Raw genomic sequence first — 57,671 nt, 5'->3', positions numbered from 1 at the left:
TATTAAAGATTTACTCTTAAACATAAATAATGAAGATAAAAACGTTCCGCTTGCCGTAGAACGTGCTTTGCCCCAAATAGAAAATTTGGTCGAGCAAATAGTAGAGAAATTGAGACAAGGCGGACGATTATTTTATATTGGAGCAGGAACCAGTGGCAGGTTAGGCGTTTTGGATGCTTCAGAATGTCCACCAACCTTTGGTGTACCTTTCGATTTGGTTATTGGCATTATTGCCGGTGGGGATACTGCTATTAGAAAAGCTGTTGAATTTGCTGAAGATTCCATAATAGAAGGTTGGGAGGATCTGCAGGCCTATCAGATTTCGGAAAAAGATGTGGTAGTTGGTATTGCTGCTTCGGGTACGACGCCTTATGTAATTGCCGCATTAGAAATATGCAACAAAAATAATATCATTACAGGTTGTGTAACGTGTAATAAAGATAGTCCTTTGTCGAAAACGGCACAGTTTCCTGTTGAAGTTGTTGTAGGACCTGAGTTTGTGACAGGAAGCTCCAGAATGAAAGCGGGTACGGCTCAAAAACTAGTCCTTAATATGATAACGACAACTACCATGATCCAATTGGGACATATTAAAGGAAATAAAATGGTAGATATGCAGCTAAGCAACAATAAACTTGTAGATAGGGGAGCGCAAATGATTATGTCGGAACTTAATATCCCTAAGGAAGAAGCAAAACACTTATTAAAAGAATTTGGAAGTGTGCGTTTGGCCATTCAAAATTATAATCATGGAAACAGATAGAACAAATAAAGACTTATTAGTTAAAGGATTAAAAATTATGGGAGGCTCTTTAGCCTGTATGTTTTCAGGGCCGGTTATGCTCCATATAGCACTCTCTAATAAAGAAAAGCCACTTTATATCCCTATTCTCATTGTAGGTGTTGCATTATGTTCTCTTGCTGTTTTTCTTGCCTTTAAAGGAATCAATACTATTATGGATAGTATGTTCAAAAAAAAATAAACTTTCAATACCTTAATTGTGAAATGCTGTAAGTTTATACATGTCATTTTGTAGGGAGCAGTCTTTTTTGGAAGACATTATAATTAACTTCAAAATAAAAAGCTAATACAAAGTTTACTCTACAAGTTCATTAATACTATAAAATTGGTACTGCTCGTTCCTAATTGGTGTTTTGGGTTAATATTCAGTCTAAATCGGTTAATATTAAAGACCTATCCATTTATAATCTTTAGTAATTCCTTGGTATCTTTGATAATCTATGACGGTTTTAAAAGATTATCTCGACACCAGACACTATACAGAACAACTCTGCAAGCATTTGCAGCCAGAAGATTACACGCCACAATCTGCATGTTTTGCTAGTCCTCCTAAGTGGCACATAGCACATACTACCTGGTTTTTTGAAGAAATGATATTGAAAGTATATGTTCCAGGCTATACCGTTTTCGATGCGTCTTTTGGCTATTTGTTTAATAGTTATTATAACAGTTTAGGCGAGCGTATAAAGCGTGAAAATAGAGGCCTCATAACGCGCCCAAACCATAAAAGAATTTTTGAATATCGCGCGCATGTAGATGCTAAAATAGTGAGTCTTTTGAATGAAGAGGTTTCTGATAAGATTTTGAAAATGATTGTGTTAGGAATCAATCATGAGCAACAACATCAAGAATTGCTCTTAACCGATTTAAAATATACATTTTCCCATAACCCGACTTATCCAAAATTTTGGGAGACTACTTTGGTAGAGCAAGATAATGAAGCGCCGGGTTGGATTCCTATTGAAGCTGGTATATACGCTATAGGGCATGATTCTAAAGCTTTTTGTTATGATAATGAATTGAGCAAACACCGTGTGTTTTTAGAGCCTTTTGAAATATCAGAGCACTTAGTGAGCAATGCTTCTTATATGGATTTTATTAATGATGGTGGTTACGAAAATCCTGCGTATTGGCTTGATCAAGGTTGGCAATGGATTCAGCAAGAAAATATTAAAAAACCATTATATTGGAAAGGCATAAAAGGCTCTTGGCACCAGTACACGCTTTCTGGTCTAAAACCTTTGGATCCAAAACATCCTATAGCGCATGTGTCTTTTTACGAGGCGGCGGCGTTTGCCCAATGGGCAGGTTATAGGCTTCCAACGGAGTTTGAATGGGAAGTCGCATCTCACCAATTGCAATGGGGAAAACGTTGGGAATGGACCAACTCGGCATATTTGCCCTATCCTAATTTTAAGATAGCTGAAGGTGCCGCAGGAGAATATAACGGTAAATTTATGATAAACCAAATGGTTTTAAGAGGGGCTTCTACGGCCACATCAAAAAACCACAGCAGACCTACTTATCGAAATTTTTTTCCAGCAGAAACCCAATGGCAGGTTACCGGTATTAGACTCGCGAAATAAACAAAAAATAAAATCAGACCCTAACATGCAAACAACGTTAAAGAAAACAGTTATAAAAAGTACAGCTAGTACGCATTTTAAAAACGAAGTGGACTTAGGGCTATCGGCGACAGTAAAATATTTACCTTCAAAGTACTTCTATGATAAAAAAGGGGATGCCATATTTGTTGAAATCATGAATATGCCCGAATACTATCTCACGAATGCTGAATATGATATCTTTAAAAACAAAACCCAAGATTTAATTTCAGTATTAAAAATAAACCATAAAACGGACTTTGATTTAATTGAGTTAGGAGCGGGAGACGGTACCAAAACCAAGGAATTACTAAAAGTATTGGATAATCAGGGATTTAAGTTTACGTTTTTGCCTGTTGATATTTCAAAAAATGCATTATCACAATTAGAAAGCACAATCCATGTAGAACTGCCCAATATTAAGATCAATACAAAACAAGGCGATTATTTTAATGTTTTAGAGGATATCAAAACTTACGAAAAACCTAAAGTGTTACTTTTTTTAGGATCTAACATTGGAAATTTAAGCGACGCAAAAGCAGCCGAGTTTTTAAAAAAACTCAGTACAGCATTGCATGAAAATGATAAAGTGGTTTTAGGTGTAGACCTTATAAAACCCAAGCATATTGTATTGCCAGCTTATCATGATGCACAAGGCATCACCAGCCGGTTTAACCTTAATTTACTAGAACGCATCAATAGGGAGTTAGACGCTGATTTTAATTTGGATATGTTTGTACACGACCCGGAATATGACGAAAAAGAAGGCATTGCTCAAAGCTTTTTAAAAAGTCTAACAACACAACAGGTTAAAATTGGGGCATTAAATAAAACATTTATATTAAAAAAAGGGGAACGTATCCATACAGAAACCTCTAGAAAATATAATGAAACCGTTTTAAATGCGCTTTTAAAGGATTCAAACTTAAAAATTATTGATAAATTAATGGATTCCAATAATTATTTTGCAGATTTCATTTTGGAAAAAATTAAAAAATAATATAATGGTGATAGGAATTTTAGGTTTGGGCAGCCGAAGTACTCTGTTTTATCTAGAAGAATTGAATAAAAAATATCATAAAGAAAGAGGAGGCTACCATACGTTTCCGTGCATGGTATATAATGTCGATTTTCATAAGATAAACTCCCATTTACCAAATCAATTTGAAACTTTGCTTCCAGAACTAGAACAGCATTTAAACGCTTGCTTTAAGTTTGATATTGATACCTGTATTATTCCAAATATCACACTACATGAAACTTATGATTTAGGAAATTTCGATTACCCCATTATCCACCCTATTTCATTAGCCCTTTCCGCTTTAAAGCATCATAAGGCTCAAAAGGTGACTATATTTGGCTCGAAATACACCATGGAGTCTGTGTACGTAAAATCTAAATTAGAAGCGATGGGTGTAGCTGTAAACGCCCCAGCTTTAAACGATATTAATACTTTAGATTCTTTAAGACAAAGCCTGTATAAAGCAGAAGCCTCAGAAAGTCATTTGAAACTATTTAAAGTCCTTTTAGAACGCTATTGCAAAACATCTACTGTATTGATAGCATGTACAGAGCTTTCTATTATTAATAGTAAGTTAAGATCTTCTGCACGAGTTTTAGACTTGGCACAGCTTCAAATTGAAAATGCTTTGCAACAATCGTTTTAAAGCATGGGGGCAGAAGGGCTCATGCTCTAATTAAACTAAAACAGCCTTTAAATATCTGGGCATTTCCAGAATTATCAATAAGGACTACCACAAACTAATATTCATCGGCATTAAAAACACCGTTCGTTTAAAGAGGCGCTCCGTCTATCATTTCTAAGATTTAAAGGGGATATCAATTTATCATATCTGCCATGTATAAATACGCTAAGGTTTTGTATGTGTTTTATAATTAAGCAGTTGGTGTTTTAGGTGTAGTTTTAGACGACGGTATTTGTTAGTAATCTTTATCTCGTTTTCAGAACTATAGTTTTCATAATAGGTTGAAAACGACCAAAACCCTATTTTTTGTAGTCAGCATTTTTGGCTTCAATCCATTTACTCATAAACTTTGTGCTTTGCATGGTATGATGTTGGAGCATTTGACCTATAAAATTGTGTGTTCTGTGCGTCTTTAGGTGTTGGGATATTTCTGTTATCCTATTAAATAATTGTTTTTGAAGCGATATTTTATCGAAACGTTTATTAACGGTTTTAAAACCATAGTCGCGACAGGTATTCCAAAGTGTTTCATTTTGATATAATAGAACTGCTTTATTAACAAATTCCTCCGTGTTATCCTCAATAAAACCATTGGGTTCTGTATGTCCATAAAGGCCTTCTGCTCCAATATTTGTAGTAACACTAGGCGTTCCGTTTTGCATAGCATCTACTAATTTGCCTTTTAAGCCAGCTCCAAACCTAATAGGAGCAAGGCACACCTTAGCTTCTTGCATGACTTTATGCGCATTATCTGCAAAACCTTTTATTAGAAAACCGTCCTTTTCATTATGTAGCTGATTTACTTTTTGTGAGGCGTAAGCGCCATAAATATTTAAGCTTACTTTAGGTAATTGCTTGCGCAGAAGCGGCCATATGCGGTCTTTTAAATATAATACCGCATTGTAATTGGGCTCGTGTAAAAAATTACCAATACTGATAAAGTTCTGGCGTTCCTTAAATTTTGGAAGTTGGGCAATAGCGTGCTCAGGAATTCTGTCTAACATAAAAGGCAAGTAGAACAATAAAGATTTGTCTATTTTGAACCGATTTATTAGTAGGGCCATTTCAGCTTCAGAAATTATCAAACTCAAGTCACATCTGTAAATACTAGCTATTTCCCGTTTTGCAGTGTCGTTGAATAAATAAGCATCATCAAAGTTTTTTTTATCTTTAAAAGCTTGATGTCTGCCTTTGCGTAAACTATGCAAGTCTTCGGTATCTAAAACCCGAAACGCATTTGGGCATTGTGCTGCTACACGCCAGCCAAACTGCTCTTCCATCATAAAGCGATCGAAAAGCACTACGCTTGGATCTAATTTTTTTATAAATTCATCAAAGCTGTAATCGTTTAAAGTAATAGAAGCTTGTGTGATGCCAATATCTTCCAGATTAAAAGCATTTTCGCTTTTAGCACAGGGACTAGCAAATGTAATGTGGTACTCTTGGGCTTGAAAGGCCAAAAGCAATTGCATCATTCTACTTCCAGCAGCAGAGCTTTTAGGCTCTGGCCAAACAAAACCGATAACCAATAAATGTTTATTCATAAACGAAATAGTATTTTTTTGTTAAAATATAAACTCCGAAACAAGTGGTAGCAAATGTTTTAGTTATAATTTTTACTTTAAAGGCATCAAAGTTATTCCGGCATAGGTTCTAAACCATATTTTAGTCGTACTAATTTAGCCCAATTTACAACTTCTTTTATATCGGTGTCATTTAGCTTTGCCTGATTATGGTACCATGTGTAGGGGGGTAAGGGCATCTGCTTTGTTTTAAACATTTTAATTAATGCTTCAAATTTTTGGGCTTTTCTTTTGGTCGCATTTCCTTGCCAATTGGACATATTAAAATGGTTTTTCCCCTCTTTTACGTGTTTTGCAATCCAAAAATTTAGAGGTGTTAGGGTACTATACCAAGGGTAATGTGTTACATTGCTATGGCAATTCGTGCAATTTTTTTTAAGTATGATTTTTACGTGTTCTGGAGGGGTTGTATCTTCATAGAAATACTCTAAAGATTTTAGATTACCTTGGTTTTTTTTGGGATTGAAAAACTGTGCTATTAAAAGGATTATAATTAAAAAGAATACGAGTCTTTTAAGTGTTTTCATCTATTTCTTTTTACTCCTCTATGGTTTTTTTAATTTATAGTATAAAAATACTAATTTCATTTAACTACAAAACCCGTATAAGAGGAATTAAATTAAATAAACACACATATATAGAAAACATTTAAGCTAAGCCGATAAACGAGTGGCCCCATGCAGGGCTTCGCTTTTCTAAACGCAAGTTTTTAAAAGCTACGTTATGGTTTTAGGGCTATAACATGCCGTATTTTAAGACAGATATAAGAGACTTGATTTTTATTGGCAGGAAAAACTTCATGCTTTCATTCTCTGTCTTCCGTGTAAAAAAGCTATATTTACAGCTTCTAAAAAAACAAAATTAAAATGCCATTATCATCACTAAGTGCCATTTCACCAATTGATGGCCGTTACAGGAATAAAGTAAACGAATTAGCTCCATATTTCTCAGAGGAAGCTTTAATTAAATATCGTGTTTTAGTTGAGGTTGAGTATTTTATCGCACTTTGCGAAATCCCTTTACCACAGCTGGAATCTGTCCCTAAAGATCGTTTTGATGATTTGAGAGCGATATATAAAAATTTTTCTTCGGAAGATGCACTTGCTATAAAAAAAATAGAAAGTGTTACCAACCATGATGTTAAGGCAGTAGAATATTTTATAAAAGAAAAGTTTGATGCTTTAAATTTATCAAAATATAAAGAATTTATCCATTTTGGATTGACTTCTCAAGATATTAACAATACTGCTATTCCCTTAAGTATTAAGGAAGCGATACATGAGGTGTATATTCCAGAATATTCAATTCTTTTGGATAAAATAAAAACCTTATCTAGAGACTGGGCAACAATTTCTATGTTAGCCCGAACCCACGGGCAACCAGCCTCTCCTACACGATTGGGTAAAGAGATTGAGGTGTTTGCTGTGCGTTTGGAAGAGCAGTTTAATTTACTTAACGCTATACCTAATGCTGCAAAATTTGGTGGTGCTACAGGAAATTTTAATGCACATCATGTGGCTTATCCGCATATTGATTGGAAAGCATTTGGTGGTACGTTTGTAAAAGGTAACTTGGGGTTGTACCACTCGTTTCCTACCACACAAATAGAACATTATGACCATATGGCCGCTTTATTTGATACCTTAAAGCGTATTAATACCATTATTATTGATTTAAATAGAGACCTCTGGACCTATGTGTCTATGGATTATTTTAAACAAAAAATAAAAGCTGGTGAAGTAGGCAGTTCTGCTATGCCACATAAAGTAAATCCGATTGATTTTGAAAATAGTGAAGGAAACTTAGGTATTGCAAATGCTGTTTTCGAACACCTTTCCGCTAAGCTTCCACTTTCAAGATTACAACGCGACTTAACGGACAGTACTGTTTTAAGAAATGTTGGCGTTCCTTTTGGACATACGATAATCGGGTTTAAATCTACCCTAAAGGGCTTGGGGAAATTATTGTTGAATGAGAGCAAGTTTGCCGAAGACTTAGAAAACAATTGGGCAGTGGTAGCAGAAGCCATTCAAACGATTCTTCGTCGTGAGGGGTATCCTAATCCATACGAGGCTTTAAAAGGCTTAACAAGAACCAATGAGAAAATAAACCAAAGGTCTATTTCAAATTTTATCGATACTTTAGAGGTTTCGAACACCATAAAAGAAGAATTAAAACGTATTACGCCTAGTAATTATACAGGAATATAAATTTAAATTATGTTAAACGACACTCAATCTCTAATTCTTTGTGGATGTATTATAGCCTGCATATTTATTACAGGTATTTTGGGTGTTTTAGATAATTTTATAGTTCTAACCGTACTTAGTATTATGCTCATTACTTTTGTGTTAAATATATATATGGTAACCAAATCTAGTGAAAACGATAAGGTGGATACGGAGGAGTAATATTAATTTGCTTTCATAAAAAAAAATAGAAAAAGGTCTTTCAAAATTAATGAAAGACCTTTTTTAGTGAACAGATATTTAGCTATTTCTTTTTGCCCAAATGCTTCCCTCCGGGAATGTTCATTTTATCGGTGAGCTTTGATATTTCATTTAAATTTATGTCACCCGTTAACGAGACGATTACAGTTTCTATTTTTCTTTGTTTACCGTCAACTTCAACAGATTCTTTTAAAATCTTGTCCATACCATTTACAAAAATGAGCAGCTCCTTTACATGGTCGCTATCTTTACCTTCTTTTACATAAAATTTTACTTCCGAGCCTTCATCTTTTACTTCCATTAACTCTTCTAAAGTGTTTGATGAGGATTTAACCCACTTTGCAATATCTTCAGAAATACTTTTATTATCGGTAACGATGGTCTTAAAACTGGTAATGCTTTTTACCATGTCCATATATGCCATGGCTTCGGCATCTTCAGTATCTATACCTATTTTAGCAATCATTTGAAACATTTTTGGCTTGATGGACACGTAGGTAACATTGGTATCGTCGCTATACTTGTCAAAAATATTCTGTGCCATACCCGTTACTGGAAGTAAAATAAGGGCCATTATAATTAATATAGATTTTTTCTTCATTGGTTTTATATTTAATATTATTTTCATTTTGCTTTTAGTTATAAGGTTTAAAAATGATGCGTACGGTGTTTTCAATTTCATTAAGATACCCAAGAGTAGCTGTGCCTCTATTTACTTCTTCAAGGTATCCTACAGTGGCTGCCCCTTTATTAAAGTGTTCGGAAATCATTTCTAGGGATTTGGAGACTTCTATTAAAGCTATTTCTGGATCGTTAAAAGTTCCTAAATCATTGTTGTTTACTGTCTTTGTATAGTAAATCCCCATTAATATAAGGAGGGCTGCTGCTACGGGAATCCATTTGTAAAAACGACTTTTTCTTGTGCTAAATCGTGGGGCTTTAGTAAATTGCTCTTGTTTGTTTTCTCTAAAATAAGTAAACATAATACGGTATGCCTCTAGATGGGGCGCAATATTTTCTTGAGAAAAGTAAATTTTTAATTGCTGTTCTTCATTCAAGTTTGTTTTTCCATTTTCGTATTTTTCTACTAATACTTCTATATTATTTAATTCCATAATTGTGGATGTTAATCAGTTTTTCACGAATGGTTTTTCTTGCTCTCGATAGGGCAACACGCACTGCTGTATTAGTCATTTCCAGTATTTCGGCTATTTCGTTATAACTATAAGCTTCTATATCTCTAAGTTGAATAATCGTTTTTTGCTGTTCTGGTAATGTTTCTATTATTTTTTCTACCCAATTTATACTGTCATTTAACTCTACTTGCTTTCCCAATGGAGTGCTTTTGTCTTCATAATTACTATGGATAATTTTTAGGTTATGTGTTTGTTTCGATTTTAATTTATCAAAACAAAAATTTCTTGTCATCGTCATAGAGAATGCTTCTAAATTTTTATAGGTTTCAATTTTGGTTTTATTGTTCCATAATTTCAACAGAATCTCCTGGGTGGCATCTTCAGCTTCTTCTTTAGAAACCAGTAATCGCTTTGCTAAGCGAAACACCTTATCTTTAAAAGGAGCTACCTTATTTAAAAACTCTATTGGAGTCATTTTTGGTTGCATTTAAAAAAGCGTATAACGGCTATTTGTTATTAAGACGACTGCTTTTCTGTTTTGTTACATTAAAAACCCACTTAAATTCCTGAATTTTACTTTTTGGACTTATTTATCAAAAGTATAGCTCCCCCATAGTGGTTGTTTTATTCTGATTTGAGAGCGTAACAAATGTTTTATTTATTTTTTTATTACAAAAAATTGTAAGTAAATTTAAGGTTTTATAGATTACTTATAATAAAACGTCCCTTGAAAAATTTTAAAGCTCCATTTGTAATTTTATGTCTCACTTTTTTTATAACCAGTTGTTATAAAGATAACGATGATCATCCGTCGACTAACAGCTCAATAAACGATTTTGTTTGGAAAGGCATGAATTCGTGGTACAATTGGCAATTGGAAGTTCCAGAACTTTCAGATACTAAAGATGATGATACAGATGCTTATGAAGCGTACTTAAATCAATTTGATTCTCCTAAAGCGCTATTTAATAGTTTAAGGTTTCAATATGCCGAAACCGATCGTTTTTCTTGGTTTGTAGAAGATTATATCGCTTTGCAACAGCAGTTTCAAGGGATTTCAAAATCTTTTGGTTTAAAATTTCAAGCCATTCAAACCCATGCAAATGGTGACGTTGTTTTGTTTGTCAAATACGTTGCGAACCATTCCCCAGGTAGTAAGGCCAGTATTAAAAGAGGGGATCTTATAAATGCTATAAATGGTAGTGTTTTAAATATAAATAACTTGAATGATCTTGCAACTCATTTATCAAACGAAAGTGTAACCTTATCTTTTGTTTCTGAAAACAATGGTGTGTTTAGTCCTCTGGCTGATAAAACCATCGCATCTGTGGTGCTTTCTGAAAACCCCGTACATGTAACGAAAGTGTTTCCTAATATAAATGGAAAAAAAGTGGGGTATTTGGTATATAACAGTTTTAGAACAGCGTATCACGATGAGCTTAACGCGGCTTTTTCGGTTTTTAAAAATGAAAATATAAATATTTTGGTGCTTGATCTAAGGTTAAATGGAGGCGGGTCGGTCTTAACATCTGCTTATTTATCAAGCATGATTTATGCCGATGCAGGAACAGATCCTTTTGCAATTTTAAAATTTAACGATAAACATACTAACGAAAATCATGCGTATCATTTTTCGAACCAATTACAGGTTTTTGATACCAATGATGTCAAAATAGGAGTAGAGGAGATTAACAGGTTGAATATGCTAGAAGGCCTATATATTTTAACTTCTGATGACACGGCATCGGCTAGTGAGATGGTTATTAATGGATTAAAACCCTATATGCCTTCTGTAAAATTAGTAGGTACTACAACTTATGGTAAAAATGTGGGATCTATAACATTATATGATACACCAGCGACAGATTTCCAAGGCCGACAATTGGCAAATCCAACCCATACAAAAGCGATGCAGCCTATCGTTTTTCAGATTTTTAATAAAAACGGTGAAAGTGATTATACTCAAGGATTTAACCCAGATATTGAGGTGGAAGAAGCACAGTATTGGAATAGTATTAAAGCGTTTGGAGATGAAAACGAAGTGGTTTTAAAAGCGGCACTTGATGATATTAGGGGCGTTACAACGAAATCTAATGTTTCAAAATTAAAACCTCACAAAACGCTTCAAGTAGAAGCGCTTTCAACAAGATTTGAAAAAGAAATGTATATTGAAAATACGACTTTTAATAACTAACAATCATTAATTTGAGTTAAAAAAAACAAAACCCACTTCAATTGGAGTACGGAAAAAGATTCTGCATTGGCACTGTACCAAAAAGCAATTTATGGTGTTGCTTTTCAGGTTAATAGTCGGGATAATAATTTATTACTTTGTTTTATCCAAAATATAAAAGCGAATGCCTATTAAGATATAGGGTTGGATAATTCTCATCTGCTCTTTTTTCATCGTCTTATGTGCATTTCCATTGTAGTTTGTCTGCTCGTATAAACTCAATATCGTACATATAAAATCTATAGTTGTACTCTACGTTTCACTTTCTAAATAGATATTGTCATGAGCTTCTGTGACTTTTTTATGAGCTAACTTTTTATTTAAAATTTCATTTTACAGGATCCAATCATTGATAAAATAATCATCAGTAAATTAAATATTTCATTTTATTTCTAGTTTTGAATTATGATTACAGTGCTCTTTTCTGTTGTTAATTTTTTTCATTTCTAATAATTGAATGTAGCGTTTCGCTTTCAAAATTTAGAAACTTCCTTATCCTATCGCTAAGAGTCATTTGGAGTGCTGGGTTACTCAAAATCCGATATAAAATGTGGAGCCTTATACGTGGAAAAACTGCAAAAAAACGATAGATGCTTTGTTTTTAGATAAATAATTTATTCCAAGCCTCTTCTTAATAGCCATAATTTTACATAGCGCATAAATATAACATAACCTTGAATATACCCTATGGTTAGGCCAACCACTCCGTCTCTAAAACCACTTTGCACTACGTAATGCTTAAAGAATCCCCAAAAGGGTTTGAGTATAAAATGATAAGGCGTTAGTTGTCCTGTTTTTTTGTCATAATCCTTAGCTTGCCATGTGGCGTAACGGTTCATTTTTTCGATATACTTATCAAAAGTAATATAAGTGTTATGATATAGTTTGTTCGTTAACTTTCCAATGGCGCCATTGGCAATAATTTCAGCATGCACATGTTTGTCTTGATATTTACAAGAATCCCGTTTAAACAAACGAATTACCGAATCGTTTCGCCAACCACTATAATGCACAGGTTCTCCCATAAAGTGGTTCAATCTTTTAATCCAATAGGCCACTACACCTTCTTTGGGGTTTTTAAGAAGCTCTATTATTTCATTTTTAAGTTCTGGGGTTACGCGCTCATCAGCATCTACCAATAAAATCCATTCATGAGATGCTTGAGGGATGGCCCAGTTTTTTTGAGACGCAGAATATTCGTAATCACGCCTAATCACTTTTGCGCCAAGTTCTAGGGCCTTTTCATAAGTGCCATCTGTACTTAAACTATCCACGACTAGTATTTCATCAGCAAAATTAACAGAAGCTATAACAGCTTCAATATTGTGAATTTCATTTCCCGTGGGTATAATTGCGGTAATTTTTTTCATTCGGTTTATAATATGGTGGTAATGGTTAAATGGAATTGGCTTAAAAACCTTAAGCTTTATTATTTATGACTTATGGTTTGCTGCAAAAAGACTTTTAATTTTTCATCAAATAAGTCTGGATAAAAATCACGATAAATTTCTAACGCATCTTTTTTCATGTCTTTTTCTGTTTTATTATTATAAATTTCAGGACTATAGTCTTTTAGATGTACAGAAACATGTGTTCTATTATCTTCAAAAAGGCCCCAAGTATCCTTGTCAATCCAAGGCGAAAAAATAGAAAATGTTTTAATATTTAGGGCTTTGGCCATATTAATTGCACCACCTTCATTTCCAATTAAGGCATCACAATGCTTTGTAATAGCGAGAAATTCACGAAGATTTTTACCAAAGACATTGAATAAGATTTGCGTTTGTGTTTTTGGCTCGCATAAAATATAGATTGCTTTGGCTTGCTCTTCTTGATTTGGTATGTAATTAAATAAAATTTGACCTTGTGTTTGCTTTGCAATACGATCTATAACTTTCGCCATATAAGGAAAAGGATAGGTTTTGTTTGCTCCGCTTCCTAAAACACTAATCATAAAAATTGGTTTCGTAAAGTCTATTTGTTTGTTAATTAAAAAATGCTTGCTTTTAGAAATTTCTTCGGGAGTTAAATATATTTTTGGAACAGCTGTGTTTACCTCAATATCTAGAGGTTTTAATAATTGTAAGCGGTTTATAATCGCTAAGCTAGACATGTTGTCGGCTTTGTTAATTCTTCTTATATTATGGGTGTATATAAGTACAGTATAAGGTTTGTAATAAGAAATTTTAGTTTTTGCACCAGAAAAAAGGGTGATCACATTACTGGATAGTTTCGAATATACATCAATAACAACATTATATTTTGTTTGTCTTATCTTTCTTGAGAATTTTAGAAGTGCAGGTTTGCTGCTTTCTTCTTCTTTAGTAAATAAAATAAAATTATCAATATTTGGATTGTTTTGGACTACGGGTAAGGTGTGTTCATTAATTAGATAATCTAAAAGTGCATTTGGGTATTTGGCTCGTAAAAATTTAAATAAAATGCTGCTTGTAAGCACATCGCCAATCATTTTTTGTTGAATTACTAAAATTTTCATAGTGGTAAATTTTAAGATTCTTTTTTATTTGGTATATGCTATAAGATTAAATCATTATCAATCATACGTTCATTAAAAGACTGTATATAGGCTTTTATAAAAGTTTCTAAAGCTTTGGTTTTATCAGGAAGTTCTTTTAAAAGGTTCTTTTTTAATAAGGGATCTTGTTTTATATTATATAGTGCTAAAGACTCCGTTCCAGAAAAGGCCAAATAATAATCTCCCATAATAACATGATAGATGTTATCTAAAAAATACACAACAAAATCTTCTTCTGAAGTGTAAGACTTGCCGTAGCTTATAATTTTTGCCTGAATTCCTAAATAGTCTATTACAGAGGGCATAATATCTAATTGCTGTAAGTTTTTTTGGCTTTCCCCTTTTAAAGTCGTATTTGAAGGATCAAAAAATAAAATAGGAACTCGAAATTTACCAACAGGAGTTCTAAACACATCCGATGATGGGTTAACAGAGGTATGGTCTGCTGTAATTACAAAAAGAGTATTCTTGTACCAAGCTTCTTGTTGAGCAGATTTAAAAAATTGTTTTAAAGCATAATCTGAATAGGCAATAGATTCTTGTATTTCCGTTGTTCCTTTGGGAAATTTACCGATGTATCGTTCAGGTATGGTATAGGGGTTGTGTGATGAAATTGTGAAAAGGGTAGTAAAAAAAGGCTGTTGAAATGTACTTAGTTTTGAGTTGAAAAACTGTAAAAACTCTTCATCAAAAACGCCCCATTTACCGTCGAAGGACTCCGGGCCTTCATATTCATTTTTTCCAAAATAGTCATCGAAACCGGCAACCTTACAATATTGGTCAAAATTCTGGCTTCCGTTAAAAGCACCATGAAAAAAGGAAGTGTAATACCCATTGTCTTTTAATATTTTAGGTAGACCATAAACGTTGTTTAAAGAATAACTAGAGGTAATAATAGATTGATTTAATAAGCCAGGAATACTGGAAAGGGTAGACGGTACTGCATCTATTGATAATCTGCCATTTGCAAAACCGTTTTTAAAATAATAGGATTGGGTGATTAAAGAATCTAAAAAAGGAGTTTGACCTATATTTAAGTTCTCTCTACCAAAACTTTCTAAAATAAGAATAACAATATTTTTGTTATTACGGGGATGTTTTGGAGCTATTTCTAAAACAGGGCTATAGACACTGTCTAATTCTGTTTTTGTATAAAATGCCATTTTTTTTAACGATTCATTTTTTCCTATGGTTTTTAAAATACAAAAAGGGGTGTTTAATACTAGGGAGGAATGGTTTATAGCACCATAATTAGCAGCATCTACAATACGTAAAGGTTTTTTTTGAAAACCACCTCTGCCAAAAACAGCTAAACTGCTTAAAACCAATAAGCATAAGCCTACCTGTTTTAATGCTATTTTTAAAGGCGTCTTTTTAAGACTTATGGGGTGTTTTAAATCGGGGAGTAGTTTCCAAAATACAACAGCTAAAATAATGGCGATAAGAGGCAAGTACCAAAACTCGGCTAAAAAAGAAAAGACCAATCCGCCAATTTCATTTTCCATACCTTTTGCGGTAATCATACTATATGAGCTCCGTCTACCTGTAAAGTCGTAATATTTGAAGTCTACAAAATTAGTAAGGATAAACAGGAAGTTAACCGAAAAGAAAGTCACTTTTAATAGATTTTGATATGCAGAAGCATATTTGAAATTTCCAGGGATTAAATGTAATAGGGCAAAAACAATATTGGTATAAGCAATAACAGAGAAATCAAACCTTAACCCTCCTAAAAATACATTAAAACTAAGGTCGTTAAAAGTTTTAAGATTGAAGTATAAAAACAATAAACGACATACTTGATATGTTAAAACAACTAAAACAATACGTTTAAAAAAGAGTTCAAAACTCTTGATATAATTTGACATACAATAAAAATTATAACACCTGGAAAGTGTGTAAGTTCAAAGTTTGGGAAATAAGAGATACCTCATTTAATTTTGCATTCAAATATAAACAAAAACAGGTTTAGAAGAATGCCTAGTTTCTAATAGATATTAGGTCTTATTTTAATCGTTTTAAGAGCTTCTATTCTTGAAGGACTTTGAGTTATAATATGTAGAAATTTAAAAAATGGTTTAATAAAAAAAATCTCAGATTAAAGTTAATCTGAGATTTCAAGTTTTTATTGCATTTACTGTTGCTGTAAATTAAACAGCGACATCGTTTTCACGTAGTGCGTCATTTAATGATGTTTTTTTATTGGTGCTTTCTTTACGTTTTCCAATAATCAAAGCACAAGGAACTTGATACTCGCCAGCAGGAAATTTTTTGGTGTAACTTCCTGGGATTACCACAGAGCGTGCAGGTACACGTCCTTTCATTTCAACAGGCGTATCTCCTGTAACATCTATTATTTTTGTACTCATGGTAAGTACCACATTAGCGCCTAAAACAGCTTCAGTCTCTACGTGCACACCTTCTACAACGATACAGCGTGAGCCTATAAATACATTATCCTCAATAATTACAGGAGCCGCTTGTAAAGGTTCTAAAACCCCTCCAATGCCAACACCGCCAGACAAATGGACGTTTTTACCAATTTGTGCACAACTACCAACGGTTGCCCAAGTATCGACCATGGTTCCTTCATCTACATAAGCACCGATATTTACATAACTTGGCATTAAAATAGTGCCAGGAGACAAGTAAGAGCCTTGTCTTGCTGAAGCGCCTGGAACAACTCGAACGCCTTGTTCTTTATAATTGGTTTTTAAAGGCATTTTATCATGGTATTCAAAAATACCAGCCTCTAAAGTTTCCATTTTTTGTATGGGGAAGTATAAAACCACTGCTTTTTTTACCCATTCGTTAACTTGCCATCCGTTTGCAACTGGTTCGGCAACGCGAACTTTACCTTTATCAAGTAATTCAATAACTTCTCTAATGGCTGAAGTTGTTGCCGTATCTTTTAATAAATCTCGGTTATCCCAAGCTTTCTCTATGATGTTCTGTAATTCTGTCATTGGTGTTTTTTGTTTGAAGCAAATATAGCATTCTATGTCCTATTTTTAAAAGTAAAGCCGTTAATAAATCTCTAATACTGATTTCAAAAAAAAGAATTTTCCTTTTAAAAATATAAAATATACGATGAAATGTATTTCTCATGTTTTTAATCATTAAAAACAGGTAGTTAATCTGTTTGTCGATAAAAAAATGTCATTTCACTAGTTATCGAGTTTCCTAGGGCTTATAGCTAATATATTGTGTTTAAGGTGTCCTGCGGCTTTATATTTGGTTTTATCAAGGTACACAAAGGGCGATGGCAAAATATTATATCTTATTGGTTTTATTGATTTCTTTTTCTCTCGCAAGTGCAGAAAACCAGAAGATAACAGTTGAAGTTCCGTCACGCATTAAAACGGTTCGTGCTATAGGTGCTAACGTTGCTACAGAAATACATAGCACCTGGATTAAAGAAACGGTTTGTGAAGATGTGCCGATTGATTCCATAAAGAAGAAGAGTATTGTAAAAAGCACTAGTGACATTAGACTTTATCTAAACCGTTTAAGAAATGTAGATCACATTAGTTTAATGTTCCCACAAAAAAACAAAATAAAGCTAGTTTGAAAATTTAGGTTCGAATATTATTTAATTTTTAAGATTAATTGTCCATTTAAAAAGACCGTCTTATTTATTGTAAGACGGTCTTTTTTGTTAAATACAAGGGGCATAAGGCTTTGAAATAGCTGTTATTGAGTTTTCTAAGAAGCTCTAAAACTTTAGTTTTTAAGCGCTATACTGCTATAAAGAGATAGTTCTTTTGTTAGTCTATTGAAGAGTTGCTGCTTGTTTATTTTTAAATGGCCATTCTTTTCAGTAAACTCATAATAGGTTAAAGTTGCCCGTTTCAATTCAGAGTGAATATCATTTTGGACAATGCTTTTTGAACTCATAAGATGCAGGGTAAAATAAATACTTTGCTTCAGCATTTTTTCAGCTTCTATAAGGTTACCGAGCTCTTCATAAGTATTGGCAATATTATTACAGGATATAATGTACAGTTGTATAAAAGGAATTTCTAATTTTTGACATTTAAGCCGATTGTTATTTAAGACTTCAGAGCGGTATAAAGCATCTCGGTATCCTAATAGCGCTTCTTCGTACCGTCCTTTATTAAATAAAATATTCGAGGCTTCCGTTTTAGCTTTCCAGTAATTTTCTATACGTTTTAAACAGGTGTCGCTCATAGCTGTTTTTTTAAATTTTCATTTGCAAAATCCCAGTTAACGATGTCCCAGAATGCTTCAACGAATTTCGGACGAGCATTTTTGTAGTCTATATAATACGCATGTTCCCAAACATCCAAGGTTAGAATTGGTTTTTTGTTTTCTGTTAATGGCGTATGGGCATCTTTCATAGGGATTATTTCTAATGTTTCATTTTCATTTTGTGCTAACCATGCCCAACCTGCTCCAAATAATTGCGTTGCTGTATTTGAAAAGATTTCCTGAAAGCTTTCAAAATCACCAAAATCTCTGTTAATAAGGCTTTTTATATGCCCCGAAGGCTCTTGGCCACCATTTGGAGACAGGCAGTTCCAGAAAAAACTATGGTTCCAGTGCTGTGCTGCATTATTAAATAATCCAGAGTTTTTTTCTTGCTTAGCATGTTTAATTATATCTTTTACGCTAAATGCTTCTAAAGACGTGTCTTTAACCATTTTGTTTAGGTTATTAACATAGGCCGCATGATGTTTGCCATAATGATAATTAAAAGTTTCTTCCGAAATAATAGGATTTAATGCGTGTAATGGATAAGGCAACTCCGGTAAATCCAATGTAATGTCAATCATTTTCATTTTAGTGTTTTAGTGAATTATGGTATTTACTTATAGACATAAATTAAATGGTGATGCCTTAAAGTGTTTTCCGTAATAATATTACATGGCAAATATATTAAATTAGATTCAGCTAATAAAACATTTAGAGTAATCTAAATTTGTTTTTTGTCTTTTTAAAAGTATGGGGTGCCATGGCTTTAAAATACTAATGAAGTAAAAATATGGTTGCTTTATTTGAGTCCCCAAAAAAAAACCGACTCAACATTTTAAAAGTAATTCGATAAAGTAGTAATGGCCTACCAAATAGTATGGTAATTGGATTCTTTACTTTTAAGTTTTGAGGTTGTAAAGGATCTATTCTTTGTAGATTTACAAGATGCTTTTTACAAGACATAGGTAGAAATAAAAAAACCACTTTGTAATTAAAGTGGTTTTAGAAGACGTTAAAATAAAATATTATAAAAGTTTTTTTAGACCTTAAAATTTAAGTCCAAAACTGAAAATCCAAAAGGAATAAATGAGTTATTTTTTAAGTTTTTGCTTATTGATTTCATCTTGGAGCTGGCGACGTACTTTTTGCTCACGTTCCAAAGCTGTTTTTCGGTGTTCGTCAAACTCTTCTTCTACTTCAGCAAGGTTGTCCTGTGCCAACCTTGTAATGGCATTGCTGTTTTTAAATTTATAGATAAAAAAGAGTAATAAGACAAGTAGTGCTAAAATAATAGACCACATGAGCACATTATAATTGGTCTTGCTCATTTGTAAACCAAACAAGGCCATATTGTTTTTTTCTTCATGTGTGTTTTCTAATTCATTTTTAGTGTTAGATAAATTCGTCTTAAGGTCAGATATTTCTTTATCTTGACTTTTAACAACAATTTGAGTGTCTACTAAATCTTTTTTAACTGCTTTTAAACTATCTAAGGTGTGGGCTTTTAAATCTGTTAACCAATTACTTCTTATCACCTTGTAAGTTTGTCCCCTTTCATCTCTCCAGCCGTTAGACTTTTGTATTACAAAGTCAAACTGATTATCTATAGTGCCGCTGTTTAAAGATAGCTTGTCTTCATCTGTATCAGCTTGTGAGAATGATGTGAAAGAGCAAGTAAAAAGTGCTACTGTTAAAAGTAGTAATGGAATAGATTTCATTTATGAGTAGTTTAATATAGATTGCTAAATTTTCGCAAGTTATAAAATATTGTTTATATAGTGCTTGTTTTAAAAGAAACTAGCATTTGTTTTAATAAAAAGCCTCACAAAAGTGAGGCTAAATTATATACGGTTCGAAAAATATTTTAGATGTTTTTAAATAAACATCTTTAGATTATTTTTTTTATCTAAAATTATAACGTTCTTTTTCGCCGTTAGCATTTATAATTTCAATTCTTAAAGGTTGATTAGGCGAGCTGTTCTTTAATATGTTTTGAGCATCATCCACCGAGTTTACCTTCGTATCATTTATAGCGGTAATGATTGTTCCAGGCTTAATTCCGTTTTTTTCCCAATACTCTGCATATTTAGTGTTTAGTTCTATAATTTTCACACCATGACCAGCTTTAAATTTTTTTAAATCTTCTTTACTGGCATTTTTGACTTGACCCACTAAAGGAATTACGGTAGTTTCATTTCTAACCAATGTAACTGGAACAGTATTTAATTTTCCGTCTCGTGAGTAAGTTATCTTTACAATATCATCAGGGCGTTTTGTACTTAGATAACCACTTAAATCTGAGAATTTTGAAATCTTAACTTGGTCAATTTCTTTTATAATATCTCCCTTTTTTAAACCAGCTTTCTTAGCTCCAGAATCTTCCACAACACCTTCTATATAAAATCCTTGAGTGTCATTTACACCAACCATTTCTGCGGTTTTACTATTTAAAGGACCACCGTTAACCCCTAAAATGCCATTTTGTACATTACCATACTCCATAATGTCCTCAATCACTTTTCGAGCAATATTACTTGGTACCGCAAATGAATAGCCTATATAAGAACCCGTTTGAGAGGATATAGCTGTGTTAATGCCAATAAGCTCTCCATTGGTGTTTACCAAAGCACCTCCAGAGTTTCCTGGGTTTACGGCGGCATCAGTTTGTATGAAAGATTGTGAGTTTGTGCCACTTAAATCGCGTGATTTAGCACTAATAATACCCGCTGTAACTGTAGAGGTTAAATTAAACGGATTACCAACAGCAAGAACCCATTCGCCAATTTTCACTTGATCGGAGTCTCCAAATGTAGCAAACGGCAAATCGTTGTCGGCTTCAATTTTTAATAAGGCAATATCCGTTTTCGCATCCGACCCAATAATTTTAGCATCATAGGTTTTATTGTTGTTTAAAGTTACGGTAAGCTCTTGGGAGTTGTTAATAACATGGTTATTGGTTATAATATAGCCATCGGGTGTAACGATAACGCCAGAACCAGTCCCTACTTGCGGTTGCTGTGATCGTCTTCCGTAGAAGAGGTCTTCAATGGTCATTTGTCGGGATCGGATGGACGTGTTTTTAACATGAACCACAGAATGGATACTATTTTCTGCGGCGGTAGTTAAATCGGGGGAGTCAAAAGGTTTGTATAATGCCGCGTTCGACGTATGGTTTATGGGAAGAAAAGATGCTCCAGAACTTTCTTTACTGGATTGCGCTGTAGAAACATTTTCTTCTATAAAAAACTTATAAGCACTTAAGGCCATGATGCCACCTAGTGCAGAAACCAATAGTAAGGATACAATTTTTTTCATTAGATATATGTTTTAATTTTATTTAAATTATGTTTGAAATAAGACAATAACGAATAAATTTAAAGGTTTATTGAATCGCTATTTATGTTTTAACGGTTTTTAACTTGAACTTTAACGTGCGATTAACAACCAAAAAATCGGTTAATATTTATATATTTGTCGCTTATTATGCAACATACTTTTTATAAATACCAAGGAACAGGAAACGATTTTGTGATGATTGATAATCGTCAACAACTATTCGACAAAAACAATACCAAACACATCGCTTTATTATGCGACAGACGTTTTGGCATAGGAGCAGACGGACTCATTTTATTGGAAAATCATACGGTTTTAGACTTTAAAATGGTGTATTATAATGCCGATGGTAACGAAAGTTCCATGTGTGGCAATGGTGGGCGCTGTCTGGTTGCTTTTGCAAAACAACTGGGCATTATAGAGCGCAAATGCTCTTTTGAAGCTATTGATGGTCTGCACCATGCAACTATTGAAAATGGTGTTGTAAACCTCCAGATGCAAGACGTGGCCAAGGTTGATAGATTTGCAAACCATGTTTTTTTAGATACAGGATCCCCCCATCATGTGCAGTTTGAAAGCAAGATAGAGGATTTTGATATTAAAACAGAAGGCGCTAGGATTCGCTATGGTGCGCCCTATAACCATACAGGTAGCAATGTTAACTTTGTGAAGAAATTATCTGAAACAAATTTTAGAGTTCGTACCTATGAGCGTGGAGTGGAAGATGAAACTTTGTCATGTGGCACAGGTGTAACTGCAGTGGCTTTGGCCATGCATTATATTGGAGAAACAGAAGAAAACCTTATAAAATTAGAAGTTCAGGGCGGCCAGCTGCAAGTGCGGTTTGAGGTGCAGAATGGGGGCTATAAAAACGTTTGGTTAATAGGACCTGCAAAATTTGTTTTTAAAGGCGAATGGATCGGATAAGTTTAAAAGGAAATGGTGTTTACTTACGGGCATTAGAACCAGAAGATCTGGATTTTGTCCATGCTGTTGAAAATGATGAGTCTATTTGGGAAATAAGCTGTACTCTTGCGCCCTATTCTAGGTTTTTAATTAAACAATATTTAGAAAACGCCCATCAAGATATTTATGAGGCCAAACAATTGCGATTGGTAATCTCCACTTATAATAATGAAGCCATTGGCTTAATCGATCTTTTCGATTTCGACTTTAAGAACAAAAGAGCAGGAGTAGGCATTGTAGTAAAAAATGAAAAAAACAGGCAATTAGGTTATGGAAGTGAAGCTCTTAAGATACTGATTGACTATTGTTTTATGCATTTAGGGCTACATCAGTTGTATTGTAATATTTCTGAAGAAAACGACGTGAGCCTCAAGTTGTTTCGGAATCATGGGTTCGAAAAAATCGGATTAAAAAAAGATTGGAGTTATTCCAACGGAGTTTATAAAAATGAATATGTGTTTCAACTCATCAATAAATAGATGTATATAAAAAAAATACTTATAGTTATAGCCCTCGTTGGCTTGGTCATTTCTGCTTTTTTTGCATATTATATCTATGCCGCTATGTTTAAGCCTAACACCGCTTTTAATAATGAAACGGCCTACATTTACATTCCTACTAATAGTCGATATAATGAGGTTCGTAGCCAATTGGAACCCCTATTAATAGATATAGAGACATTTGATGCATTGGCAGAACGTAAAAAATATATTACGAATATAAAAGCGGGGAAATACGCAATAAAAAAGGGAATGAATAACAATGCTATTATCAACTCGATAAGAAGCCGTAATATTCCCATTACTTTATCTTTCAACAACCAAGATAGTATTGAAAAACTTGCGGGTCGCATTGCCAGCCAAATAGAGGAAGACAGCTTATCTTTATTACATGCGATGAAAGATGAGGCTTTCTTGAAGGCCAATGGCTTTACACCTGCTACAGCTCTAGGCATGTATTTGCCAAATAGTTATGAGTTTTTCTGGAATACCTCTGCGGAACAATACAGAAGCAGGATGTTTAAAGAATATAATAGATTTTGGAATGATGTTAGAAAAAACAAAGCAGAAACTATTGGCTTATCTCGCGATAAAGTTATAGCGTTGGCGTCCATAGTCTATGAAGAGTCCAAACAATCTGAAGAGCAACCGCGTATTGCGGGGGTTTATATGAATCGATTGCGAATAGGTATGCCATTGCAAGCAGATCCTACATTAAAATTTGCAGCTTACCAATTGCCACAATATAAAAATACCGTTATAAAAAGAGTTTTGAATATTCATAAAGATATTGATTCACCTTATAATACATATAAAAATCTTGGCATACCACCAGGTCTAATCGCTATGCCAGATATTTCTGCTATTGATGCTGTTTTAAATTACGAAAAACACCAATACCTGTATTTTGCTGCAGATGCAAATCGCTTGGGCTATCATAAATTTGCCAAAACCTTATCCCAACATAATGTAAACGCGAGAGAATACCATAGGTATTTGTCTTCTCAGGGTATAAACAGATGAAACGCTCGTCTTTTATATATGCATTATTTTTCCTCTTACTGCCTCTTTTGTCTTTGTCCCAAATTGAAGCGCCCGTTTTGTTGAAGTCTAGTGAGGTTTTAAATAAAACGCGCAGGGATTTTGTGGTAATTACAGAGGCGGCTCTTGCAAGTATATCGTTAATAGCTTTAGATCAGTTGTGGTATCAAGAGTATGCCCGTTCTAAATTTCATACTATAAATGATAATCAGGAATGGTTTCAAATGGATAAAATGGGGCATGCCTTTACGGCTTATCAGTTAGGGCGGTTTGGTGCAGAAACTTTAAATTGGAGCGGTGTTAGTAAAAAAAATCAGTTACTTTATGGTGGTACTTTAGGTTTTGGATTTTTAACAGCAGTAGAGGTTTTAGATGGTTTCTCGAAAGAATGGGGATTTTCTTGGGGTGATATTGCAGCAAATGCTGCGGGAACTGGATTGTATATTGGCCAAGAGCTCTTATGGAATGAGCAACGTGTGGCATTAAAATTTTCTTTTCATCAAACAAAATATGCTTCACAACGGCCAGATAAGTTAGGCAATGGTTTACTAGAAGAGGTGTTAAAGGATTATAACGGACAAACGTATTGGTTAAGTATTAATTTACATGCTTTTTTTAAAGATAGCCAAATTCCAAAATGGTTTAATATTGCCTTAGGATATGGGGCTGAAGGTATGTTAACGGGGGTCTCTGGTTTAGACGATTCTTTTATGTCAAACCAAGACCGGATGGCTCAATATTATTTGAGTTTTGATGTGAATTTAAAAAAAATAAAAACAAATTCGGCGTTTTTAAAGTCGGTTTTCAGTATTTTCAATTCGATAAAGATTCCATTCCCTGCCTTAGAATTTAATAAGGAAAGGTGTGTATTTCATCTATTCTACAATTAAAGTGAACACATAAACGATTAATTTTGAATTAATTGAAAAAAAGCGTAATTTTGCACGCTCAAATTTCAAGGCTTATTTTATATTAAGATTTGCCCAAAAAATTTATAAATTATGAGAAAAAGTATTGCAAGTTATTTTACAATATCACTTACAATATGTATTCTATTGTTTGTTTCGCTTTCTAATGATAAAGCGTTCGATATCAGTAAATACTCAACCAAGGGATTAGTATTGAATTATACAGTTAACCAAGGGGATAGTGCTACGTTTGGCAATTTATCGTCAGAGAAAGAGAGTAAATTGTTTTCACCACATTTGGGAAAATCGTTTGTAGGCTTTAAAGAAGCATTGGCTTTTAAAGAGTCTGGAGGTAATTATTTTACTGTAAATAGTTATGGATATTTAGGTAAATACCAATTTGGTAAAGAAACCTTGAAGCTAATTGGTATTTACAATACTGAAAAGTTTTTAAATGATCCAGCACTTCAAGAAAGAGCATTTATTGCCAATGCACAACGTAATAAGTGGATTTTAAGACGTGATATTAGGAACTTTGTAGGTAAACGAATTAATGGTATTTTAATTACCGAATCTGGAATTCTAGCTGCGGCACATTTATCAGGTCCAGGCAGTGTAAAAAGTTATTTGAGAAGTTATGGCGTAGATAATTTTGAGGATGGTTATGGTACCACTATAGAGTATTACATGAAACGGTTTTCAGGTTACGACACGTCATTCTTAAAACCGGATAAGAAGGCCAAAGCAAATTCAGTTTAAAAAGCCTATACTAATATTTATATTTGTGTATGATAAATATTGTAGGTCTCTTATGGAGATCTACACTATTTTTTTTCCACGCATGTGCAGTTTTTGTTTTTATAAATTCTGTTGAAAGTGTAATGTCGCAAGCTACACAAATCTGGGTATCGTCATCTAAAATAGCACACAAGCTTTCGAGCATTTTATTGTTGCGATAAGGGGTTTCTATAAATATTTGAGATTGGTTTTGGTCAAAAGAGATGCGCTCTAATCGCTTTAGCTCGTCTTTTCGTTCGGTCTTGTCTATGGGTAAATACCCATTAAAGGCAAAGTTTTGTCCGTTCATCCCCGAACTCATCATGGCCATTAAAATGGAAGATGGTCCTACCAATGGAACCACTTTTATATTTTTCTGATGGGCGATTTTTACAATTTCGGCGCCAGGATCGGCAACACCAGGACATCCTGCTTCAGAGATTAAGCCCACATGGGAGCCTTTTAAACATGGCTCTAGAAACCCTGGAAGTAAGCTGCTGTCTGTAAACTTATTCAATGGAAATAACTCTAAAGTAGATTGCTGTTTACTAGGATTTATTTTTTTTATAAACCGTCTCGCTGTTTTTTCATTTTCAACAATAAAGGTATTGGTTTGTTCAATTATTTTTTTTACAGATATGGGCAGTACCTCTAAAGGTTCGTTGTCGCCTAAAGTCGTAGGGATTAGGTATAGTGTTCCAATAGGGTGGCTCATCAATGGTTTATGATTTTTTAAATGGTTTTAATCGGGTTAACATGTGTTATTTCTGTAATATAAAAAAAGAGGTGTGGCCCTGTCAAGAAATTTGAGCTTGAAGTTTTTTTGCAATTACCTCAGAAGCCTCATCGAGCATATTATAAACCGACTCAAAACCTTCATCCCCGCCATAATAGGGGTCGGGAACATCGTGGTTTTGATTGGGATATACTTCATTTAAAATGAATTTTACTTTCGCTTTGTCCTTTTCATTTCTTGCCAATTCCAGTACATTATCAAAGTTAGACTGGTCCATGACATAAATATAATCAAAACGATCAAAATCAGATACTGAAAATTGACGTCCTTTTAAGTTTGAAATATTTAAACCGTATTTTTTAGCCACTGCAATAGAACGTTTGTCAGGAGGATTCCCAATATGATAGTTTGCGGTTCCAGCAGAATCTACTGTAAACGCTTGTTTAGGAAGTTTGGATTTTAAAATGCCTTCGGCCAATGGGGAACGACATATATTGCCCAAGCATACCATCAGAATATTGATCATTTTATAAATTTTTAAATCGAAAGTTTTTTAGTAATATCATCAACATACTTTTTAAATTGCTTATCTGTTGATGATAGATTGTCCACAGTTTTACAGGCATGTAATACAGTGGCATGGTCTCGTTGCCCTATTTGCGAACCAATGCTAGCTAAAGATGCTTTAGTTAGTTTTTTAGCAAAAAACATAGCTAATTGTCTAGCTTGTACAATATGGCGTTTCCGTGTTTTAGATTGCAAAGTACTGATGTCCATTTGAAAATAATCGGATACCGTTTTTTGTATGTAATCTATAGAAACCTCACGTTTGGTGTTCTTAACAAATTTTTCAACAATTTGTTTTGCCAAATCTATGGTGATTTCTTTTTTGTTGAAAGAAGACTGTGCAATTAATGAAATAATAGCACCTTCCAATTCTCGAACATTACTTTTAATATTTTTGGCCACATACTCTATAATATCATCAGGCATTTCAACACCATCGCGATAGAGTTTGTTCTTTAATATAGATACACGAGTTTCAAAATCTGGATTTTGAAGTTCAGCAGAAAGCCCCCACTTAAACCTGGATAACAGGCGCTGTTCTATATCCTGCATATCCACTGGTGCTTTGTCGCTGGTTAAAATAACCTGTTTTCCATTTTGGTGTAAATGATTGAATATATGGAAGAAAACATCTTGCGTTCCTGTTTTTCCAGAAAGAAATTGTACATCATCAATAATCAATACATCTATAATTTGATAAAAATGTATAAAATCATTTCGGTTGTTTTTCTTTACAGCATCAATATACTGCTGTGTAAATTTCTCAGCAGAAATATACAAAACCGTTTTCTCAGGATATTTGTCTTTAATGTCTACCCCGATAGCATGTGCTAGATGGGTTTTGCCCAAACCAACTCCTCCAAAAATAAGAAGCGGATTAAAAGAAGTCCCTCCAGGTTTTGAAGCTACAGCTAAACCGGCACTACGTGCCAAGCGGTTAGAATCGCCTTCTAGAAAATTCTCAAAACTGTAATTTGGATTTAATTGAGATTCTATTTGTAAATTCCTGATGCCTGGGATTACAAAAGGATTTCTCAATTCAGGGTTTTTATTGCCAAAAGGCACATCCACTTCTTGAGATTTCACGGCACTTCTATTCGAACTTGGAATCCTTTCTGTAAAAGGTTGTTTGTTACCATACGTATTTTCCATCTTGATGATGTAAACAAGTTTGGCTGTTTCTCCTAACTCTTTTGTTAAAGATACTTTTAGTATTTTAACATAATGTTCTTCAAGCCATTCATAAAAGAATTTACTGGGAACCTGAATGCTTAATGCATTGTCAGCAAGTTTAACTGCTTTAATTGGTTCGAACCAAGTTTTATATGCTTGCGGTTGGATATTATCCTTTATAAATTCAAGACAGTTATGCCATACCGATTGCGCAGTTACACTCATTGTTAAATTGACGGTTTGTTAGATTATTATTAGTGGAAAATCGAAATATTCTTTCCCTTTTTAAGCATGGCAAATATGTGAACAAAAAACGTAAAAAAAAAATCATTTACTATTGATTATCTAGATTTTTTTCATCATGTTTAGCCGTTAGCCGAAACTACAAAAAATAATTCAAAGTTTAGTATGAAGATCGATGAAATACAAATAAGAGTGAGATATGGAGAAACCGACCAAATGGGGGTGGTTTACCATGGGAATTATGCGCTATATCTAGAAATGGGGCGTATTGAGTGGTTGCGAAAACAGGGGGTATCATATAAGTCTATGGAAGAGAATGGGGTTATGTTGCCCGTGGTTTCTTTAAATGTAAATTATAAAAAATCTGCCGGTTATGACGATGTTATTAATGTTAAAACACAACTAAAAAACAAGCCTACTGCCAAGATTGAATTTGACTATGAAATAACCAATGAAAAGGGAGAGTTGTTAACAACGGCCAGTACAACTTTGGTGTTTATGGATAAGAAATCTAACCGCCCCATGAGGGTGCCCGAATATATATTGAAGGCTATTGGTTTTTAAGCAATATGGGCTTGATGGTTATTTCGAATAGGCGATTAAAAATATCAAAGATGGTTTCTGCTTCATTTTTTCTAACAGAAATAGTGATTTGACAATTTAGTTCTAATTTTTGATTGATTATGTCTAACTGTCTTTCTTTAATAATATGCATAACGGTATTCATGAGTTTGTATTCAAAAATAATTAAATAATGTATGTCTATTGTTTTTTCAATAATTTGGGCCTGCTCTAGTACCATTTGTGCAGCAGTTTTGTAGGCTTGGATTAACCCGCCAACCCCTAATTTTACACCACCAAAATAACGCACAACTACAATTAAGATATTGGTCACATCAAACGATTGGATCTGACCGTAAATGGGCATGCCAGCAGAGTTGTTTGGCTCACCATCATCGTTAGCGCGATAGCTTATGGTTTCAACTCCTAACTGATAGGCATAGCACCAGTGTCTTGCAGCGTGGTGTTCTTTTTTTAACCGGTCTAAATGGGACCTAACACGCTCTTCATCAAAAACAGGAAAGGCGTAGCCGAAAAATTTGCTGTTTTTTTCTTTGAACAAAACAGGTTCAGGTGCAACGTCAATAGTTTTGTATGTGTCTTTTTCTGTCAAATGAATTAAAATAAATTGCTTTTCGTTGTGAATAAAGTTGAAACGTCTTCTGTTTTAGGATTGATGTGCCACGTATGGGTCTGTAATGCGTTTGCGCTTTTTATGTTGTCTGCGTTATCATCGATAAAGAGGCATTCTGTCGCTTCTAAGTTATTTTCAGCTAAAACAAATTCAAAAACATCGGCATTAGGTTTTACTAAATTAATTTCATGTGAAAGGTAAAAGGCATCGAAACAGCTCTTGAAAGCATCAAAGTGAGGAATGTTTTCTTTTACCCAATCGATATGTAGCGCATTGGTGTTGCTTAATAAGATGAGTTTGTATGTTGAAGCGGCTTTAAGTTCCTCTAAAAAAAGCAGACGCTCTTTTGGGAAATCTTTTAACATATAATTCCAAACAGACACTAGGTCTTCTTGAGGTAGGTGGGGGAAGTTTTCAGTATAAAAGCCAATAAACTCTTCTGTAGAAATTAAGCCTTGCTCGTAAAAACTATTAAAAGCTACCATCTCTTGGGATAAAGCTTCAATTTTAAAGGTTTCTAAAGCATGTTTGTGTGCCTTTTCAATATCTAAATTGATAAAGACGTTTCCGAAATCGAAAATAAGGGTTTTAATCATTTTTATAAATTTTCAAAATATCTGTAATAAGCATTTGCTGGAAACATAATTCTCCAGAAAATGAAGGGGATTTTATGCCTTCTTTAAATGTAGTAGCTCCAGTAAAAACACGTGCTTCATCCCAAAGATTTTCGTCAATAAACGTTTGTAGTGTTTTGGTACCACCTTCTATTATAACAGATGTGATGTTTTTTTGGAATAAAACATCGCAAATTTGTTTCGCTATAGAAGATGTAGTGTTCCAATTAATACTTTTTAAGCTGTGTGCGTTTTTGGTTTTTGTGTTGTTTTGCGAATTTACCAAGGTTAGTGTTTCACTTTGCGTATTAAATACCGCAAAATCTTTTATAAGCTTTTCATCTTTATCCATAACCACGCGAATGGGGTTGTTTCCTGCCCAGTCCCTGGTGGTTAAGCTGGGGTTGTCTTGTAAAACCGTATGCGTGCCTACTAGAATTGCTTGCTCTTCAGCACGCCATTTGTGTGCCAATTGCCTGGAGTAAGCATTAGTGATCCATACTGGTTTTTGTTCGTTTTTAGATAAAGGTGCGATAAAGCCATCAGCCGTTTCTGCCCATTTTAAAATAATGTAAGGGCGTTTGTTGTTATGAAACATAAAAAACCGTTTGTGGTGGCGTTTGCACGCATCTTCTAAAACGCCTACGATAACGGTGCAACCAGCATCTTTAAGTTTTTTTATTCCCTTTCCGGCTACTTGCTCATGGTCGTCTACACAGCCAATTACAACCTGGGGTATGTTGTGTTTTATAATCAGGTCGCTACAAGGAGGTGTTTTTCCAAAATGAGAACAAGGCTCTAAGGTTACATATAGTGTAGCGTCTTGTAGTAATGATTTGTTCTTTACGGAATTTATAGCATTCACTTCGGCATGGCTGCCTCCATATTTACTGGTATAGCCTTCGCCTATAATCCTGTTGTTGTGAACAATTACGCTTCCCACCATAGGATTCGGTCTGGTGTGGCCTAAGCCATTTTTAGCGATTTGAATACAGCGCTTTATGTATGTTTCGTGTGTGCTCACCTTTAAAATTTAATGTTTACGTTTTCAGTTTTATTAATAGAATAGGTGTGGGAAAACCCAAAAACAGTATATTTTATATCCCCTTTGTATTGAATTTTTATTTTTTTGCTAAAAATACTTCCTAATAACCCACTTAAGTTTTTGTTGCTATAAAGACTATCTGTTGGTACATTGGTTTTTAAAGGAATGCTAAAATCTTTTTTTGCAGGTACATTAAAACGTTCAGAAGATACGGTTGCTACTTCATTGTCGTTCACAAACACTTTAATAGCGTCTGTTTTTAATGTGCCTTCAATGGCGTTGGGGTTTTTAAATAAAGCATCGGCAGTAAAGGTGATATGTTTAGATGTGGATGTTAAGACTTTAATGTTTTCAATACCAATAAATTGAGGGCTTTCGGTTATGGAACAGCCCAATAGCACAGTGCATATTGTTGATAAGATTATAAGTCTTTTCATATGTGTTTTTTTGAATTGATGTATCTTCACTCTTTTAAAAAAAAGAAGGGTTTAGAGTCGGCAAAGATACTAAGTTATTTGCGAACTAAAGAAGAGCCAGTGTAACTTGTAAGAACGTATTTTAATGAGATTAAAAGACATCCAGAACAGCTTTCATCAAGCATTAGACGCTATGTACTCTTCCGAGGAAGTGGATCACTTTTTTTATATGCTGTTAGCGTTCTATTATAAAGTATCTAGACTACAATTGGCCTTAAATACAGAGATGGAGGTTGAAGACTTTAAACCCATAGGCGAGGCTTTAGAGTTGTTGAAGCAACAGCAGCCTATTCAGTATATTATGGGGGAAACCGAGTTTTATAGTTTAACTTTTAAAGTAAACCCCCATGTTTTGATTCCCAGACCAGAAACGGAAGGGTTGGTAGAATGGGTGATAGAAGAGGCGGAACAAGATAAAGAAATAAAAATTTTGGATATTGGTACGGGTAGCGGCTGTATAGCCATTTCTTTAGCGAAAAATTTGCCCAACGCTAAGGTATATGCTTTAGATATTAGCCAAGAAGCCTTAAGCCTGGCAAAAAAAAACGCAACATTAAATACTGTTGATGTGGTTTTTGTTGAAGCGGATATTTTGAAGCAGGAGATGGATGGTTTTGTGCTGCCATGCACTTCCCATGACAATAAAGAAAAGATTAAGTTTGATATTATTGTGTCCAATCCGCCTTATGTGCGCGAACAAGAAAAACAACTCATGAAGGCTAATGTATTAGAAAACGAGCCTCATTTAGCGCTTTTTGTTAAAGATGAGCGTCCATTAGTGTTTTATAATGCTATTGCTCATTTCGCTACTTATAACTTAGAGAAAGGTGGCCGTTTGTTTTTTGAAATCAATGAGTATCTAGGAGATGATATGATTAGGCTATTGGAAAGTAAGGCCTTTGAAAAAACAGTATTAAAACAAGATATCTTTAAAAAAGACAGAATGATAAAAGCATGCCTTGGTTAAAAACGGGAGCATTTTGTCATTTCTAATGAAAATAAAAAATAAAAACATAGAAGTTGAAGTCTAAACACTAAGGAAGATGTGTTATTTTAGTATTCTTTAAAATACATTTTTTTTCAGGTTTAATAAAAAAATAAATGCCGCTCATTACAAGAGCGAACAATAATAAATGAGCATACAGCAACAAATAGAAAGCTTACGCAGCGAATTGCGCGAACATAATTATAATTATTACGTACGTGATAATGCAAGCATTTCAGATTACGAATTCGATATAAAGTTAAAAGCGCTTCAAGCACTTGAAGCGAAACATCCTGAGTTTTTTGATGCCAACTCGCCCACACAGCGTGTTGGTGGTAGCATTACCAAGAATTTTGAAACTATTCCCCATGAGTATCGTATGTATTCTTTAGATAATTCTTATTCTAAAGAAGATTTAGAAGATTGGGAAACGAGGATAAAAAAAATGGTAGATGGTGCCATTCAGTATGTATGTGAATTAAAATATGATGGCGCATCTATAAGCTTAACCTATGAAAACGGTTTTTTACAGAAAGCAGTAACACGTGGTGATGGTTTTCAAGGTGATAACATCACGGCGAATGTAAAAACCATTAAATCTGTGCCTTTGCAATTGAAAGGAGATTATCCACAAAAGTTTGATATACGTGGAGAGATTGTATTGCCTTTCGAAGGGTTTAAAAAAATGAACGAAGAGCGTATTGAAATTGGTGAAGAACCATATCGAAATCCAAGAAATACCGCAGCTGGTAGTCTAAAGCTTCAGGATAGTGCAGAAGTGGCTAAGCGTCCGTTAGAGTGTTTGCTTTATAACTTAACAGGAACTAATTTAGGAATACGTACTCAATTTGAAAGTTTAGAAAAAGCGAGGGAATGGGGCTTTAAGGTTCCTGAAGCAACTAAACTGGTTTATTCTATTGAAGAAGTTTTGGCATTTATAGCGTACTGGAACGAAAATCGTTTTGCTCTGCCTTATGAAACCGATGGCATTGTTGTAAAAGTGAACGATTTACAACAGCAAGAAGAATTGGGTTATACGGCAAAAGCACCACGTTGGGCTATGGCATATAAGTTTAAAGCAGAACAGGTTTCCACTCGGTTAAATAGCATTACCTATCAAGTAGGGCGAACAGGAGCAATAACCCCAGTAGCAAATTTAGAGCCTGTTGAGCTGGCTGGTACTACAGTAAAAAGGGCTTCTTTGCATAATGCCGATCAAATTGAGCGATTGGATATTCGTGAGGGGGATGAGGTATATGTTGAAAAAGGCGGAGAGATCATCCCGAAAATTTTAGGTGTAGATATGTTAAAACGCCCCATTGATTCTCAACCGACAACGTATATTACAAATTGTCCAGAATGTGACACAACTTTGGTGAGGCAAGACGGCGAAGCACAACATTATTGTCCTAATTATAATGGGTGCAGGCCGCAAATTGTTGGTCGTATACAACATTTTATTTCCAGAAAAGCGATGGATGTTGAAGGTTTGGGTGGGGAAACCGTCGTGCTATTGGTTAACGAAGGCTTAATATCTAATTATTCCGATTTGTACGAGCTTACCAAGTCTCAAGTAATGCCCTTGGAGCGTATGGCAGATAAAAGTGCAGAGAATTTAATTAATGGTATTGTGCACTCTAAAAACGTTCCTTTTGAACGTGTTTTATATGCTCTCGGCATACGATATGTTGGGGAAACCGTTGCAAAAAAACTAGCCAAACATTATAAAAGTATCGATGCGCTTGCGCATGCATCAACAGACGACTTGGTTACAGTAGATGAGATAGGTGTAAGAATTGCTGAAAGCGTCCATGCCTTTTTTGCTTCAGAAGAAAACAACGCTATCATCAATCGTTTAAAAGCGTTTGGGGTACAACTGGAGGTTTCTGCAGAAGAGTTAAAAGGACAAACTAATAAACTGGAAGGCAAAACCTTTGTTGTAACAGGCGTTTTTGAGAGCGTTTCAAGAGATGAGCTAAAGAAATTAATAGAAGATAATGCTGGAAAAATAAGTGGTTCTATTTCCTCAAAAACAAGTTTTATTGTGGCTGGTGCAAATATGGGACCCAGTAAAAAACTAAAAGCAGAGCAGTTAAATATCACAGTGTTAAGTGAGTATGAATTTTTGGAAATGATAGGCGAGTCATGATATTTACCGATAATGTATGGTTTTTCAACGTTTAATTGTATTAATTATATATATTTGTTTTATAAATCAATAAACCGACTTATGTACAGGTCAAAAATTTTAGCAATGCTAATTGCTGTGACATGTGTGCTTTTTTTTACTTCCCAATTTTTAAAAATCGAGCTTATCTCTAGATGTAGTTGGGCTTTAATTGTGCCATTGTTTACTTTGCTTTATTTTTTGAATGTTAAAAAGAAAACACTTTTTTTTAGCCTATTTTTGATATGTTATGCTATTTCTGATTTGCTGTCATTTTTTGAGCTTAGTATGCCCTATTTTATTTTATATTTTTTTGGCAACTCCCTTTATATTTTAGCTTATACCTTTCTGATATTCGAAATCTGTAAATCTTTAAGGCTCCGCCCCATCATAAGAAATTATAAGATGCATATAGCGGTATTGTCTGCGCTTAATATTTATATTATATATGTCTTACAGATTATTATTAATCCGTATATAGTAGATTCAGAAGAATATGTTCCTGAGTATTTTGTAGAACTTATTTATAATATTGTTATGCTTTTAGTGCTTTCTTTATCGCTTATAAATTACTTTTATATGGATAATAAAAAGGCCCTGCTACTCTTTATTGCGTCTTTATGTATTGTGTTTTCAGAGGTGTTTAATATAGCATATTTGTATGTTACAGAAACCAATATGCTTAATTCTATTTCTTCTGCTCTGGCAATTTTGGCTTTCTTTTTTTATTACCAACAATCAGGATTAGAAAATGAAAGGGCCAAAGGGCTTGTTATTTAAAATAAGTATTTCTAAAACTTAAATCCGTATAAAATAATTCTATATTATCGATAAAAAGCATTTATTATCGGTATAGTGTCTTTTTTTGTTATATTTGTTAAACCTACTTAATAAATATACTATGAGAAACGAGCTTTCCATCAGTTCTTCTAGAATTTTTTTTTATGCTTTAGTGTTAGTGGTTATTATAAATACCATCGCGTATTTTACGGATAGTATTCTTGTGTTAAACTTGATTAATATATTTTTTATACCTGCTTTATTGATTGGCTATTTTCTTAAACGCATTGGAACCAGCGTTCTTTTGGTGCTGGGCTTTTTAGGTGTGTTTCTGGGTGATGTTGCATTTGCTTTTACAAATTATGGACTATTAGAGAAATCTTATAACTTGATGTATATCATAGGGTGTTTTTGTTTAATAGGTGCTGTGTGGTCTAAATTTAGCTTTATTAAAATGGATAAAGTGGTTGGGACTTATCTAATGTTAATGTTTTTAATAAGCGCCTATTTTTTATTCGTTTTTTTTGGGCTTGTTAAAAGCAATAGTCCCGATAGTGCGGAAATTTTATTTGTTACTTTAAAAAGTGCATGCTTGCTCATTATGTCGTTTATAGCTTTAGCCATTTATTTAATTAAGGAATCTAGAGCTTCTATTTTGTTTTTAATGTTAAGCATGTGTTTTTTATCTTCTAAAATATTAAACGATATAAGCTTGTACTATGTGTATGATTTGCGTTTAGCCATGCTCGATAGAACGTTGCATCTATTAGGATTTCTGTTTTTGTTTAAATATATAGTAGTATCAAATAGGGAACACGACGTTATTTCCGCTAAAAATTTTTTAAAACCCTCCGAAAATGTATGGTTTAGCCCAGAGAAGAGCAACGTATTGTTTAAATAAGTGAATGAGGTTTACGTGTTTGTTGTAAAACTATTTTTATAGAGCGTTAAAATGCGTAGGACATCAAACAGCTTCTGTGTGTAAGTAAAAATGGTATCGAGCCGCATTTAAATAATACAATTTTAACAAATAAATTAAATATGTAAACCTCATATTTAAAATCAATAATTTGAATCTACTTTTAGTACCTTTGCCGAAAGTTTAGAAGTAAATGATTTTAAAGGCTTTTAAGGAGAAATCAAATAAAAAACATTTAAATAAAATGTTGTCCAAACGTAATGTTTACGTGGGCGATAGTAAGATTCAGAGCTTAGGAGTGATTCTGAGTGCTGATGAATATGTTGATTTTGAAAGTTTTGCAGCCTTGGCAAATGGTTTGAATATTCATCAAAACCAACTAAAGATTATAGCATATTCTGCTAAAAATAATGCTGAATTTAGCGCTTGGAAGCTCTATTGCGAACCCAAGGATTTTGGCTGGAGCGGCACGATTAAAAATGTAGAATTAAAGACTTTTTTAGATACTGGGTTCGATGCTTTGATAAGTTATTACACCCACGAGGATTTGCAACTCAAATTAATGACCGCTTTGTCTAAAGCAAAATTTAAAATAGGCATTATGCAGACAGATATTCGTTTAAACGATTTAATTATCAAAACGAATGTAGAAGCATTTGAAATATTTAAGGACGAGCTTTTAAAATACTTAATGATATTAAATAAAATTAAAAATGAACAGTAAATTTATAGGTACTGGAGTGGCGTTGGTTACCCCGTTCAAATCAGATTTAACTATAGATCATGATGCGTTGACACATATTGTCAATTTCAATATTGAAAATGGTACAGATTATTTGGTAATTTGTGGAACTACAGGAGAAAGTGCTACCTTAACAAAAGAGGAAAAGCAAGATGTGGTACGAACCATTTCTAATGCCAATAAAGGACGATTGCCTCTGGTTTTGGGAATTGGAGGGAACAATACCGCCGAGGTCGTGGAAGAGATAAAAACGACAGATTTATCCAATATCGATGCAATCTTGTCTGTAACACCTTATTATAGTAAACCTACACAAGAAGGTATTTACCAGCATTTTAAAGTGATTGCAGAAGCTTGTCCTATTGATATTATTTTATATAATGTACCAGGCAGAACGTCTAAAAACATAGAGCCCGAAACCACAATAAGAATGGCTCAAGATTTTAAAAATATAATAGGCGTAAAAGAAGCAGGTAACAGTGTTTCTCAATATTTACAGTTATTAAAGAATAAACCAAAAGATTTTCTAATTATTTCTGGGGATGATGATTTGGCATTAGGCATTGTATTGGCTGGTGGTGCAGGGGTTATTTCTGTAATAGGCCAGGCTTTTCCAAAGGCATTTTCCAACATGATTCGTTTAGGGCTTAAGGGCGAAGTAAAGGCCGCATATGAGATTCATTTTAAATTAATGGATGTTATTGGTTATATTTTTGAAGAAAACAATCCCGCTGGAATCAAGGCTGTTTTTAAAGCTTTAAATATGTGTGAGGATACCGTTAAACTGCCATTGGTACCCGCATCTGAAGAGCTTAAAGAAAAAATTAACCGTTTTGTAGCGGCATTTTAAAATGTTAAAAAATATACAAATCTGCTAATTACCTTAGTGCAACAATTATTTTAGCAGTAAAATAATATTTTTTAAATCCACTTTAATAGCTTAATTTTGCAAACTGTTTTAATTACATGAATAAATATTTATATATATTACTCACTTTCATAGTTTTAAGCTCTTGTAGCGAATATCAAAAGGTTTTGAAATCTGAAGATATTGGCGAGAAATTTAAAATGGGAGAAGCCTATTATAACGATGGTAAATATGAGAAGGCCAATAAGCTTTTTGCTCAAATAGTACCAAATTATAGAGGTAAGCCCCAAGCTGAAAAATTGATGTATTTATATTCCAATTCATTTTATAAAATGAAGGATTATTATGTGTCAAGCTATCAATTTGAGCGTTTTGTGTCTAGTTATCCTAAGAGTGAGAAACGAGAAGAGTCTGCTTTTTTAGCAGCCAAAAGTTATTATATGCTTTCTCCCGTTTATACCAAAGATCAAAAAGACACTAAAGTAGCCATAGAGAAACTCCAAGAGTTTATTAATGTATACCCCAATTCTCAATACCTTACAGAAGCTAGTAAGTTGGTTAGAGAACTGGATTATAAATTGGAATTAAAAGCATATAGTATTGCTAAACAATACAATCATATTTCAGATTATCCCGCAGCTATAAAATCTTTTGAGAATTTTAATTTTGATTTCCCAGGATCGGTGTTAAGAGAAAAAGCGTTGTTTTATCAATTGGATTCTGCTTACAAATTGGCTATTAATAGTCTGGAATTTAAAAAGACACTAAGGGGTATAGAATATTTGAAAGAAGGACGTTTAAACGAAGCGAAAAAATATTACGAGGCATTTAAGAAAAGTTATCCCAATTCAGAATTTATGGGAGAAGCAGAAAAAATGGCTTTAGAAATAGAAGATGAATTAAAAGCATATAGCACTAAAGAGAATATATAATGACAATGGATTTAAAAAAAACAAATGCTCCGGTCAATACTGTGACTTACGATAGAAATCAAATTGAAGAGCCTACTGAAAATATTTACGAGGCTATTTCTATTATTTCTAGACGTGCAGAACAAATAAATACTGAAATCAAGAAAGAGTTAATTGATAAGTTGGAAGAATTTGCGACTTATAACGACAGTCTTGAAGAGATTTTTGAAAACAAAGAGCAAATTGAGGTTTCTAAATTTTACGAAAAATTACCAAAACCACATGCTTTAGCAGTTCAAGAATGGTTAACAGACAAAATTTATTTCAGAAATACTGAACAAGATAATCAGGAGTAATTTCTAATGAGTATAATAAGCGGCAAAAATATACTATTGGGCATAACTGCTGGTATTGCCGCTTATAAAACAGCTTCACTAGTAAGATTGTTTATAAAGGCAGGCGCTCATGTAAAAGTTGTCATGACGCCAACTGCGAAAGCATTTATCACCCCTTTAACCTTATCCACACTTTCTAAAAACCCGGTCTATTCATCTTTTGTAAATAAAGATGAGGGTGACGCTACATGGAATAACCATGTAGATTTAGGGCTATGGGCCGATTTTTTCGTTATTGCACCAGCCACAGCTAATACTTTGTCCAAAATGGCACAGGGTACTTGCGATAATCTACTTATGGCTGTTTATCTTTCTGCAAAATGTCCTGTGTACTTCGCACCTGCGATGGATTTAGACATGTATAAACACGAGAGCACCATTAATTCTTTGAACATTCTTAAAGATTATGGCAATATCATGATTCCTGCAACTAGCGGCGAGCTGGCCAGTGGGTTAATTGGTGAAGGTCGTATGGCAGAACCCGAAGCTATTTTTGCGTTTTTAGAACAGGATATTTTAGGCAAACTTCCCCTTCGAGGAAAAAAAGTAGTTATTACAGCTGGCCCTACTTATGAGGCTATAGATCCCGTACGTTTTATTGGAAATCATTCTAGTGGGAAAATGGGGTTTGAAATCGCTAAAGTTGCAGCGAACCTGGGTGCCGAAGTTTTTCTGATTTCAGGGCCAACGCATCAAAAAGTTACCCATAATCTTATCGATGTAACTCCTGTGATTAGCGCACAAGATATGTATGAAGCAGTACATAAACACTTTGGGAATTGCGATATAGCGATACTCTCGGCAGCAGTAGCCGATTTTAGACCTAAAGCAGTAGCCGCTCAAAAAATAAAAAAGAAAGAACCTGTCTTAACCTTGGAGTTAGAGAAAACCCAAGATATTCTAGCGTCTTTAGGACGTATAAAAAACAAGCAGTATTTAGTCGGTTTTGCTTTAGAGACCAACAATGAAATTGAAAATGCAAAAGGGAAATTAAAAAACAAGAATTTAGATTTAATTGTGTTAAATTCGTTAAATGATAAAGGTGCGGGTTTTAAAACAGAAACCAATAAAGTAACTTTTATTGATGCAGAAGAGCATATAACAGAACATCCATTAAAGTCTAAAACTGAGGTGGCCGAAGATTTGTGGAATGTTATTATAAAACACATACATGCGTAATATTTTAATACTCTTATTGGTTTGTATCAATGTCCATAGTTATTCGCAAGAATTAAATGGGAATGTAGTAGTGAATGCACGCCAGACAGGTGATGAAAATGTGCAAGTTTTTAAAACTTTGGAAAAGCAACTGAATGAGTTTTTAAACACCACCAAATGGACCAACAGAACATTTGCTGCCCAAGAGCGTATCAACTGTAATATGGTCATTAGCATTACAGAGTACAGTGGTGAGTCTTTTTCAGGATCGCTTCAAGTACAATCTACGCGACCTGTGTTTGGTTCGTCTTATTCCACGCCCATATATAATATAAATGATAAAGACTTTTCATTTAGATATTTAGAGTTTCAAAACTTGATTTTTAATGCAAATCAATTTGAGTCTAATTTGGTTTCTGTTATCGCATTTCACGTTTATATGGTTTTAGGTCTAGATGCCGATACTTTTAGTATAAATGGTGGCGACCCATATTTTAAACAAGCCCAAACAATCGTTAACTATTCCCAACAAGAAAATTATAAAGGATGGAAATTGGAAGATGGTTTGCAGAGTAGATTTGCGCTAATTGATAATTTGCTATCATCAACCTTTAAGGAATTTAGGAGCGTTATGTATAATTACCACCGTGAAGGACTGGACGTTATGGGGGGAGATGCTAAAGAAGGTAAAGAACAAATTGCATCTGTTTTAAATCAATTTGTAGCCATGAACAGCCGTAGGCCCAACTCTATATTATTACGATCCTTTTTTGATGCCAAAGCCGATGAAATTGAACAGATTTTTTCTGATGGCCCTAATGTAAATATTGCTGCTGTTAAAGATAATTTACAAAAAGTAGCGCCTATGCACTCTGCAAAATGGCGAAACATCAAGTTTTAAAAACTAAAATATTCACAACCAACAGCATACTGCTAATGGAGAACTCCGACTAATTACTGAAAACTAAATCAAAAAATGCTTACCTCATTATCTATAAAAAATTACGCTCTAATCGATAGCCTTCAAGTGGATTTTAAGAATGGGTTGTCTATTATTACTGGAGAAACCGGTGCTGGAAAATCTATTTTATTAGGAGGCCTATCTTTAATTTTAGGTAAACGAGCCGATTTAAGTAGTTTAAAAGATACAACTTCAAAATGCATTATAGAAGCTGTTTTCCATATCGAAAATTACAATCTTAAAGCGCTTTTTAATGCTGAAGACTTAGATTATGAAAACCAAACAATTATTCGGCGTGAAATTCTACCTTCGGGAAAATCTAGAGCTTTTGTAAATGATTCTCCTGTTAAATTAAGCAGTTTGCAGCTTTTGGGCGAGCGTTTGATTGATATACATTCTCAACATCAAACCTTACAAGTGGTAAGTCATGATTTTCAATTTCAAATTATCGATGCTCTGGCAGATAATGAAAACACAATTTTTAATTATAAAACCGAATTAAAAGGGTACAGAACCACTCAAAAAGAGCTTAAAAGACTTTTAGATTCAAAAGCGGAAGCTATTAAAGAATATGATTACAATGCGTTTTTGCTCAATGAATTGATAGAGGCTAATTTGGTTGATGGTGAATTGGAAGAGCTTGAGGCGGAGCATGAAACGTTAAATAATGTAGAAGCTATTAAAGAAAAATTGTCGTCGTCGTATCAATTGATGAATGATGATCAAATAGGTGTGCTATCTACATTGACCGAGTTGAAAAACAACCTCCAAAAACTAAAGGATTTCTCGTTTAAGTATGACGATTTGTTCCAAAGGGTGCAAAGTAGCCTTATAGAAATGGACGATGTATTTGGAGAGTTGGATGTGCTTCAGGATAGTTTGGAAGCAGACCCCAAGCGTTTAGAGATTGTTAATGCTAAGTTGCAAACCATCAATAACTTAATGCATAAACATGCTGTAAATAATGTTTTAGAATTGATTGAAATAAAAAATGATTTAGAAGAAAAAGTAGCCATAACCGAAAATTTAGATGCCTCCATTGAGGAAAAACAAACAGAAATCGACAAAAAGTCTGAGATTTTAAATGCGATTTCTAAAACCATCCACGATAAGCGCTCTAAAGCCATACCAGACCTATCTCAACAACTAAAAAACGCTTTAATGGGACTTGGAATGCCCAATGCGCAATTCAAAATAGATTTGGTGCCAAGTGCAGACTTCTTGCTTAATGGAAAAGATGAATTGTCTTTTCTGTTTTCGGCCAATAAAGGTGGAGAATTTAATGAGCTTAAAAAAGCGGCATCAGGAGGGGAGTTATCAAGGATTATGTTGGCAATAAAATCCATTCTTTCAAAGTATATGCAACTTCCCACTATTATGTTCGATGAAATTGATACAGGTGTTTCAGGAGAAATATCTAACAAAATGGGCGATATTATGCTTCAAATGAGCGAAACGATGCAGGTGTTTTCAATTACACATTTACCGCAAATTGCAGCTAAAGGCCATTGGCATTATAAGGTGTATAAAGAAGATGTGGCAGAGGTAACCAGAACCAATTTGGTGAAGTTGAATAAAGAGGAACGTATAGTGGAAATTGCCCAAATGTTAGGGGGGGTAGAAATGTCTGATTCCGCTATTGCACATGCTAAAGAATTGCTAAATTGAAAAAAATTTAAATTTAACGGTTAAAGTTTTCTAAATTTGCCCGAAATAAGATTACAACTATATAATATAATAAACCATTATTACGCTTATAAATAAATAACAATTGATATGTCATACAATTTACTAAAAGGAAAAAAGGGAATTATTTTTGGAGCATTGGACTCCAATTCTATTGCCTGGAAAACGGCAGAGCGCGTTCATGAAGAAGGTGGAACATTTGTATTAACAAATGCGCCAGTAGCTATGAGAATGGGCCAAATTAACGAGCTTGCCGAAAAAACGGGTTCTCAAATTATTCCTGCTGATGCGACTTCTATAGAAGACTTGGAAAATTTAGTAGAGAAATCTATGGAAATTCTAGGTGGAAAAATCGATTTCGTATTACATTCTATCGGCATGTCCATTAACGTTAGAAAAGGCAACCATTATACCAATCAAAATTATGACTTTACACAGAAAGGAACAGATGTTTCTGCTATGTCCTTTCATAAAGTAATGCAAACGCTTTATAAAGCCGATGCGATGAACGAATGGGGAAGTATTGTAGCTTTGTCTTATATGGCAGCACAACGTGTATTCCCAGATTACAATGATATGGCAGATAATAAGGCTTATTTGGAAAGTGTAGCCCGTAGTTTTGGCTATTTCTTTGGAAGAGATAAAAAGGTGAGAGTCAATACCATTTCGCAATCTCCTACGCCAACTACTGCAGGTAGTGGCGTAAAAGGTTTTGATGGTTTTATTGCTTATGCCGATAAAATGTCTCCACTTGGTAATGCAACAGCTTTAGATTGTGCTAATTACACTATATCTTTGTTTAGTGACTTGACTAAACGTGTTACATTACAAAACCTATTTCATGACGGTGGCTTTAGCAACATGGGCGTAAGTAGTGCCATAATGGAAACCTTTATGAACGAAAAGTAGTTTTTTATTTTATACAGTAAGTGAGCCACCCATAAAACGGTGGCTTTTTTGTTACATTTGTAATATGCAGTTAGAATTCTCATTTATTATTCCCGTATTCAATCGTCCAGACGAAATACAAGAGCTTTTACAGAGCTTTAGGGCAATGGATGCTGTTGTTCCTTTTGAAATAGTAATAGTGGAAGATGGGTCTACCATTTCGTCAAAAGCTATTGTCGAACAATTTAGCACAAGCTTAAATGTTTCTTATTATTTTAAACCCAATTCTGGACCAGGAGATTCTAGGAACTTTGGCATGCAAAAAGCAACGGGTAATTATTTTATTATTTTAGATAGTGATTGTTTACTTCCATGTTTTTATTTAAAGGAAGTTGTTAAAAGCTTAAACAAAGTGTATGTGGATTGTTTTGGTGGCCCAGATGCGGCACATCCTTCATTTTCAAACATTCAAAAAGCTATTAATTTTGCTATGACCTCTTTTATATCTACTGGCGGTATAAGAGGAAATAAAAAGAGTGTGAACGCATTCGAACCTAGAAGCTTTAACATGGGAATTTCAAAAGAAGCTTTTTTGGCATCAAAAGGATTTGGTACCATTCATCCCGGGGAAGATCCAGACCTTTCTATTCGTTTAAAAAACTTAGGGTTTAAGATTAAATTGATTCCAGAAGCTTTTGTGTACCATAAACGCCGTATTTCTTGGTCTAAATTTTATACACAAGTCTATAAATTTGGAATGGTTCGTCCCATTTTAAATACATGGCATCCTACAACAAAAAAAATAACCTATTGGTTCCCAACATTTTTTTGTATAGGGTTTGTAATGTCGGTACTATTGTTTTTTTTTGGTTTAAACGTTTTTTTAGCCTTATATTTATTATATTTCATCGTAGCTTTTTTACTCGCTTTATTTACGTCTAAACGCTTAGTTGTAGCAGTGTTATCTTTGTTTGCCATTAGCCTCCAGTTTATAGGCTATGGCTATGGATTTATAAAATCTACTTTGGCAATAGCCATCTTAAATAAAGATCCAGAACGCTATTTTCCTAAATTATTTTTTAAAAAGCAATGATAAAAATATTAAAGTCTAAAATAATAGCGGGGTTTAAGAGCAGAAGAATTAATGTGTTTTTGCTTTTTTTATTGATATCGTTTATTATTTTAATTTTCTCGAAACTTTCAAAACAGTACACCAACACCATTCCTTTTAACATACATAAAGTAAATGTGCCACCAGAAGCTGTTATTTTAAACGACTCTAATAGGGTATTACATATCACACTAAAAACTTATGGGTTTGGTTGGCTTAAGTATTATATAAAAAAACCAAACATTACAATAGATTTTGAATCTGATGTTTATAGAACGTCTTCCAAATTTGTGTGGTTTAAGTCTAAAGCCTATTTAAAAAACACCCAATTTGGAGATCAAGTAGAGTTGTTGAACTTAAAGCCCGATACATTAGTTTTTCGTTACGATGTTAATATGGTTAAAAAAGTGCCAATTGTACTAGACTCAGATATTAAGTATAGCCCAGGTTATGATGTTTTTGATAGTATTAAAACAGTGCCAGATTCTATAGCTGTTGTGGGAGCAAAAGAGTTTGTTTCTAAAATAAAAAATATTAAAACCAACGTGTTAAAGTTAAATGAAGTGAAAACAAATATTGATAAAGCCATATCACTAAAATTACCAAAAAACAATCAAGGTTTAAAATTTTCTAATGAAACCGTTAAAGTAAAAGCCCATGTTGAACGTTTTACAGAAGGAACTTTAAAAGTACCTGTCGATTTAGTAAATGTACCTGAAGGCTTGTCTTTAAATTTTTTCCCTAAAATTGTTCATGTTACCTATTATACCAGTTTAAATAATTTTAACACCATCAGTTCGAAGGATTTTAAAGTGGAATGCGATTATAATAAACTAACTCAAACACAATCGTTTCTAATTCCTCAGGTAGTGAAAGCTCCAGAAAATGTAAAAAATGTAAAAATACATCAGCAACACATTGAGTTTATAATAAAAGAATGATAATAGTTGGATTAACAGGCGGTATAGGGAGTGGGAAAACCACAGTAGCAAGAGCGTTTTCTGCACTAGGTGTTCCTGTTTATATTGCAGATGAAGAAGCAAAGAAACTTATGCAAAGCTCCAAAGAGATAAAGCAAGAGCTTGTTGCGCTTTTTGGTGAGCAAGCTTATAATGACCAAGGGCTCAATCGCTCTTTTTTAGCGGATATTATTTTTAAGGATAAGGCGTATTTAAAGAAAATGAACGCTATTGTACATCCAAGAGTGGCCAAACATTTCGAAAAATGGACATCAAAGCAAAAGGCTCCCTATGTGATTAAAGAGGTGGCTATTTTATTTGAAAATGGAGGGTATACGCTTTGCGATGTTATTATTACCGTAGTAGCTCCAAAAGATTTAAAGATTAAAAGATTGCTAAGTAGAGATAATACCACAGTGGAAAAGATTGAAGCTATTATGGCAAATCAATGGAATGATGATAAAAAAGTAGAGCTATCGCATTATGTTATTGAAAATATTGATTTTGAAAAGATAAAAATGCAAGTGCTTGAGGTGCATGGGCAAATTCTCGAGAAAATAAAATAAACTCTAAATTTTAACATTTTTGTTAATGTAAGGTTAAATGCCCATAACTCTAAATGTTAAAATGTTAAATTTGAACAATGAGCAAAAAAATATTTGTATTGTTGGTGATTCTCATGAGTTTATCGCTCATTGGAATTATATTTGTTCAAACCTATTATATTAATAATGCTGTTAAAAATTCGGATGAACGTTTTAATCACAATGTAAAAACAGCTTTAATTTATGTGTCAAATAGGATTGAAAAAGATGAATTGACATCCTATTACCAAGAGTTTCAGAATTTGGTAAAAGATAAAAAGGACGTAGATTCCGTTGCGGTTTCTCAGTTGTTTATATACCAACAAAACAACAATACAAAAGAAACGTTGATTTATAAAAATGGTGTTTTAGAAGAAAATTATAAATTATCTTCATCGCTCTTTGACATTGGTTTAGATAGTGTAGACTTTAAGAACATTATGAGTAGTTCTAAAACCGAAATCTACAAAAACATTGAATTTTCAGAAAAAAACATAGATCAAACCCCTATACTGAACATTCTTAACGATGGTCGTTTAATGGAGGCGCAAAAATTGAGCTTTGAAAAGAATTTTAAAGCCCTTTTAAAAATAAAGCCTATACATAAACGTGTTTCTAGTGAAGAAATTCAGTTTTTGCTAGCCCAAAAACTTGCAGAATCTGATATCGATATCGATTTTGAATTTGCGATTTACAGTAAAGATTTGGCAACCAAAGTACACAGTGATGGCTTTGATAATGATGAGTCCACCTTTAGTGTCCCTATGTTTTACGATGAAAACAATCAGAGTATCTATAGGTTGTTAGTGAATTTCCCTAAGGATAAAAGGTTTATTTTATCCTCAATAATAGGAATGATTGTGTTATCTATTGTTTTTACATCCATTATCGTTATCGCTTATACAAGCGCCCTTTATCAACTGGTAAAACAACGTAAAATTGCTGAAATAAAAACAGATTTCATCAATAATATGACGCATGAGTTTAAAACCCCTATTGCAACCATTAACCTAGCTTTAGACGCTATAAGGAACCCGAAAGTTATAGATGATAAGGAGAAGGTGCTAAGGTATTTAAGCATGATTAAAGATGAGAATAAAAGAATGCATGCTCAGGTAGAAAATGTATTGAGAATATCTAAACTAGAAAAAAACGAGCTCAATATCAGTAAAGATAAAGTAGAATTGCATGAGCTTATTGAAGAGGCTATCGCACATGTGGAATTGATTATTGAAGATAGACAAGGGGCAATAAAAACGTTCCTTAATGCAGAGAGAGATACTGTTTTGGCCAATGATACGCACTTTACCAACGTTATTGTAAATGTATTGGATAATGCCATAAAGTATTCACCAAATGCCCCTAAAATAGAAGTGCGTACAGAAAATATAGGAACAGAGATTTTATTGAAAATTAAAGATCATGGAGGCGGTATGAGTAAAGCTGCCCAAAAACGGGTGTTCGAAAAGTTTTATAGAGAACACTCTGGAAACATCCATAACGTTAAGGGACACGGCTTAGGCTTGTCATACGTTAAAAGAATAGTAGAAGACCATCAGGGTTATATAACAGTAGAAAGTGAAATTGAAAAAGGAAGTACCTTTACTATAAGGCTTCCGTTAATATCATAAACATGGAAGTACAAGACAAAAAGATTTTATTAGTAGAAGATGATCCGAATTTTGGAACGGTTCTCAAAGATTATTTAATGATGAATGATTATGACGTAACCCATGCCAAAAACGGAATGGAAGGTTTTGAGAAATTCAAAAAAGATGATTACGATTTATGCATTTTGGATGTCATGATGCCTTACAAAGATGGCTTTACATTAGCTAAAGAGATCCGGGAAAAGAATAAAGAAGTGCCTATTATTTTCTTAACTGCGAAAGCGATGAAAGAAGATGTTTTGAAAGGCTATAAGGTTGGGGCAGATGATTATTTAAATAAGCCTTTTGATAGTGAGGTTTTATTGATGAAGATTAAAGCCATTATTCAACGTAAGGCCACGGAAACCGTTTCAGATAGTAAGCAGTTTGAGTTTAAAATCGGAAATTTTGATTTGAATTCTAAATTGCGCTTCTTGAAATATAATGATGAGGATCCTATCAAATTGTCGCCAAAAGAAAATGAGCTTTTACGTTTATTGGCTTTACATGAAAATGACTTGATGCCTAGAGCTTTGGCACTAACAAAAATATGGAGAGACGATAACTATTTTACTTCTCGTAGTATGGATGTTTATATTGCTAAATTACGTAAATATCTAAAATTAGATGAGCGTGTTGAAATTCTTAATATTCACGGAGAAGGCTTTAGGTTGGTGGTAAATTCTTAAAGTATGGCATATTTATATAAAACAAAAAATCCAGCAAATAGCTGGATTTTTTTATGATATTTAAATTCTTTTATCGAGCCATTCTTTTAATTCATGAAAGTTTTGGGGGGCGACACCATGTCCAACAGGAAACTCAGAATACACGTGCTTAATGTTTAGATGGTTTAAAAATGGTGCCGTTTGTCTGGCCCAATCTACAGGGATTACTTGATCGACGCTACCATGGGAACAGTAAAAGTCTAAACCAGAATAATCTTGATCTTTTATGTTTTTAGGTAAAATCTCCTTATTAATATAGCCACTTAAAGCCAAAATGTGCTTTACTTTATTGGGATACGTTAAGGCCACACCGTAACTCAAGATACTGCCTTGGCTAAAGCCTAAAAGGCTCACGTTGTTTTTGTCTACAGGATAAGCTGCTGTGGCTTCATCAATAAACTTAGCTACCAAATCAAGCGACTGCTTAGCTTGTACATTGTCGTTCCACTTCCCTTGTTCCGCATCAAAATTAATAGCGTACCACGCATTGCCATAGGGCTGCATAGGGTAGGGGGCTTTTACCGAAATGATGAATAATTCTTTAGGTAACTCGCTTGCAAAAGAAAACAAATCGTTTTCATCGCTACCATAGCCATGGAGCATGATTAATAACGGTGCGTTTTCTGTAAGACTTGATTTACGAATAAGGTGTTGTAATGAAAGAGATGTGTTTGTCATATTATTTTCCTAAAGTTGAGAACCATTTTTGAAATAAATTGCCTAATGCGGGAACGACTTGAGCTTTTCCTGAAACAGCATTAATAAAACCATAAATAAATAGAATACCAAAAAATATCCAAAAACCTAAAGTAGCAAACCAGTTATCAAAGCCGCTTACAAGCCAGGCCAATATAAAATAGGTTAACCATAAGCCCAAGGCTTGTCTAATATGAAAGGCTGCAAAATTATTTTTTTTGTCATTGTTCATAAAGAGAGCGATAATCGTGCCTATAATGGTTAAATAACTTATTATGGCCAAGCCTTTGCCTTCTTCAGTGTCTTGTTCGGTCATGATACTTATTTTAAAACAATTTGATGATTTGCTATTATGCCGTAAACGGTTCCTTTTAAGGTTTCTCCTTCAAAAATAGCATTTTTAGATTTTGAAATAACATCCTTTAAAAGGAAAGTGGATGTGGAGTCTGGATTAAAAAGTGTGATGTTTAAAGGACTTCCAACCTGTATAGGGGCGCTTTCGATGCCAAAACGTGATTTTCCTTGGGTTAAGAGGGCAATGGTCTCGTTTAGAGAGAAAACGGATTGTAAAGCACCAAAGGCACTTTCTAGCCCAATAGTGCCATAAGCCGCATAATCAAACTCTACCTTTTTCTCTTCAATGTTTAATGGCGTATGGTCGCTGGTAACCATATCAATGGTACCATCTTTTACCCCATCAATTAAGGCGTCAATATCTGTTTGGGTGCGTAATGGGGGCAGTACTTTAAAGTGTGTATTAAAGTCGTGTAGTGCTTCGTCTGTAAAATATAAATTATGGATGGCAACACTGCATGTAACATCGAGTTGCTTCTTCTTTGCGGCTCTTATCAATGCTACAGACTCTGCTGTAGAAATGGTGGGAATATGCAATTTACCGCCAGTGTATTCCAATAAAAAGATATCACGTGCTACTTGTAAAGCTTCCGCTAAAGACGGGTTGCCTTTTAGGCCGAGCTTTGTGCTGGCAATATTTTCATTCATAACCCCTGATCCTGCAATTTTATTTTCTTGAGGAAAAGAATATACCAATCCGTTAAAATTGCTAGCATATTGCAAAGCGATTTTCATGAGATTGGGGTTTGAAATGGATTTTTTGTAATCTGAAAAAGCAACTGCACCTGCATTTTTCATATCGAACAGTTCTGCTAAATCAAGGCCTTTACTTTCTGTAGTAAGTGCTCCGACCGGTAAAAGTGTAACGGCATTGTTTTGCGATTTGGATAGTACAAAGCTAATATCTGCACTGGAATCTAGAACCGGATGGGTGTTTGCGTTCATGGCTACTGCAGTAAACCCAGAATAGGCCGCTGTTTTTAAACCGTTTTTAATGGTTTCACGTTCTTCAAAACCAGGCTCTCCAAAGCTTACGCTACTATCGAACCAACCTTGGGAAATATGGAGATTTTCAAGGTTTATTTCTTGTATGTTATGAGGGGGTTCTAAATTGCTGCCAATTTTTGAAATACTACCGTTTTCAATTAAAAGGTCTTGAGTGGTATTGTGAAACTCACTTTTCGTATCGATAATGGTTGCAGATTTTATAAGTATGTTCATTTAAAGTATTTTAAGATGAGCAATTCAATAAACAAGAAAGCCAGTGCAAAAATAGCAAACCATTTCCATAGGGCATGAACTTTTGTATTACTTTTTATGGTGTTAAATGTGTCTATAATGGAATGGTTAACTGTCATATTTTTTAAGCTGGTAAGCTCTTGATATAATAAGCGGTTTTCATTTCGATTATAATTATAACTGATGTTTTGAAGGGCTTCATCTTTATTTTTAATAGTGTAAATTCCAGCTAAAGCAGGTTCATTATGCGTTCTAATCGTTACTTTGTTATTAAAATACTGCTGTCTTGGAATTAGGTTGGTATTACTATTTACTAAAGAAATAATTGCGTCTTGTTGCAACTTCACCTTTACATCAAATACATTTTCGTGTCCGATGGTGTAAAATAACCTTGGGTTTTTAAAGCTGGCTTTACCAATATTATAAAACGTAGGTACAATTAATGGAGAATTTTTAAAGTTAGAGTTTTCTTTGTTTAAAGCTGCTGTTAATAAATACAACCCTTTATTTTCGAGTAAAAAGGGACTTTCGTCTTCAAAACTTAATGCAGTAGAAGTGTGCTTTGTCTTAGAACTGAAATAGGAATTCACTTTTGGATATTGAAAATTCTTAACCTGTTTTTCAAAAACATCCTGATTAAACAACGGATGTGAAAAATGAATGCTTGTAATGTGTTTTTCGCTTTCTGCAAGCTTACCAAGCTCGATATGGTATGGGGCAAGCAGTGTGTTGTAAGTTGTTAAATTGCCGTTTTTAGCAGGAATAACTAAGAGCAATCCACCTTGATCGGTCACGGTTTTTAAGGCAGCTATCAAACTGTTGGGTATGCTGCTTATTTCATTTAGAATAATTAAATCCTGTTGTTCTAAAGTGGCATAATTTAATTGAAGAAAAGGCGTAGCGGTATAATTAAACTCGTCTTCTGTATATATGCGCTTTAAAAAATCGTCATCAGCTTCGTTTATCGAAAGGACATTGGTCTTTTCAGGATTATTAATATTAAAGAATAAACTGTTATCAAATTGAAGTTGATTATCCTGAATCGTTAATGTACCATTTATGACTGTATTATTAGGTAAAGAAAACGTAGCTATAGTGTTTCTTTTTGCTGAAACGGAGGTTTTTGTTAGGAGTGTACCATTATCGAATAGCGAGATTGGCAGGTTTTCGATGTCTTTACCGCTATTGTTTATAATAACGCTCAATTCCGTATGAGTAGCGTTAGCTTTAGAAATATAAGCACTATCAATAGAAATATTATGTACGGTTTCTGGTTTTAATTGTACCGCTTGAATATGGATTAAGGAGTCTGGTTCTGGTTGAAATGCAGCATCTTGTTGTTGGAAGTCTGAGATGAAGATTATGTTTTTTAAACTACTGGCTTCTTTAAACAATGTTTTGGCTTTCAAATAAGCAGCGTTATAGCTTAGGGTATGTGGAGCATATGATATTTGCAATAGCTCATTTTTAATCGCTTTAATGGTTGTGTTTTTAAACAGGGCGTCATGGGTTAAAATCGAAACCGTTTCGTCTTCTGGAACCTGTGTGATAATGTCTTGAATAGCACGTTTTAAAAGCGGGCCTTGATTTCCTTTGGCCTCCATGCTAAAGGAATTGTCTAAATAGATAACCGTTTCTTTTTTCAGATTAAACGTATCCGAATTTGTACTAAAAGGCTGGGCAAAGGCTATAATTAAAAAGCTAAGAAGCAAGAGGCGGGTTGCTAAAATAAGCCACTTCTTTATTTGAGAACTTTTTCGGTGCTGGATTACTACATTTTTCAAAAACGCCACATTGGTAAACGCTTCCTTTTGAAATTTACGCAACTGAAAAAGGTGTACAATTATAGGAATTAGTAGTAGAAATAAAGCGTAAAGAAGTTCGGGGTGTTTAAACTGCATGCCTTTTTTAGATTTTTCAAACCTACGGAAAAAAATGGAATATTGAGAAACGAAAATAGAAAATTGAATAGAGAAAAGAAAGGAATATGGCAGATGGGTTTAGAAGCCATACTTAGAAGCTTTGTTTAAGCTCTAAGTTGGGTAAAGGCGTTCTAGACCATCAACAAAAGAAAACATAGTCGATTATCGGTTTCATTTGTAATGTATTTAAATATTCTGAAATATCTTTCTGTTCTGTTTTATTGGAAACGGTAATGATTATTTGCGAATTTTTAACTGTGGAAAGCGCTTCAAAAGGCTTTAATATTTTACCATAAATATCATGCCCTATTTTATTGGGATTATCACAAATCCATTCAAAAGAGAGGGTTTTATCAATTAATTTTTTAGCGGTAATCTTCCCTTTCTTTCCAGCGCCCCAAATTACCAAAGTTTTATTTGGATTATAATCTAAGTCAATAAAATAATCCAATTTTAAACTTAAAAAATGATTTTCGGCGTAGTTTTTATCGGTTCTAGAAGCTCGTGTACTGTAATCGCGCCATTTATGTATAACGGTATCGCTAGGAATGCATTGTATCTGCTGCTTATAAAATCGGAAGGCCAAATCGTAATCTTCAGGGTATCTGTTGGGATTAAAAGCATCGCAGGCAAATAAATCCTCTTTATAAACCATCCAACAGGGTGATGGAATGGCACATTCTTTATATAATTCAGAATAGTTGCTCCCAGTTTTTGTTAAGGTATTTAACCAATTTTCATATTGTTTATAACCGTCTTTAATCCCTTCTTTAGAAAAGTAATGAACGAGGCCTAATGCAATGTGTTGTCTTCCATGGGTGATTAAAGCATTGGCCATCACTTCCAGTTTATTTGGGTACATGATGTCGTCGCTATCCATTCGGGTCACAAATTCGCCACTGCTTTGGGATAAGGCTAATCGTAATGCATGGATAATACCGGGTTGGTTATTTTTAAACAGTTTAATTCGAGAGTCCTTTTTTCTAAAGGTATCCACAATTTTATAACTAAGATCCGTTGAGAAATCGTCAATAATCAATAGTTCCCAATTGGTATATGTCTGTTGTAAGATAGAATCGATGCATTCACCTATAAATAATTCGGTGTTTTTAAAAGGTGTTAAAATGCTTATTAATGGTTGCATTTTGCAAAGATAGTGATTCATCTTTTAACAAATTCTTATGAGGTCGGCCCATAACATAATCCTATTTTTGGATTCATTTGAAAAATTAAATTAAACCGTATGAAAACTAGAGTGTTAATAGCATTGTTTACAGGTGTTTTGTTGGTAAACTGTACTGCTATAAAAAATACAAACCAAGACTTAGCCACGGCAGTGCCCGTAGAAACGTCTATAAATTTAACAGCAGTAAAAGACGATAAACTGCCTGTTGTTATTAATCCTGGGCGTTTTGTTGATGAAACGGTAACTTATTATTTGCCCAGAGTGGTTCAAGGGACTTATTCGGTGAGTGATTTTGGTAAATATGTAGACGATTTTAAGGCTTTTGATTATCAGGGTAATGAAATGCTTACTAGTAAAAAAGATACCAATTCTTGGACTATTAAAAACGCGACCAAGCTGGATTATATTACGTATTATGTTAATGATACTTTTGATATAGAAGAAACAGGTGGTATAGGGGGCGAGCAGCCTTTTTCTCCAGCAGGAACAAACATAGAGCCCAATAATTATGTGCTTAATCTCCATGGTTTTATTGGTTATTTTGATGTGCTTAAGAACAATCAATATAAACTGGACATTACAGCACCTGCAGATTTTGTGAGAACTTCGGCACTTCAAGAGTCTGGAACAGAACTTAGTAAAGATGGTAAAACCATTACCACACATTATGTGGCTCCTAGATACTTTGATATTACCGATAACCCGATGATGTATGGGGTTTTTGATGTGGAAGAATTTCAAGTGGGGGATATTAAAATTGTATTGAGCGTTTATTCTCCAAATAAAATACACAGTGCCAAATCTTTAAAAGAAACTATTTTTAAAATGATGCAAGCTCAAAAGCAATATTTAGGAGATATTAATACGACCCCTCGGTATGATATTTTTCTCTATTTATCAGATGGTGCAGAAGATGCTCCAAAAGGGTTTGGAGCTTTAGAGCACCATACCAGTACTGTGGTGGTTATGCCAGAAGCTATGTCTGATGAAGCTCTTGCAGAAGGGATGATAGATGTGGTGTCTCATGAGTTTTTTCATATTGTAACGCCATTAAGTGTGCATTCTGATGATGTTCATTATTTTGATTACAATAACCCGACGTTTTCTAAACATTTATGGATGTATGAAGGTGTTACAGAATATTTCGCGACCTTATTTCAAGTGCATCAAAACTTAATTGATGAGAACACATTTTTCCAAAAAATAAATGAAAAAATTCAAGGAGCTTCCCAAATGGATGATACAATGAGTTTTACTGTGATGAGTGAAAATGTTCTAGATGAACCCTATGCATCGGAGTACTACAATGTCTATCAAAAAGGAGCCTTGATTGGAATGTGTATCGATATTTTAATACGAGAAGAAAGCAATGGGCATCGCGGAATTTTATCTTTGATGAAAGAACTGTCTATGAAATATGGCCAAAATAAACCTTTTGATGACGACCTTCTTATGGATGAAATTGTAGAAATGACGTATCCTTCTTTAAAGATATTTTTTGATAATCACGTAATAGGTGGCATTCCCATAAACTATAATACGTTTTTTGAAAAGGTGGGCTTGGAAATGGGGCAAGGTAAAGTTGAAACCAATTACATCCAAAATGGAGAGGCATTAATTGTGAGTGCCGACCATGAGAACGGTAGCCTGTATTTTAATAGTGCTGTTACCAATAATAGCTTTTGGACCGAGCAAGGTGTGTTGCCAAATGATATTATAAGATCTATAGATGGTACTGCGGTAAGCATAGAGAATGCCAATCAGGTTTTGCAAGAGGTATTTATGTGGGGCACGGGTAAGGATATTGAAGTGAAGGTGTTTCGATTAGGAAAAGTAATTACTATTAAAACAAAAACAACACAATCGTATACTTACGGCGAAATTTTACAGGCGAAACCAGATGCCACAGAAGCTCAAATCACTTTGCGAAAAGCATGGCTTAAAGGCTAAACTTTTAAAGCATTGTACAAATATTGGTTTTTTAAGAAGCCATTAAAAATAAAAACTTTTTTATTTGTACTTTCGCAAAAATGAAAATATAATATATGCCTCCTGTTGTTTTAGCCTTTTTTTTTAGCCTAAAATGAATAAAAAAAACAAAACAGGACGTTTAAAATATAACGATGAAATACGCAAGACTAACGAAAGAGCAGTTTGAAGAATTGCATCAAGAATTTATAAATTTTTTAGCGACACAATCTGTAACAGCAGATGAGTGGGCCAATTTAAAAGTGAATAAACCTGAAGTTGCAGAAATGGAACTGGATGTGTTTAGCGATTTAATTTGGGAAGGCGTGTTAAACAAAGCGAAATATTTAGAACACATTTCGCCACAGCATATGTATTTGTTTAAACTGAAAAAGAACCACATGCATGCTGTGGTGGTTAAGCTTAAAAATGATGTGGACATTACAACCAAAGAGGGGTACGCTTGGTTACGTGCTAACTTGATGGACGAAAATGTAGAGTTCTTACAAGCTGAAAAAGACTATTCAGACGATAAAAATTTAGATAAATTTAAAATGATTCAACAGGGCGCTGTCATTACTAAAGGCGATTTGTTTAAATACTTTCATAAATTGATAAATTAGATAGATTAAAGAGAATAGCGCTGTTTTGTCATTTCGACGGTAGGAAAAATTATATTTTATATTAAAGTTCCGAAATGGTTTGTGAACACGCTTCTAGTAATTATTGAAAACGTCTTACTTGTATAAGACTAAAAGGCATTTTTAAAATGAAATGAGATGTTTTTTCAATATTTTTTTATAACAGCTCAAAAATGTAGAATTAAGCAAAAGCATATAAAAGAATATTTATAAACGGAACTATTTTAATAATGAAGTGATTTAAACTTTTTTAAAAAAAAATGAGAAGGGTTGTGGATATTTGTGTTGCGAAACATAAATAACTAAATCACAACCCTATATGTACTCAGTAC

At 33.9% G+C, this 57,671-nt stretch carries 59 protein-coding genes (1 of these 59 running past the window's edge); 34 read left to right on the top strand and 25 right to left on the bottom strand.

Annotated elements, in window-relative coordinates; translation table 11 throughout:
- The 5 genes from murQ to ACFFU9_RS14365 form a co-directional block, all read left to right on the top strand.
- Positions 1-763: the 3' portion of an N-acetylmuramic acid 6-phosphate etherase gene (gene murQ / locus ACFFU9_RS14385; RefSeq protein WP_379862179.1), read on the top strand. The gene continues 59 nt to the left of window position 1, outside the view; 763 of the gene's 822 nt are visible here — the last part of the coding sequence; its start codon lies off the left edge, out of view; its stop codon occupies positions 761-763.
- The gene (locus ACFFU9_RS14380) at positions 750-983 is read left to right on the top strand and encodes a DUF6095 family protein (RefSeq protein WP_379862178.1); all 234 of its coding nucleotides are present in this window, start codon (positions 750-752) and stop codon (positions 981-983) included. Before murQ ends, ACFFU9_RS14380 begins: the two co-directional genes overlap by 14 nt.
- Positions 984-1,242: 259 nt before the next feature.
- Positions 1,243-2,388: an ergothioneine biosynthesis protein EgtB gene (gene egtB, locus ACFFU9_RS14375; RefSeq protein ID WP_379862177.1), complete on the top strand. Its 1,146-nt coding sequence runs from the start codon at positions 1,243-1,245 to the stop codon at positions 2,386-2,388.
- A 25-nt stretch (positions 2,389-2,413) separates the two neighbouring features.
- A complete protein-coding gene (locus tag ACFFU9_RS14370) occupies positions 2,414-3,406 on the top strand; it encodes an L-histidine N(alpha)-methyltransferase (RefSeq protein ID WP_379862176.1) in 993 nt (330 codons plus the stop codon).
- Between the two features lie 4 nt (positions 3,407-3,410).
- Positions 3,411-4,073, top strand: coding sequence for an aspartate/glutamate racemase family protein (locus ACFFU9_RS14365; RefSeq protein WP_379862175.1), 663 nt, complete (start codon positions 3,411-3,413; stop codon positions 4,071-4,073).
- A 338-nt stretch (positions 4,074-4,411) separates the two neighbouring features.
- Here the strand turns inward: ACFFU9_RS14365 and ACFFU9_RS14360 are convergent, their stop codons facing one another.
- Positions 4,412-5,656: a glycosyltransferase family 4 protein gene (locus tag ACFFU9_RS14360; RefSeq protein WP_379862174.1), complete on the bottom strand. Its 1,245-nt coding sequence runs from the start codon at positions 5,654-5,656 to the stop codon at positions 4,412-4,414.
- 92 nt (positions 5,657-5,748) lie between these two features.
- Complete coding sequence (locus ACFFU9_RS14355; RefSeq protein ID WP_379862173.1) at positions 5,749-6,222, bottom strand: heme-binding domain-containing protein; 474 nt, start codon at positions 6,220-6,222, stop codon at positions 5,749-5,751.
- 339 nt (positions 6,223-6,561) lie between these two features.
- Between ACFFU9_RS14355 and purB the strand changes: the two genes are divergently transcribed.
- Together purB and ACFFU9_RS14345 are read left to right on the top strand one after the other, a co-directional pair.
- On the top strand, positions 6,562-7,905 hold the full coding sequence (purB, locus tag ACFFU9_RS14350; protein ID WP_379862172.1) for an adenylosuccinate lyase: 1,344 nt from the start codon (positions 6,562-6,564) through the stop codon (positions 7,903-7,905).
- Positions 7,906-7,914: 9 nt separating this feature from the next.
- Positions 7,915-8,106, top strand: coding sequence for a hypothetical protein (locus ACFFU9_RS14345; protein WP_379862171.1), 192 nt, complete (start codon positions 7,915-7,917; stop codon positions 8,104-8,106).
- A gap of 82 nt (positions 8,107-8,188) precedes the next feature.
- Here the strand turns inward: ACFFU9_RS14345 and ACFFU9_RS14340 are convergent, their stop codons facing one another.
- Genes ACFFU9_RS14340 through ACFFU9_RS14330 form a run of 3 tightly spaced genes read right to left on the bottom strand, consistent with a single transcriptional unit; the run spans position 8,189 to position 9,756 of the window.
- On the bottom strand, positions 8,189-8,746 hold the full coding sequence (locus ACFFU9_RS14340) for a GFO_1090 family protein (protein WP_379862170.1): 558 nt from the start codon (positions 8,744-8,746) through the stop codon (positions 8,189-8,191).
- Positions 8,747-8,780: 34 nt separating this feature from the next.
- The gene (locus ACFFU9_RS14335; protein WP_379862169.1) at positions 8,781-9,260 is read right to left on the bottom strand and encodes a PG0215 family putative anti-sigma factor; all 480 of its coding nucleotides are present in this window, start codon (positions 9,258-9,260) and stop codon (positions 8,781-8,783) included.
- On the bottom strand, positions 9,247-9,756 hold the full coding sequence (locus ACFFU9_RS14330) for a GFO_1088 family ECF-type sigma factor (protein ID WP_379862168.1): 510 nt from the start codon (positions 9,754-9,756) through the stop codon (positions 9,247-9,249). The genes ACFFU9_RS14335 and ACFFU9_RS14330 overlap by 14 nt, the downstream gene beginning before the upstream one ends.
- 252 nt (positions 9,757-10,008) lie before the next feature.
- On the opposite strand from ACFFU9_RS14330, the gene ACFFU9_RS14325 reads away from it, so the two are divergent.
- Complete coding sequence (locus ACFFU9_RS14325; RefSeq protein ID WP_379862167.1) at positions 10,009-11,475, top strand: GFO_1087 family putative carboxy terminal peptidase; 1,467 nt, start codon at positions 10,009-10,011, stop codon at positions 11,473-11,475.
- A gap of 653 nt (positions 11,476-12,128) precedes the next feature.
- Here the strand turns inward: ACFFU9_RS14325 and ACFFU9_RS14320 are convergent.
- The 4 genes from ACFFU9_RS14320 to ACFFU9_RS14305 all read right to left on the bottom strand — a co-directional run bounded on the left by ACFFU9_RS14320 (position 12,129) and on the right by ACFFU9_RS14305 (position 17,016).
- A complete protein-coding gene (locus ACFFU9_RS14320) occupies positions 12,129-12,884 on the bottom strand; it encodes a glycosyltransferase family 2 protein (protein ID WP_379862166.1) in 756 nt (251 codons plus the stop codon).
- Between the two features lie 59 nt (positions 12,885-12,943).
- The gene (locus tag ACFFU9_RS14315) at positions 12,944-14,011 is read right to left on the bottom strand and encodes a glycosyltransferase family 9 protein (RefSeq protein WP_379862165.1); all 1,068 of its coding nucleotides are present in this window, start codon (positions 14,009-14,011) and stop codon (positions 12,944-12,946) included.
- A gap of 38 nt (positions 14,012-14,049) precedes the next feature.
- On the bottom strand, positions 14,050-15,918 hold the full coding sequence (locus tag ACFFU9_RS14310; protein WP_379862164.1) for an LTA synthase family protein: 1,869 nt from the start codon (positions 15,916-15,918) through the stop codon (positions 14,050-14,052).
- A gap of 282 nt (positions 15,919-16,200) precedes the next feature.
- On the bottom strand, positions 16,201-17,016 hold the full coding sequence (locus tag ACFFU9_RS14305) for a 2,3,4,5-tetrahydropyridine-2,6-dicarboxylate N-succinyltransferase (RefSeq protein ID WP_379862163.1): 816 nt from the start codon (positions 17,014-17,016) through the stop codon (positions 16,201-16,203).
- Positions 17,017-17,312: 296 nt separating this feature from the next.
- Here ACFFU9_RS14305 and ACFFU9_RS14300 point away from each other — a divergent pair, with 296 nt between their 5' ends.
- Positions 17,313-17,621, top strand: coding sequence for a hypothetical protein (locus ACFFU9_RS14300; RefSeq protein ID WP_379862162.1), 309 nt, complete (start codon positions 17,313-17,315; stop codon positions 17,619-17,621).
- Positions 17,622-17,773: 152 nt separating this feature from the next.
- Here ACFFU9_RS14300 and ACFFU9_RS14295 read toward each other — a convergent pair whose 3' ends face one another.
- From ACFFU9_RS14295 to ACFFU9_RS14280, 4 genes are all read right to left on the bottom strand, one after another.
- Complete coding sequence (locus tag ACFFU9_RS14295) at positions 17,774-18,241, bottom strand: DUF2753 family protein (protein WP_379862161.1); 468 nt, start codon at positions 18,239-18,241, stop codon at positions 17,774-17,776.
- Positions 18,238-18,843 (bottom strand): superoxide dismutase, encoded by a 606-nt coding sequence (locus tag ACFFU9_RS14290; protein ID WP_446685837.1) that lies wholly within the window; start codon positions 18,841-18,843, stop codon positions 18,238-18,240. The genes ACFFU9_RS14295 and ACFFU9_RS14290 overlap by 4 nt, the downstream gene beginning before the upstream one ends.
- A gap of 513 nt (positions 18,844-19,356) precedes the next feature.
- Positions 19,357-19,983: a tRNA (guanine-N1)-methyltransferase gene (locus ACFFU9_RS14285; protein ID WP_379862160.1), complete on the bottom strand. Its 627-nt coding sequence runs from the start codon at positions 19,981-19,983 to the stop codon at positions 19,357-19,359.
- Between the two features lie 184 nt (positions 19,984-20,167).
- A complete protein-coding gene (locus ACFFU9_RS14280; protein ID WP_379862159.1) occupies positions 20,168-21,580 on the bottom strand; it encodes a trypsin-like peptidase domain-containing protein in 1,413 nt (470 codons plus the stop codon).
- Positions 21,581-21,748: 168 nt separating this feature from the next.
- Between ACFFU9_RS14280 and dapF the strand changes: the two genes are divergently transcribed.
- From dapF to ACFFU9_RS14255, 5 genes are all read left to right on the top strand, one after another.
- A complete protein-coding gene (gene dapF / locus ACFFU9_RS14275) occupies positions 21,749-22,528 on the top strand; it encodes a diaminopimelate epimerase (RefSeq protein ID WP_379862158.1) in 780 nt (259 codons plus the stop codon).
- On the top strand, positions 22,516-23,046 hold the full coding sequence (locus ACFFU9_RS14270) for a GNAT family N-acetyltransferase (RefSeq protein ID WP_379862157.1): 531 nt from the start codon (positions 22,516-22,518) through the stop codon (positions 23,044-23,046). Before dapF ends, ACFFU9_RS14270 begins: the two co-directional genes overlap by 13 nt.
- The gene (mltG, locus tag ACFFU9_RS14265) at positions 23,047-24,090 is read left to right on the top strand and encodes an endolytic transglycosylase MltG (protein WP_379862156.1); all 1,044 of its coding nucleotides are present in this window, start codon (positions 23,047-23,049) and stop codon (positions 24,088-24,090) included.
- Positions 24,087-24,998: a DUF2279 domain-containing protein gene (locus tag ACFFU9_RS14260; protein ID WP_379862155.1), complete on the top strand. Its 912-nt coding sequence runs from the start codon at positions 24,087-24,089 to the stop codon at positions 24,996-24,998. The genes mltG and ACFFU9_RS14260 overlap by 4 nt, the downstream gene beginning before the upstream one ends.
- 111 nt (positions 24,999-25,109) lie before the next feature.
- Positions 25,110-25,775 (top strand): peptidoglycan-binding protein LysM, encoded by a 666-nt coding sequence (locus tag ACFFU9_RS14255; protein ID WP_379862154.1) that lies wholly within the window; start codon positions 25,110-25,112, stop codon positions 25,773-25,775.
- Between the two features lie 10 nt (positions 25,776-25,785).
- On the opposite strand, the gene ACFFU9_RS14250 is transcribed toward ACFFU9_RS14255, so the two are convergent.
- From ACFFU9_RS14250 to dnaA, 3 genes are all read right to left on the bottom strand, one after another.
- Positions 25,786-26,508: an SAM-dependent methyltransferase gene (locus tag ACFFU9_RS14250; RefSeq protein ID WP_379862153.1), complete on the bottom strand. Its 723-nt coding sequence runs from the start codon at positions 26,506-26,508 to the stop codon at positions 25,786-25,788.
- Between the two features lie 82 nt (positions 26,509-26,590).
- On the bottom strand, positions 26,591-27,055 hold the full coding sequence (locus ACFFU9_RS14245; RefSeq protein WP_379862152.1) for a low molecular weight protein-tyrosine-phosphatase: 465 nt from the start codon (positions 27,053-27,055) through the stop codon (positions 26,591-26,593).
- Positions 27,056-27,066: 11 nt separating this feature from the next.
- The gene (gene dnaA, locus ACFFU9_RS14240) at positions 27,067-28,494 is read right to left on the bottom strand and encodes a chromosomal replication initiator protein DnaA (protein ID WP_379862151.1); all 1,428 of its coding nucleotides are present in this window, start codon (positions 28,492-28,494) and stop codon (positions 27,067-27,069) included.
- A 183-nt stretch (positions 28,495-28,677) separates the two neighbouring features.
- On the opposite strand from dnaA, the gene ACFFU9_RS14235 reads away from it, so the two are divergent.
- Positions 28,678-29,076 (top strand): acyl-CoA thioesterase, encoded by a 399-nt coding sequence (locus ACFFU9_RS14235; protein WP_379862150.1) that lies wholly within the window; start codon positions 28,678-28,680, stop codon positions 29,074-29,076.
- On the opposite strand, the gene ACFFU9_RS14230 is transcribed toward ACFFU9_RS14235, so the two are convergent.
- Genes ACFFU9_RS14230 through ACFFU9_RS14215 form a run of 4 tightly spaced genes read right to left on the bottom strand, consistent with a single transcriptional unit; the run spans position 29,063 to position 31,803 of the window.
- Complete coding sequence (locus tag ACFFU9_RS14230) at positions 29,063-29,686, bottom strand: IMPACT family protein (protein ID WP_379862149.1); 624 nt, start codon at positions 29,684-29,686, stop codon at positions 29,063-29,065. The genes ACFFU9_RS14235 and ACFFU9_RS14230 overlap by 14 nt on opposite strands.
- A 5-nt stretch (positions 29,687-29,691) precedes the next feature.
- Positions 29,692-30,303, bottom strand: a complete 612-nt coding sequence (locus ACFFU9_RS14225; protein ID WP_379862148.1) for an HAD family hydrolase — start codon at positions 30,301-30,303, stop codon at positions 29,692-29,694.
- Entirely contained in the window at positions 30,296-31,345 is a 1,050-nt protein-coding gene (gene ribD / locus ACFFU9_RS14220; RefSeq protein WP_379862147.1) for a bifunctional diaminohydroxyphosphoribosylaminopyrimidine deaminase/5-amino-6-(5-phosphoribosylamino)uracil reductase RibD, read from the bottom strand. The genes ACFFU9_RS14225 and ribD overlap by 8 nt, the downstream gene beginning before the upstream one ends.
- Before the next feature lie 2 nt (positions 31,346-31,347).
- Positions 31,348-31,803, bottom strand: coding sequence for an LEA type 2 family protein (locus tag ACFFU9_RS14215; protein ID WP_379862146.1), 456 nt, complete (start codon positions 31,801-31,803; stop codon positions 31,348-31,350).
- Between the two features lie 124 nt (positions 31,804-31,927).
- On the opposite strand from ACFFU9_RS14215, the gene prmC reads away from it, so the two are divergent.
- From prmC to ACFFU9_RS14130, 17 genes are all read left to right on the top strand, one after another.
- Entirely contained in the window at positions 31,928-32,809 is an 882-nt protein-coding gene (prmC, locus tag ACFFU9_RS14210; RefSeq protein WP_379862145.1) for a peptide chain release factor N(5)-glutamine methyltransferase, read from the top strand.
- A gap of 166 nt (positions 32,810-32,975) precedes the next feature.
- A complete protein-coding gene (gene ligA / locus ACFFU9_RS14205; protein ID WP_379862144.1) occupies positions 32,976-34,976 on the top strand; it encodes an NAD-dependent DNA ligase LigA in 2,001 nt (666 codons plus the stop codon).
- A 423-nt stretch (positions 34,977-35,399) separates the two neighbouring features.
- Positions 35,400-35,774 (top strand): hypothetical protein, encoded by a 375-nt coding sequence (locus ACFFU9_RS14200; RefSeq protein ID WP_379862143.1) that lies wholly within the window; start codon positions 35,400-35,402, stop codon positions 35,772-35,774.
- Positions 35,775-35,895: 121 nt separating this feature from the next.
- Positions 35,896-36,675, top strand: coding sequence for a hypothetical protein (locus tag ACFFU9_RS14195; protein WP_379862142.1), 780 nt, complete (start codon positions 35,896-35,898; stop codon positions 36,673-36,675).
- A gap of 211 nt (positions 36,676-36,886) precedes the next feature.
- The gene (locus ACFFU9_RS14190) at positions 36,887-37,417 is read left to right on the top strand and encodes a DUF6913 domain-containing protein (protein ID WP_379862141.1); all 531 of its coding nucleotides are present in this window, start codon (positions 36,887-36,889) and stop codon (positions 37,415-37,417) included.
- Entirely contained in the window at positions 37,407-38,285 is an 879-nt protein-coding gene (gene dapA / locus ACFFU9_RS14185; protein ID WP_379862140.1) for a 4-hydroxy-tetrahydrodipicolinate synthase, read from the top strand. Before ACFFU9_RS14190 ends, dapA begins: the two co-directional genes overlap by 11 nt.
- Positions 38,286-38,401: 116 nt before the next feature.
- Positions 38,402-39,235 carry an outer membrane protein assembly factor BamD gene (locus ACFFU9_RS14180; RefSeq protein WP_379862139.1) on the top strand — a complete coding sequence of 278 codons (834 nt, stop codon included), beginning with the start codon at positions 38,402-38,404 and terminating at the stop codon, positions 39,233-39,235.
- Between the two features lie 5 nt (positions 39,236-39,240).
- Positions 39,241-39,570, top strand: a complete 330-nt coding sequence (locus ACFFU9_RS14175; RefSeq protein WP_379862357.1) for a DNA-directed RNA polymerase subunit omega — start codon at positions 39,241-39,243, stop codon at positions 39,568-39,570.
- Positions 39,571-39,576: 6 nt separating this feature from the next.
- Positions 39,577-40,788 carry a bifunctional phosphopantothenoylcysteine decarboxylase/phosphopantothenate--cysteine ligase CoaBC gene (gene coaBC / locus ACFFU9_RS14170; protein ID WP_379862138.1) on the top strand — a complete coding sequence of 404 codons (1,212 nt, stop codon included), beginning with the start codon at positions 39,577-39,579 and terminating at the stop codon, positions 40,786-40,788.
- Complete coding sequence (porD, locus tag ACFFU9_RS14165; RefSeq protein WP_379862137.1) at positions 40,781-41,668, top strand: type IX secretion system protein PorD; 888 nt, start codon at positions 40,781-40,783, stop codon at positions 41,666-41,668. Before coaBC ends, porD begins: the two co-directional genes overlap by 8 nt.
- A gap of 75 nt (positions 41,669-41,743) precedes the next feature.
- Positions 41,744-43,396, top strand: coding sequence for a DNA repair protein RecN (recN, locus tag ACFFU9_RS14160; protein WP_379862136.1), 1,653 nt, complete (start codon positions 41,744-41,746; stop codon positions 43,394-43,396).
- Positions 43,397-43,504: 108 nt separating this feature from the next.
- A complete protein-coding gene (locus ACFFU9_RS14155; RefSeq protein ID WP_379862135.1) occupies positions 43,505-44,323 on the top strand; it encodes an enoyl-ACP reductase FabI in 819 nt (272 codons plus the stop codon).
- A gap of 64 nt (positions 44,324-44,387) precedes the next feature.
- Positions 44,388-45,395, top strand: a complete 1,008-nt coding sequence (locus tag ACFFU9_RS14150; RefSeq protein ID WP_379862134.1) for a glycosyltransferase family 2 protein — start codon at positions 44,388-44,390, stop codon at positions 45,393-45,395.
- Positions 45,392-46,354, top strand: a complete 963-nt coding sequence (locus tag ACFFU9_RS14145) for a YbbR-like domain-containing protein (RefSeq protein ID WP_379862133.1) — start codon at positions 45,392-45,394, stop codon at positions 46,352-46,354. The genes ACFFU9_RS14150 and ACFFU9_RS14145 overlap by 4 nt, the downstream gene beginning before the upstream one ends.
- Positions 46,351-46,938: a dephospho-CoA kinase gene (coaE, locus tag ACFFU9_RS14140; protein WP_379862132.1), complete on the top strand. Its 588-nt coding sequence runs from the start codon at positions 46,351-46,353 to the stop codon at positions 46,936-46,938. Before ACFFU9_RS14145 ends, coaE begins: the two co-directional genes overlap by 4 nt.
- 77 nt (positions 46,939-47,015) lie before the next feature.
- The gene (locus ACFFU9_RS14135; protein ID WP_379862131.1) at positions 47,016-48,587 is read left to right on the top strand and encodes a sensor histidine kinase; all 1,572 of its coding nucleotides are present in this window, start codon (positions 47,016-47,018) and stop codon (positions 48,585-48,587) included.
- A gap of 2 nt (positions 48,588-48,589) precedes the next feature.
- Positions 48,590-49,294, top strand: coding sequence for a response regulator transcription factor (locus ACFFU9_RS14130; protein ID WP_379862130.1), 705 nt, complete (start codon positions 48,590-48,592; stop codon positions 49,292-49,294).
- 60 nt (positions 49,295-49,354) lie between these two features.
- Here ACFFU9_RS14130 and ACFFU9_RS14125 read toward each other — a convergent pair whose 3' ends face one another.
- The 5 genes from ACFFU9_RS14125 to ACFFU9_RS14105 all read right to left on the bottom strand — a co-directional run bounded on the left by ACFFU9_RS14125 (position 49,355) and on the right by ACFFU9_RS14105 (position 54,709).
- Positions 49,355-50,011, bottom strand: coding sequence for an alpha/beta hydrolase (locus ACFFU9_RS14125; protein ID WP_379862129.1), 657 nt, complete (start codon positions 50,009-50,011; stop codon positions 49,355-49,357).
- 1 nt (position 50,012) lies between these two features.
- On the bottom strand, positions 50,013-50,345 hold the full coding sequence (locus tag ACFFU9_RS14120) for a hypothetical protein (protein WP_379862128.1): 333 nt from the start codon (positions 50,343-50,345) through the stop codon (positions 50,013-50,015).
- 5 nt (positions 50,346-50,350) lie between these two features.
- Complete coding sequence (locus tag ACFFU9_RS14115) at positions 50,351-51,604, bottom strand: dihydroorotase (protein WP_379862127.1); 1,254 nt, start codon at positions 51,602-51,604, stop codon at positions 50,351-50,353.
- Positions 51,601-53,523, bottom strand: coding sequence for a BatA domain-containing protein (locus tag ACFFU9_RS14110; RefSeq protein ID WP_379862126.1), 1,923 nt, complete (start codon positions 53,521-53,523; stop codon positions 51,601-51,603). The genes ACFFU9_RS14115 and ACFFU9_RS14110 overlap by 4 nt, the downstream gene beginning before the upstream one ends.
- Before the next feature lie 160 nt (positions 53,524-53,683).
- Positions 53,684-54,709, bottom strand: a complete 1,026-nt coding sequence (locus tag ACFFU9_RS14105; RefSeq protein ID WP_379862125.1) for a glycosyltransferase — start codon at positions 54,707-54,709, stop codon at positions 53,684-53,686.
- A gap of 78 nt (positions 54,710-54,787) precedes the next feature.
- Here ACFFU9_RS14105 and ACFFU9_RS14100 point away from each other — a divergent pair, with 78 nt between their 5' ends.
- Entirely contained in the window at positions 54,788-56,680 is a 1,893-nt protein-coding gene (locus ACFFU9_RS14100; protein WP_379862124.1) for a M61 family metallopeptidase, read from the top strand.
- 173 nt (positions 56,681-56,853) lie between these two features.
- Positions 56,854-57,321: a DUF6495 family protein gene (locus ACFFU9_RS14095; RefSeq protein WP_379862123.1), complete on the top strand. Its 468-nt coding sequence runs from the start codon at positions 56,854-56,856 to the stop codon at positions 57,319-57,321.
- The last annotated feature ends 350 nt before the right edge of the window (positions 57,322-57,671 follow it).

The organism is Mariniflexile ostreae (assembly GCF_042427585.1).
Classification (GTDB): Bacteria; Bacteroidota; Bacteroidia; order Flavobacteriales; family Flavobacteriaceae; genus Pseudalgibacter; species Pseudalgibacter ostreae.
This window is presented reverse-complemented; position numbering and strand designations above follow the sequence as displayed.

Bases quoted from the DNA above. Each gene is read 5' to 3' on its own strand.
- ACFFU9_RS14380 (WP_379862178.1), top strand. From the start codon at position 750: ATGGAAACAGATAGAACAAATAAAGACTTATTAGTTAAAGGATTAAAA.
- egtB (WP_379862177.1), top strand. From the start codon at position 1,243: ATGACGGTTTTAAAAGATTATCTCGACACCAGACACTATACAGAACAA.
- ACFFU9_RS14370 (WP_379862176.1), top strand. From the start codon at position 2,414: ATGCAAACAACGTTAAAGAAAACAGTTATAAAAAGTACAGCTAGTACG.
- ACFFU9_RS14365 (WP_379862175.1), top strand. From the start codon at position 3,411: ATGGTGATAGGAATTTTAGGTTTGGGCAGCCGAAGTACTCTGTTTTAT.
- ACFFU9_RS14360 (WP_379862174.1), bottom strand. From the start codon at position 5,656: ATGAATAAACATTTATTGGTTATCGGTTTTGTTTGGCCAGAGCCTAAA.
- ACFFU9_RS14355 (WP_379862173.1), bottom strand. From the start codon at position 6,222: ATGAAAACACTTAAAAGACTCGTATTCTTTTTAATTATAATCCTTTTA.
- purB (WP_379862172.1), top strand. From the start codon at position 6,562: ATGCCATTATCATCACTAAGTGCCATTTCACCAATTGATGGCCGTTAC.
- ACFFU9_RS14345 (WP_379862171.1), top strand. From the start codon at position 7,915: ATGTTAAACGACACTCAATCTCTAATTCTTTGTGGATGTATTATAGCC.
- ACFFU9_RS14340 (WP_379862170.1), bottom strand. From the start codon at position 8,746: ATGAAGAAAAAATCTATATTAATTATAATGGCCCTTATTTTACTTCCA.
- ACFFU9_RS14335 (WP_379862169.1), bottom strand. From the start codon at position 9,260: ATGGAATTAAATAATATAGAAGTATTAGTAGAAAAATACGAAAATGGA.
- ACFFU9_RS14330 (WP_379862168.1), bottom strand. From the start codon at position 9,756: ATGACTCCAATAGAGTTTTTAAATAAGGTAGCTCCTTTTAAAGATAAG.
- ACFFU9_RS14320 (WP_379862166.1), bottom strand. From the start codon at position 12,884: ATGAAAAAAATTACCGCAATTATACCCACGGGAAATGAAATTCACAAT.
- ACFFU9_RS14315 (WP_379862165.1), bottom strand. From the start codon at position 14,011: ATGAAAATTTTAGTAATTCAACAAAAAATGATTGGCGATGTGCTTACA.
- ACFFU9_RS14310 (WP_379862164.1), bottom strand. From the start codon at position 15,918: ATGTCAAATTATATCAAGAGTTTTGAACTCTTTTTTAAACGTATTGTT.
- ACFFU9_RS14305 (WP_379862163.1), bottom strand. From the start codon at position 17,016: ATGACAGAATTACAGAACATCATAGAGAAAGCTTGGGATAACCGAGAT.
- ACFFU9_RS14300 (WP_379862162.1), top strand. From the start codon at position 17,313: ATGGCAAAATATTATATCTTATTGGTTTTATTGATTTCTTTTTCTCTC.
- ACFFU9_RS14295 (WP_379862161.1), bottom strand. From the start codon at position 18,241: ATGAGCGACACCTGTTTAAAACGTATAGAAAATTACTGGAAAGCTAAA.
- ACFFU9_RS14285 (WP_379862160.1), bottom strand. From the start codon at position 19,983: ATGAAATCTATTCCATTACTACTTTTAACAGTAGCACTTTTTACTTGC.
- ACFFU9_RS14280 (WP_379862159.1), bottom strand. From the start codon at position 21,580: ATGAAAAAAATTGTATCCTTACTATTGGTTTCTGCACTAGGTGGCATC.
- dapF (WP_379862158.1), top strand. From the start codon at position 21,749: ATGCAACATACTTTTTATAAATACCAAGGAACAGGAAACGATTTTGTG.
- ACFFU9_RS14270 (WP_379862157.1), top strand. From the start codon at position 22,516: ATGGATCGGATAAGTTTAAAAGGAAATGGTGTTTACTTACGGGCATTA.
- mltG (WP_379862156.1), top strand. From the start codon at position 23,047: ATGTATATAAAAAAAATACTTATAGTTATAGCCCTCGTTGGCTTGGTC.
- ACFFU9_RS14260 (WP_379862155.1), top strand. From the start codon at position 24,087: ATGAAACGCTCGTCTTTTATATATGCATTATTTTTCCTCTTACTGCCT.
- ACFFU9_RS14255 (WP_379862154.1), top strand. From the start codon at position 25,110: ATGAGAAAAAGTATTGCAAGTTATTTTACAATATCACTTACAATATGT.
- ACFFU9_RS14250 (WP_379862153.1), bottom strand. From the start codon at position 26,508: ATGAGCCACCCTATTGGAACACTATACCTAATCCCTACGACTTTAGGC.
- ACFFU9_RS14245 (WP_379862152.1), bottom strand. From the start codon at position 27,055: ATGATCAATATTCTGATGGTATGCTTGGGCAATATATGTCGTTCCCCA.
- dnaA (WP_379862151.1), bottom strand. From the start codon at position 28,494: ATGAGTGTAACTGCGCAATCGGTATGGCATAACTGTCTTGAATTTATA.
- ACFFU9_RS14235 (WP_379862150.1), top strand. From the start codon at position 28,678: ATGAAGATCGATGAAATACAAATAAGAGTGAGATATGGAGAAACCGAC.
- ACFFU9_RS14225 (WP_379862148.1), bottom strand. From the start codon at position 30,303: ATGATTAAAACCCTTATTTTCGATTTCGGAAACGTCTTTATCAATTTA.
- ACFFU9_RS14215 (WP_379862146.1), bottom strand. From the start codon at position 31,803: ATGAAAAGACTTATAATCTTATCAACAATATGCACTGTGCTATTGGGC.
- prmC (WP_379862145.1), top strand. From the start codon at position 31,928: ATGAGATTAAAAGACATCCAGAACAGCTTTCATCAAGCATTAGACGCT.
- ligA (WP_379862144.1), top strand. From the start codon at position 32,976: ATGAGCATACAGCAACAAATAGAAAGCTTACGCAGCGAATTGCGCGAA.
- ACFFU9_RS14200 (WP_379862143.1), top strand. From the start codon at position 35,400: ATGCATATAGCGGTATTGTCTGCGCTTAATATTTATATTATATATGTC.
- ACFFU9_RS14195 (WP_379862142.1), top strand. From the start codon at position 35,896: ATGAGAAACGAGCTTTCCATCAGTTCTTCTAGAATTTTTTTTTATGCT.
- ACFFU9_RS14190 (WP_379862141.1), top strand. From the start codon at position 36,887: ATGATTTTAAAGGCTTTTAAGGAGAAATCAAATAAAAAACATTTAAAT.
- dapA (WP_379862140.1), top strand. From the start codon at position 37,407: ATGAACAGTAAATTTATAGGTACTGGAGTGGCGTTGGTTACCCCGTTC.
- ACFFU9_RS14180 (WP_379862139.1), top strand. From the start codon at position 38,402: ATGAATAAATATTTATATATATTACTCACTTTCATAGTTTTAAGCTCT.
- ACFFU9_RS14175 (WP_379862357.1), top strand. From the start codon at position 39,241: ATGGATTTAAAAAAAACAAATGCTCCGGTCAATACTGTGACTTACGAT.
- coaBC (WP_379862138.1), top strand. From the start codon at position 39,577: ATGAGTATAATAAGCGGCAAAAATATACTATTGGGCATAACTGCTGGT.
- porD (WP_379862137.1), top strand. From the start codon at position 40,781: ATGCGTAATATTTTAATACTCTTATTGGTTTGTATCAATGTCCATAGT.
- recN (WP_379862136.1), top strand. From the start codon at position 41,744: ATGCTTACCTCATTATCTATAAAAAATTACGCTCTAATCGATAGCCTT.
- ACFFU9_RS14155 (WP_379862135.1), top strand. From the start codon at position 43,505: ATGTCATACAATTTACTAAAAGGAAAAAAGGGAATTATTTTTGGAGCA.
- ACFFU9_RS14150 (WP_379862134.1), top strand. From the start codon at position 44,388: ATGCAGTTAGAATTCTCATTTATTATTCCCGTATTCAATCGTCCAGAC.
- ACFFU9_RS14145 (WP_379862133.1), top strand. From the start codon at position 45,392: ATGATAAAAATATTAAAGTCTAAAATAATAGCGGGGTTTAAGAGCAGA.
- coaE (WP_379862132.1), top strand. From the start codon at position 46,351: ATGATAATAGTTGGATTAACAGGCGGTATAGGGAGTGGGAAAACCACA.
- ACFFU9_RS14135 (WP_379862131.1), top strand. From the start codon at position 47,016: ATGAGCAAAAAAATATTTGTATTGTTGGTGATTCTCATGAGTTTATCG.
- ACFFU9_RS14130 (WP_379862130.1), top strand. From the start codon at position 48,590: ATGGAAGTACAAGACAAAAAGATTTTATTAGTAGAAGATGATCCGAAT.
- ACFFU9_RS14125 (WP_379862129.1), bottom strand. From the start codon at position 50,011: ATGACAAACACATCTCTTTCATTACAACACCTTATTCGTAAATCAAGT.
- ACFFU9_RS14120 (WP_379862128.1), bottom strand. From the start codon at position 50,345: ATGACCGAACAAGACACTGAAGAAGGCAAAGGCTTGGCCATAATAAGT.
- ACFFU9_RS14115 (WP_379862127.1), bottom strand. From the start codon at position 51,604: ATGAACATACTTATAAAATCTGCAACCATTATCGATACGAAAAGTGAG.
- ACFFU9_RS14110 (WP_379862126.1), bottom strand. From the start codon at position 53,523: ATGCAGTTTAAACACCCCGAACTTCTTTACGCTTTATTTCTACTACTA.
- ACFFU9_RS14105 (WP_379862125.1), bottom strand. From the start codon at position 54,709: ATGAATCACTATCTTTGCAAAATGCAACCATTAATAAGCATTTTAACA.
- ACFFU9_RS14100 (WP_379862124.1), top strand. From the start codon at position 54,788: ATGAAAACTAGAGTGTTAATAGCATTGTTTACAGGTGTTTTGTTGGTA.
- ACFFU9_RS14095 (WP_379862123.1), top strand. From the start codon at position 56,854: ATGAAATACGCAAGACTAACGAAAGAGCAGTTTGAAGAATTGCATCAA.